The sequence below is a fragment of the Nonomuraea sp. NPDC050547 genome (assembly GCF_044457345.1).
In the GTDB taxonomy this organism is placed as follows: Bacteria; Actinomycetota; Actinomycetes; order Streptosporangiales; family Streptosporangiaceae; genus Nonomuraea.
This window is the reverse complement of the sequence record NZ_JBITGW010000024.1, coordinates 1-57,671: the sequence shown is the minus strand read 5'-3', so window position 1 is coordinate 57,671 and position 57,671 is coordinate 1. Positions and strand designations below refer to the sequence as shown.

Annotated in this window: 43 protein-coding genes (1 of these 43 running past the window's edge); 23 read left to right on the top strand and 20 right to left on the bottom strand. The window is 71.9% G+C overall.

What is annotated here, in order from left to right; all coding sequences use genetic code 11:
* The 3 genes from ACIBHY_RS45585 to ACIBHY_RS45575 form a co-directional block, all read right to left on the bottom strand.
* Window positions 1-2,402: the 5' portion of an ExeM/NucH family extracellular endonuclease gene (locus tag ACIBHY_RS45585; RefSeq protein WP_397309991.1), read on the bottom strand. Its footprint begins 10 nt before the window's first position; only the first 2,402 of its 2,412 coding nucleotides appear in the window; its start codon is at window positions 2,400-2,402; the stop codon falls past the left edge of the window.
* 155 nt (window positions 2,403-2,557) lie between these two features.
* Window positions 2,558-3,892: a flavin monoamine oxidase family protein gene (locus tag ACIBHY_RS45580; RefSeq protein WP_397309990.1), complete on the bottom strand. Its 1,335-nt coding sequence runs from the start codon at window positions 3,890-3,892 to the stop codon at window positions 2,558-2,560.
* 122 nt (window positions 3,893-4,014) lie between these two features.
* A complete protein-coding gene (locus tag ACIBHY_RS45575) occupies window positions 4,015-4,458 on the bottom strand; it encodes a MarR family winged helix-turn-helix transcriptional regulator (RefSeq protein ID WP_397253164.1) in 444 nt (147 codons plus the stop codon).
* A gap of 105 nt (window positions 4,459-4,563) precedes the next feature.
* Here ACIBHY_RS45575 and ACIBHY_RS45570 point away from each other — a divergent pair, with 105 nt between their 5' ends.
* Complete coding sequence (locus tag ACIBHY_RS45570) at window positions 4,564-4,740, top strand: hypothetical protein (RefSeq protein WP_397253166.1); 177 nt, start codon at window positions 4,564-4,566, stop codon at window positions 4,738-4,740.
* A 39-nt stretch (window positions 4,741-4,779) separates the two neighbouring features.
* On the opposite strand, the gene ACIBHY_RS45565 is transcribed toward ACIBHY_RS45570, so the two are convergent.
* From ACIBHY_RS45565 to ACIBHY_RS45555, 3 genes are all read right to left on the bottom strand, one after another.
* Entirely contained in the window at window positions 4,780-6,255 is a 1,476-nt protein-coding gene (locus tag ACIBHY_RS45565) for a trypsin-like serine protease (protein ID WP_397309989.1), read from the bottom strand.
* A 127-nt stretch (window positions 6,256-6,382) separates the two neighbouring features.
* On the bottom strand, window positions 6,383-9,178 hold the full coding sequence (locus ACIBHY_RS45560) for an AAA family ATPase (RefSeq protein WP_397309988.1): 2,796 nt from the start codon (window positions 9,176-9,178) through the stop codon (window positions 6,383-6,385).
* A 179-nt stretch (window positions 9,179-9,357) separates the two neighbouring features.
* The gene (locus tag ACIBHY_RS45555; protein ID WP_397309987.1) at window positions 9,358-10,494 is read right to left on the bottom strand and encodes an ROK family protein; all 1,137 of its coding nucleotides are present in this window, start codon (window positions 10,492-10,494) and stop codon (window positions 9,358-9,360) included.
* 54 nt (window positions 10,495-10,548) lie between these two features.
* On the opposite strand from ACIBHY_RS45555, the gene ACIBHY_RS45550 reads away from it, so the two are divergent.
* The 5 genes from ACIBHY_RS45550 to ACIBHY_RS45530 are packed head-to-tail and all read left to right on the top strand — an operon-like array spanning window position 10,549 to window position 17,164.
* A complete protein-coding gene (locus tag ACIBHY_RS45550) occupies window positions 10,549-11,817 on the top strand; it encodes an ABC transporter substrate-binding protein (RefSeq protein ID WP_397309986.1) in 1,269 nt (422 codons plus the stop codon).
* Window positions 11,818-12,717 carry a carbohydrate ABC transporter permease gene (locus ACIBHY_RS45545; protein ID WP_397309985.1) on the top strand — a complete coding sequence of 300 codons (900 nt, stop codon included), beginning with the start codon at window positions 11,818-11,820 and terminating at the stop codon, window positions 12,715-12,717.
* The gene (locus ACIBHY_RS45540) at window positions 12,714-13,523 is read left to right on the top strand and encodes a carbohydrate ABC transporter permease (protein WP_397309984.1); all 810 of its coding nucleotides are present in this window, start codon (window positions 12,714-12,716) and stop codon (window positions 13,521-13,523) included. Before ACIBHY_RS45545 ends, ACIBHY_RS45540 begins: the two co-directional genes overlap by 4 nt.
* On the top strand, window positions 13,520-14,800 hold the full coding sequence (locus ACIBHY_RS45535; RefSeq protein WP_397253180.1) for a Gfo/Idh/MocA family protein: 1,281 nt from the start codon (window positions 13,520-13,522) through the stop codon (window positions 14,798-14,800). The genes ACIBHY_RS45540 and ACIBHY_RS45535 overlap by 4 nt, the downstream gene beginning before the upstream one ends.
* Before the next feature lie 21 nt (window positions 14,801-14,821).
* Complete coding sequence (locus tag ACIBHY_RS45530; RefSeq protein ID WP_397309983.1) at window positions 14,822-17,164, top strand: Ig domain-containing protein; 2,343 nt, start codon at window positions 14,822-14,824, stop codon at window positions 17,162-17,164.
* A gap of 272 nt (window positions 17,165-17,436) precedes the next feature.
* Here ACIBHY_RS45530 and ACIBHY_RS45525 read toward each other — a convergent pair whose 3' ends face one another.
* Complete coding sequence (locus tag ACIBHY_RS45525; protein ID WP_397253184.1) at window positions 17,437-18,606, bottom strand: aminotransferase class V-fold PLP-dependent enzyme; 1,170 nt, start codon at window positions 18,604-18,606, stop codon at window positions 17,437-17,439.
* A gap of 49 nt (window positions 18,607-18,655) precedes the next feature.
* Between ACIBHY_RS45525 and ACIBHY_RS45520 the strand changes: the two genes are divergently transcribed.
* Complete coding sequence (locus ACIBHY_RS45520; protein WP_397309982.1) at window positions 18,656-20,059, top strand: PLP-dependent aminotransferase family protein; 1,404 nt, start codon at window positions 18,656-18,658, stop codon at window positions 20,057-20,059.
* Window positions 20,060-20,157: 98 nt separating this feature from the next.
* Here ACIBHY_RS45520 and ACIBHY_RS45515 read toward each other — a convergent pair whose 3' ends face one another.
* The 5 genes from ACIBHY_RS45515 to ACIBHY_RS45495 form a co-directional block, all read right to left on the bottom strand.
* Entirely contained in the window at window positions 20,158-20,397 is a 240-nt protein-coding gene (locus ACIBHY_RS45515) for a hypothetical protein (protein ID WP_397253188.1), read from the bottom strand.
* Entirely contained in the window at window positions 20,394-20,693 is a 300-nt protein-coding gene (locus ACIBHY_RS45510) for a type II toxin-antitoxin system Phd/YefM family antitoxin (RefSeq protein WP_397253190.1), read from the bottom strand. The genes ACIBHY_RS45515 and ACIBHY_RS45510 overlap by 4 nt, the downstream gene beginning before the upstream one ends.
* Before the next feature lie 102 nt (window positions 20,694-20,795).
* Window positions 20,796-21,254: a dihydrofolate reductase family protein gene (locus ACIBHY_RS45505; RefSeq protein WP_397253192.1), complete on the bottom strand. Its 459-nt coding sequence runs from the start codon at window positions 21,252-21,254 to the stop codon at window positions 20,796-20,798.
* A gap of 10 nt (window positions 21,255-21,264) precedes the next feature.
* Entirely contained in the window at window positions 21,265-21,879 is a 615-nt protein-coding gene (locus ACIBHY_RS45500; protein ID WP_397253194.1) for a TetR/AcrR family transcriptional regulator, read from the bottom strand.
* Window positions 21,880-22,012: 133 nt separating this feature from the next.
* Window positions 22,013-27,259 carry an amino acid adenylation domain-containing protein gene (locus ACIBHY_RS45495; RefSeq protein ID WP_397309981.1) on the bottom strand — a complete coding sequence of 1,749 codons (5,247 nt, stop codon included), beginning with the start codon at window positions 27,257-27,259 and terminating at the stop codon, window positions 22,013-22,015.
* A 397-nt stretch (window positions 27,260-27,656) separates the two neighbouring features.
* On the opposite strand from ACIBHY_RS45495, the gene ACIBHY_RS45490 reads away from it, so the two are divergent.
* Together ACIBHY_RS45490 and ACIBHY_RS45485 are read left to right on the top strand one after the other, a co-directional pair.
* A complete protein-coding gene (locus ACIBHY_RS45490) occupies window positions 27,657-28,430 on the top strand; it encodes an ABC transporter ATP-binding protein (protein ID WP_397253198.1) in 774 nt (257 codons plus the stop codon).
* Entirely contained in the window at window positions 28,430-30,898 is a 2,469-nt protein-coding gene (locus ACIBHY_RS45485; protein WP_397309980.1) for an FtsX-like permease family protein, read from the top strand. Before ACIBHY_RS45490 ends, ACIBHY_RS45485 begins: the two co-directional genes overlap by 1 nt.
* A 173-nt stretch (window positions 30,899-31,071) precedes the next feature.
* Here ACIBHY_RS45485 and ACIBHY_RS45480 read toward each other — a convergent pair whose 3' ends face one another.
* Window positions 31,072-32,202 (bottom strand): acyl-CoA dehydrogenase family protein, encoded by a 1,131-nt coding sequence (locus ACIBHY_RS45480; protein WP_397309979.1) that lies wholly within the window; start codon window positions 32,200-32,202, stop codon window positions 31,072-31,074.
* Window positions 32,203-32,447: 245 nt separating this feature from the next.
* Between ACIBHY_RS45480 and ACIBHY_RS45475 the strand changes: the two genes are divergently transcribed.
* The 3 genes from ACIBHY_RS45475 to ACIBHY_RS45465 are packed head-to-tail and all read left to right on the top strand — an operon-like array spanning window position 32,448 to window position 34,989.
* The gene (locus tag ACIBHY_RS45475; protein WP_397309978.1) at window positions 32,448-33,245 is read left to right on the top strand and encodes a hypothetical protein; all 798 of its coding nucleotides are present in this window, start codon (window positions 32,448-32,450) and stop codon (window positions 33,243-33,245) included.
* Entirely contained in the window at window positions 33,245-34,351 is a 1,107-nt protein-coding gene (locus ACIBHY_RS45470; protein ID WP_397253206.1) for a sensor histidine kinase, read from the top strand. Before ACIBHY_RS45475 ends, ACIBHY_RS45470 begins: the two co-directional genes overlap by 1 nt.
* The gene (locus ACIBHY_RS45465; RefSeq protein ID WP_397253208.1) at window positions 34,348-34,989 is read left to right on the top strand and encodes a response regulator; all 642 of its coding nucleotides are present in this window, start codon (window positions 34,348-34,350) and stop codon (window positions 34,987-34,989) included. Before ACIBHY_RS45470 ends, ACIBHY_RS45465 begins: the two co-directional genes overlap by 4 nt.
* 95 nt (window positions 34,990-35,084) lie before the next feature.
* On the opposite strand, the gene ACIBHY_RS45460 is transcribed toward ACIBHY_RS45465, so the two are convergent.
* On the bottom strand, window positions 35,085-35,678 hold the full coding sequence (locus tag ACIBHY_RS45460; protein WP_397309977.1) for a TetR/AcrR family transcriptional regulator: 594 nt from the start codon (window positions 35,676-35,678) through the stop codon (window positions 35,085-35,087).
* Window positions 35,679-35,733: 55 nt separating this feature from the next.
* Here ACIBHY_RS45460 and ACIBHY_RS45455 point away from each other — a divergent pair, with 55 nt between their 5' ends.
* A complete protein-coding gene (locus tag ACIBHY_RS45455) occupies window positions 35,734-37,434 on the top strand; it encodes an amidohydrolase (RefSeq protein ID WP_397253211.1) in 1,701 nt (566 codons plus the stop codon).
* 4 nt (window positions 37,435-37,438) lie between these two features.
* Here ACIBHY_RS45455 and ACIBHY_RS45450 read toward each other — a convergent pair whose 3' ends face one another.
* Entirely contained in the window at window positions 37,439-38,368 is a 930-nt protein-coding gene (locus ACIBHY_RS45450) for an SDR family oxidoreductase (protein ID WP_397253213.1), read from the bottom strand.
* 159 nt (window positions 38,369-38,527) lie between these two features.
* Between ACIBHY_RS45450 and ACIBHY_RS45445 the strand changes: the two genes are divergently transcribed.
* Genes ACIBHY_RS45445 through ACIBHY_RS45435 form a run of 3 tightly spaced genes read left to right on the top strand, consistent with a single transcriptional unit; the run spans window position 38,528 to window position 42,197 of the window.
* Complete coding sequence (locus ACIBHY_RS45445) at window positions 38,528-39,037, top strand: PadR family transcriptional regulator (RefSeq protein ID WP_397253215.1); 510 nt, start codon at window positions 38,528-38,530, stop codon at window positions 39,035-39,037.
* On the top strand, window positions 39,034-39,720 hold the full coding sequence (locus ACIBHY_RS45440) for an ABC transporter ATP-binding protein (RefSeq protein ID WP_397253217.1): 687 nt from the start codon (window positions 39,034-39,036) through the stop codon (window positions 39,718-39,720). The genes ACIBHY_RS45445 and ACIBHY_RS45440 overlap by 4 nt, the downstream gene beginning before the upstream one ends.
* Window positions 39,717-42,197, top strand: a complete 2,481-nt coding sequence (locus ACIBHY_RS45435) for an FtsX-like permease family protein (RefSeq protein WP_397309976.1) — start codon at window positions 39,717-39,719, stop codon at window positions 42,195-42,197. The genes ACIBHY_RS45440 and ACIBHY_RS45435 overlap by 4 nt, the downstream gene beginning before the upstream one ends.
* Window positions 42,198-42,219: 22 nt before the next feature.
* Here the strand turns inward: ACIBHY_RS45435 and ACIBHY_RS45430 are convergent, their stop codons facing one another.
* Window positions 42,220-43,977 (bottom strand): DUF5107 domain-containing protein, encoded by a 1,758-nt coding sequence (locus tag ACIBHY_RS45430; protein WP_397309975.1) that lies wholly within the window; start codon window positions 43,975-43,977, stop codon window positions 42,220-42,222.
* Between the two features lie 191 nt (window positions 43,978-44,168).
* Between ACIBHY_RS45430 and ACIBHY_RS45425 the strand changes: the two genes are divergently transcribed.
* The 4 genes from ACIBHY_RS45425 to ACIBHY_RS45410 are packed head-to-tail and all read left to right on the top strand — an operon-like array spanning window position 44,169 to window position 50,444.
* Window positions 44,169-47,309 (top strand): discoidin domain-containing protein, encoded by a 3,141-nt coding sequence (locus ACIBHY_RS45425; protein ID WP_397309974.1) that lies wholly within the window; start codon window positions 44,169-44,171, stop codon window positions 47,307-47,309.
* An 8-nt stretch (window positions 47,310-47,317) separates the two neighbouring features.
* Window positions 47,318-48,670 carry an ABC transporter substrate-binding protein gene (locus ACIBHY_RS45420; RefSeq protein ID WP_397309973.1) on the top strand — a complete coding sequence of 451 codons (1,353 nt, stop codon included), beginning with the start codon at window positions 47,318-47,320 and terminating at the stop codon, window positions 48,668-48,670.
* Window positions 48,670-49,614, top strand: coding sequence for a carbohydrate ABC transporter permease (locus ACIBHY_RS45415; RefSeq protein WP_397309972.1), 945 nt, complete (start codon window positions 48,670-48,672; stop codon window positions 49,612-49,614). Before ACIBHY_RS45420 ends, ACIBHY_RS45415 begins: the two co-directional genes overlap by 1 nt.
* Complete coding sequence (locus ACIBHY_RS45410) at window positions 49,614-50,444, top strand: carbohydrate ABC transporter permease (RefSeq protein WP_397309971.1); 831 nt, start codon at window positions 49,614-49,616, stop codon at window positions 50,442-50,444. The genes ACIBHY_RS45415 and ACIBHY_RS45410 overlap by 1 nt, the downstream gene beginning before the upstream one ends.
* A 66-nt stretch (window positions 50,445-50,510) precedes the next feature.
* Here ACIBHY_RS45410 and ACIBHY_RS45405 read toward each other — a convergent pair whose 3' ends face one another.
* Window positions 50,511-51,791, bottom strand: a complete 1,281-nt coding sequence (locus ACIBHY_RS45405) for a serine hydrolase domain-containing protein (protein ID WP_397309970.1) — start codon at window positions 51,789-51,791, stop codon at window positions 50,511-50,513.
* Between the two features lie 8 nt (window positions 51,792-51,799).
* Entirely contained in the window at window positions 51,800-53,995 is a 2,196-nt protein-coding gene (locus tag ACIBHY_RS45400) for a prolyl oligopeptidase family serine peptidase (protein ID WP_397309969.1), read from the bottom strand.
* Between the two features lie 49 nt (window positions 53,996-54,044).
* Between ACIBHY_RS45400 and ACIBHY_RS45395 the strand changes: the two genes are divergently transcribed.
* A complete protein-coding gene (locus ACIBHY_RS45395; protein WP_397309968.1) occupies window positions 54,045-54,677 on the top strand; it encodes a TetR/AcrR family transcriptional regulator in 633 nt (210 codons plus the stop codon).
* 453 nt (window positions 54,678-55,130) lie between these two features.
* Complete coding sequence (locus ACIBHY_RS45390; protein WP_397253235.1) at window positions 55,131-55,805, top strand: TetR/AcrR family transcriptional regulator; 675 nt, start codon at window positions 55,131-55,133, stop codon at window positions 55,803-55,805.
* Here the strand turns inward: ACIBHY_RS45390 and ACIBHY_RS45385 are convergent.
* Together ACIBHY_RS45385 and ACIBHY_RS45380 are read right to left on the bottom strand one after the other, a co-directional pair.
* A complete protein-coding gene (locus ACIBHY_RS45385) occupies window positions 55,789-56,154 on the bottom strand; it encodes a VOC family protein (protein WP_397253237.1) in 366 nt (121 codons plus the stop codon). The genes ACIBHY_RS45390 and ACIBHY_RS45385 overlap by 17 nt on opposite strands.
* Window positions 56,151-57,002: a sigma-70 family RNA polymerase sigma factor gene (locus ACIBHY_RS45380; RefSeq protein ID WP_397253239.1), complete on the bottom strand. Its 852-nt coding sequence runs from the start codon at window positions 57,000-57,002 to the stop codon at window positions 56,151-56,153. The genes ACIBHY_RS45385 and ACIBHY_RS45380 overlap by 4 nt, the downstream gene beginning before the upstream one ends.
* A 115-nt stretch (window positions 57,003-57,117) precedes the next feature.
* Here ACIBHY_RS45380 and ACIBHY_RS45375 point away from each other — a divergent pair, with 115 nt between their 5' ends.
* The gene (locus ACIBHY_RS45375) at window positions 57,118-57,531 is read left to right on the top strand and encodes a VOC family protein (RefSeq protein WP_397253241.1); all 414 of its coding nucleotides are present in this window, start codon (window positions 57,118-57,120) and stop codon (window positions 57,529-57,531) included.
* Window positions 57,532-57,671 lie beyond the last annotated feature (140 nt).

The window sequence follows — 57,671 nt, the reverse complement described above, 5'->3', positions numbered from 1 at the left end:
CCGCCGACCAGGCCGAACAGGTCGAGGCCGAGCAGCAGGGGGTCGTGGTCCGAGGCGCGATAGGGACCGGGACTGTACAGGTCGCCCGCCGTCCTGAACTCGGTGTTGTAGTCGTAGTAGACGTCTTCGTCGGCGTTGACGTGCCAGATGGTGGCGCCGGCGATGCGGCGCATCACCTGCTTGGTGGTGAGGACGTGGTCGAGTTCGCCGGAGGCGCCGCCGAAGACGTAGCTGTAGCGGCCGGCCAGCGGGACGAACTGCTTGCTGACGCTGCGCAGCCCGGCGGCGGCGAAGGTCTGGATCGGGTCCTCTTCGCTGTAGGCGTTGAGGTCGCCCACGACGAGCGGGTTGACGAGCTTCTGCTTCTTGATCATCTCGAGGATGGCCTGTGCCTGCAGGACGCGCTGGGCGTTCCAGCAGCCCTGGCCGTGGTCGGCGTTGTCACCGGTGGCCTCGCCGCAGCTCTTGGACTTGAAGTGGTTGGCGATCACGGTGAACGGGCGCAGCGACAGCAGCAGCTTGGTCGAGCGGAAGGTCTGGGCCAGGGGCGGGCGGGCGTTGAAGAAGCGGGGGTCGGAGATGGTCGTGGGCGAGCCGACCGGCTTCACGACGGCGGGCTTGTAGATCATCGCGACCGCGATCGCGTCGGTGCCGGGGCCCGGGTGGGTGATGAGCTTGTACGTGCCCGCGCCGACCGCCCCGTTGAGCGCGTCGACCAGGGCTTCCAGGGCGGCGGGGTGGAAGCCCGTACCCGCCAGGTCGGGCCGGGGGTTCTCGACCTCCATGAGGCTGACGATGTCGGCGTTGAGCGCCTTCAGCGTGGCCACCTCCTTGGTCAGCTGGCGGTCGCGCTCGGTGAGCGTGTTGGCGCCGCGCGGGGTGAAGCCGGGGTTGTAGGGCGGATTGGGGTATCCGGCGGCGTTGAGGGTGGTGAACCAGTTCAGGGTGTTGAAGGTGGCGATCTTCACGTCGCCGCCCACCTTGGCGGGGGCCGGCGTGCGGGCGTTGTCACGGGTGAAGGTGAGCGGGCCGGTGGGGTGCACGAGGTACTTGACGTTCGTGCTCGTGGAGCCGTAAGCGCCCTGGTTGAGCACGCCGGTCAGGCCGCTGACGCCGTCGCCGGAGCGGGCGAGCTGGTCGCCGGCCGGGTAGTGCGGCATGGGGTTGGGGTTCTGGCCGGAGGAGCCGTCGTCGATGACGACGGAGCGGCGCAGGTCGGCGGCGGGGTCGACGCCGGGCCGGTCGGTCGGGATGTACAGCCGCCCGCCGGTGGCCGCCAGCAGCTGGCCGTAGCGGGCGTGCCAGTAGTTCTCGCTGACGGTCAGCTTGCCGGGCACCGTCACCAGGACGCCCTCCAGGCGCTCGAAGATGTCGGAGGCGGCGATCGGCAGGGTGAGGGTGGCGGCGCCGATGGTGCCGGTGCCGCAGACGTCGACCGCGGTGACGGTGGACAGCTGGGTGGCGCCGCCGAACTCGGTGGCGGTGCCGGAGACCCTGACCCGCGTGCCCACGCTCAGCGCGGTGGAGGCGAAGGCGGGGGCGAAGACGAACAGGCCGTCGGAGGTAGCCGGGTTCGCGTCGGGCGTGTCGTCCTGGACGAAGAAGCCCGAGCGCGCGGTGGCGCTGGTGAAGGTACGGGTGACGACGCCCTCGACGCGGACCTGCTGCCCGGCCAGCGGGGTCTCGGCCGCCGCGCCCTGCACGTCGGCGACCTGGTGCGTGGCGGCGGTGTCGCACGGGTCGGCGGTGGGCGTCGGTGTCGGGGTAGGCTCGCCGCCACCGGGGCCGGTCTGCCCGGCCAGGTTGGTGGGCGTGGGCGCGCCGGCGGCTAAGTCGGCGGCGTTGTTGTCGGTGTCCACGGGGGTGGCCGCGCGGCTGATGGAGGTGCTGTTGGACGGCGCGGGGGCCGGGGCTCCCTCGAAGGCGTTGGCGCTCGTGCCGTACCCGATGAAGTCGATCACGCCCGGGGCGGTGACCACGTCGGAGCCGACCAGCGCGGTGGTGCTGGAGACCAGGGCGACCTTGCCCGCGGTGGCGCTCATCGGGATGGTCCCGGTGGCGTCGGCGGGCGGTAGCGGCTTGTCGGTGACGGTGGTTCCCGCGGCTTCCTGGACCAGCAGGCGCCGGCCGGGAGGCAGGCTGCCGCTCAGCGGGGTCACCTGCCAGGTCGTGCCCGCGGCCGAGGCGTACTGCACGCTCCAGCCGCTCAGGTTCACCGCGTCCGGGCCCAGGTTGTACAGCTCGATGAAGTCGTTGCTCCACGCGGCGCCGGAGTTGCCACCGCCGCCGTAGACCTCGGCGATGACGACGTCGGTCGACACCGCTCCTGCCGGGGCGGCCCCGGTGATGGCTCCGGCCGCCAGCGCGGCGGCCACGAGTGCCGCCATGGCACGTCTGGTCATTGGGATCTCCTCGTAGAAAAGCGATTCTGAGCATTTCTACAGGTAGATCGTTGTTTGTGTCTTTGACACGATGTGCCGAGTATGGCGGGCTCCGGCTGGAGGTTGTCGGCGCCCAGGACCCGGCCGACGCCGTAGGGCGCCGGCCGGGGTGGTGGCTACCGCCGGGCGAGCACCGCCTCGGCGGCGGCCTCACCGGAGCGGATCGCGCCGTCGATGTAGCCGTACCAGCGGGTCGCCGTTTCGCTGCCCGCCCAGTGGATGCGGTCCACCGGTTCGCGTACCGCCGGGCCGTACCGGGTCCAGGTGTGCGGGGGGAAGAGCGCCGCGTACCCGCCGCGGCTGAACGGGTCGGCGCTCCAGTCGTGCTGAACCCAGGCGATCGGCCGCCCCGCCTCGGCGCCGAACAGCCGGGTGAGCTGCTCCAGGACCGCCGCCTGTGACGCCGGCCGGTGCAGCACGGCGACCAGGACGCCGCGTCCGCCCGCTCTCGGGCTGCTGTCGGCGACGCCGTCGACGGGGCCGCGCATGCAGATGGCCTGCCCGCTGAGCCCGGCCGCGCGCCAGAACGGCTCGCCGTACACCAGCACGCACTTGATCGCACCGCCCATGGGCAGGCGCTGCGTGAGGCGGTCGCGGGCAGCGGGCAGCGGCGGGTCGTACAGGACGCGCCCGGCCAGGGTCGGCGGGATCGCCACCACCACTTGGTCCGCCCGCACGCTCTGGCCGGAACCGGTCGTGACCACGACGTGGGAGGCGTCGCGCGCGATCCGGTGTACCGGCGCGGCCAGGCGGATCCGGTCGCCGAGCCGGGCGGCCAGCCGCCGCGCCATCTCGCCCGCGCCGCCGTCGAGCCGGTCCTGCTGCGCGCCGCCCTCGGTGGCCATCACCGCGTTCAGCCCGCCGGCCGCCCTGGCGTAGAACAGCGCGTGCAGGAGCGACAGCTCGCCGGGCTCGCAGGCCCACATCAGCCGGCTCGCCGCCGTGAACAGCTCGCGTCCCCCCTTCGTCCAGTGGGTACGGCGCAGCCACCCGGCCAGCGTCTGCCCGTCGAGCCCGGCGGCGCCGGACCCGCTCCAGGGGGAATCGGGGTCGATCGTCCGGGCGAGCCGCTCGAACCTGGCCATCGCCTGCGCCAGATCCAGCATCTCGGGGACGCTCAGCTTGGGCACGGTCCCCCGCCAGGGCCGTACGCCCCCCGCGGCCGTCTCCATCAGGTGGTCACCGGCGTTGTAGGTGGCGAAGACCTCGATGCCCAGCTCCCCGGCGAGGGCATAGGCACGATCCTGGCCGGGGCCGATGAACTGGCCGCCGAGATCGACGCTCTCGCCGCCGGCCTCGACGGTGCGCGTACGCCCGCCGACGTGGTCGCGCGCTTCCAGCACGAGGACGTCGGCGCCCTGTCCGAGCAGGGCGTTCGCGCAGGTCAGCCCGGCCATTCCGGCGCCGACGACGACGATGTCGGCGCGTTGAGAGGTGTGGTGGTCGGTCATGGCACTCCTTGGGTGCGTCATGCCCTGCCACGAAAGCGTCGCGGGACGCGGACGCGTTCACGGCACGGCGAACACGTCAGCGCGCCCACCGACCGCCATGGCGCCGACCTACTGATCACACCCTACGGCTCCCGGTCGGTCGCCGCGATCACGCGCATGAGGACCCCGTGCAGGTGCTGGAGCTCCGCGAGGTCCATGCCGAGCCGCTCGACGATGGCCGGGGGGATCTTCTCGGCCTCGGCCCTGAGCGCCCGCCCGGCGGGGGTGAGGGTCACCGCCAGGGCGCGTTCGTCCTTGGTGTTGCGTTCGCGGCGGAGGTAGCCGAGGGCCTGGAGCCGCTTGAGCAGGGGCGACAGGGTGCCGGGGTCGAGGCGGAGCAGTTCGCCCAGTTCCTTGACCGACAGCGGTTCGTGCTGCCAGAGCGCCAGCATGACCAGGTACTGCGGATGGGTCAGCCCCATGGGCTGCAGCAGCGGGCGGTACAGGCCGATGACGCTGCGCGAGGCGATGCTGAGGGCGAAGCAGACCTGGCGGTCCAGGGCCAGGAGATCTGTTGTGTCTGTCACAGACTCGCCTCCGGGTGACGACCGCTAGATTAGTTGGTGTACAAATTAATAGCCTACCAATCCATGCCGCACAAATCGATCGTGATCCCCGGGAGGGACGCCCGCATGTTTCACCGCAAGCCGCTGGAGGAGCGCATCGCCGAGCGGCAGGCCAAGCTGCCTCCCCTCAAGGAGGGCAAGCACTTCGAGCACGGCCCGGCCAAGTTCGTGTTCGTCTCGCTGCTCGTCGCCGTGGTGCTCATGCACGTCGTCGGCCTGGCCATCGTCATGCACTTCTCCTGAGCCCACGCCTCCGGGCCGGAGGCGTGGGCGGCAGGGGGACTACCTTCTCACGGTCAGCGTGAAGGTCGCCGTGCCGGACTTGCCGTCGGCGGCACTCGCCCTGAGCACGATGGGATAGGTCCCGGGCGGGGTCGCCTGGGAGAAACCGGTCAGGAGGGTGATCGAGCTCCGGCCGCCCTGGGGAACGGTCGTGGGCGTCATCAGCGCGTGGACTCCCGCGGGCAGTCCTGACAGTGACAGGGTCAGTTTCCCCGCGCCTCCGGTCGCGGTGGCGGAGGTCGTGGCCGGCATGCCGGAGCGGACCGAGGCCGCGGGCGGGGTGAGCGTCACCTTCACCTCCCCGGTCGGCGGGTCGCCTTCGACGGTGAGCGTGAGGGTGGCGTGGGCGGTCCTGCCCGCGGCGTTCGTGGCGGTGACCGTGATCGGCGAGGTCCCCACGGGGGTCGAGGCCGAGGTCTCGACGGTCAGCCCGGCCGTGTCACCGGTCATGATCGAGGTGGGCTGGAAGACGGCCCTGGCCCCGGCCGGCAGCCCGGCGGCGCTCAGGGTGACGGACTCGGGGGCGCCGGAGGCGGTCGAGACGACGGTGGCCGAGACGGGCCGGCCGGGGGTCGTCCTGACGCCCGCCGGAGACAGCGACAGGCCGAACTCGCCCGGCTGCTGGCCGCCGATCTGCTCCTTGACCCAGTCGCCCATGTCGTTGGTGAGGCGGCCGTAGACGCTGTACCACTTGAAGTCGGCCCGGCTCCACGACGCGACGCCGACGATCTTGCCGTCGATGATCAGGGGGCCGCCGCTGTCGCCGGGCAGGATGCTCACCCGGCCGTCGCCGTACCCGGCGCAGATCATGGTGGCCGCCTTGAACCCGGCGCCGACGCCCTGGCAGAGCCGTTCGCCGTCCACGACGGGCAGCGTGGCCTTGTCGAGGGTGACGTCGCGGGCGGTGTCGTTGAAGTCCTTCTTGCCGTAGCCGTAACCGACCCCGTCGCGCCCGGGTACGGCCAGCCGCTCGTCGGCGGAGGTGGCGACCTGGGCGTAGACGCCGCCGGGCACCGGGATGTCGTCGGCGACGGTCACGACGGCCACGTCGTAGCCCTGGTCGAAGGTGACGTACCGGGGATGCTTCTTGTACTCGATCACCCGGGTGCGGAAGCCGCCGCCGGCGTTGAGGTCGTCCAGGCCGTACAGGAAGCTCTTCTCGCCCGCGGCGTCGGCGCAGTGGGCGGCGATGAGGATCTTGCGGGGGGCGACCGCCGAGCCCGTGCACGACTGGCCCTGCGGGCGTGAGCCGCCCTCGCGCAACCCGGCGATGATGGCGGGGTACTCCTGGACGGTGGCGTTCTGGCCGTTGGAGAAGCCCACCGGCCCGCCGGGGCCGGGGATGGGGACGGTGCCGGACTCGTAGTTGGCGGCCGGTGGGTTTTCGGGGCCGGCGTGGGCGGCGGGCGGGCCGAGGGGGATCAGCGCCGCCGCGACGGCCAGCGGCAGCAGAATCCGCGGGCGGGGAAGTGTCACGTGTGGTCCTTTCCGCACTCCTGGGGGGAGGAGATGGGGATGTCTGCCGACCACGCTGAGCCCGCGCCCGCACCGCTGACCATCAGGGACAGGGTGGGTAGCGGTACCGGTCTTTGCCCGCGGCTACCTACTGAAGCAACTCGGTCCTGGAGTGTTTGCCCAGCTTCTGCAGGATGCGGGCGACGTGCGTCTCCACCGTGCGCGGCGACAGGAACAGCATCCCCGCGATCTCCCTGTTGGTGCGGCCGGTGGCCAGCAGCCGCGCGACGTCCTGCTCGCGGGGCGAGAGCGTGTCGCCGTAGCCCCGCCGCCCGCGGCGCACGACGACCCCGCGCTCGCGCAGGTGGTGGCGGCACCGCTCGGCGTCGTAGGTGGCGCCCAGGGCGGCGAAGACGTCGCCCAGCCCGGCGAGTCCCTCCACGGCCCCGCCGCACAGGATGAGCCGTTCCGCGGCCAGGGCGGCGTAGTAGGGCGCGGGCAGCTCTTCGTACAGCCGCCTGGCCTCCTCGAAGTGCGCCCGCGCCGCGGCCAGGTCGCCGCCGGCCTCGGCGAGCTGCCCGCCGGCCATCCGCACGGCCGCGGCGGCCAGGGGCGCGTGCCGCCCGGCGAGGCCGCGTTCGAGCTCGGCGAGGAGGGTACGCGCCTGTTCCGCCCGCCCGCTCTCCATCAGGACGTCGACCGCCACCGGGACCAGCTCGCCCGTCCAGGCCCACACGCCCTTGGTCCGCGCGACGTGCAGCCCCCGCTCGACGTCCGTGCCGGCCAGCTCCCGCTCGCCCCTGGCCAGGCGGGCCTTGGCGCGCGCGGCGAACGCGCTGAGCACGACGGGGATGATGGACTCCTGGGGTACGGCGATGCCGGTGCCGGCCAGCCAGCTCTCCGCCTGCTCCCACTCGCCCCGGGCGGTCGCCAGCCAGCCCAGCACCAGCGACAGCTCGCTGGCGACCGGCAGCAGGTCGCGGTACTCCTCCAGCAGCCGCAGCGTGCGCTCGTCCAGGCCCTCCCAGCGGCCGAGCATCCAGTCCAGCCGGGCCTGCGTGGCCTGCCCGGTGCTGGTCACGAACGTGGCGCCGACCCGCGCGGCCAGGTTCAGCCCGTCGCGCAGCAGGTGCCCGGCCTGCTCGTAGCGGCCGGTGCAGACGCAGGAGTCGGCGAGGTTGCAGCGCAGGCGGGCCAGATGCCGCTGGGCGCCGAGGCCGGAGGCCTGGTCCGGTACCCGCAGCGCGCCCGGGTCGCCGACGGTCACCAGGGACGGCAGGTAGTTGGCCAGGAGCGACATGCGCAGCTCCCCCTCGGGGACCCTCTTCAGCGCCACCTTCAGCCGCTGCGTCCAGGGGTGGAGCCGCGCCAGCGGCGTGGTGCCGAGGTAGGGCAGGGCGAGCGAGGCGATCCCCCTGGCGACCAGGTCGGGCCGGTCCTCCAGCTCGTCCACGGCCTGGGCGATCGCCGCACGGCCCTCGTCCAGCCCTTCGGCCTGGCGGATCAGCATCCAGCCGAGGAACAGCCGCACCTCCCCTCTCGCCGCGGCCGACAGGCGCGGGTCGTCCAGGAGCCGGGTGAGCGTGGTGGACGGGTCGCGCTGATCCAGGCCGGTGTGCGCGATCTCGCCGAGTTTGATGGCCAGCCGGTCGACGTCTCCGGCGGGCAACCCCGGGTCGTTGAGCAGGCGCTGGAGCAGGTGGGTGGCGGTGGCGATGTCCCCGACCCGGACGGCGGCGTCGGCCGCGGCCTCGCCGTAGCGCTGCGCGTCCTCGGCCAGGCCCGCATGACTGCTGTGGTCGGCCAGGCGGACCAGTGGCGGCGGGTCGAGGCGGCGCAGGACCTCGATCACCCGCAGGTGCAGGCGGCGGCGCTCGTATCCGGCCATGGTGGCGTAGACGGCCTGGCGGGCCAGGGCGTGGCGGTAGCCGTACACGCACCCGTCGATCTCGTGCAGGACTCCCCGGTCGAGTGCGGCGCCCAGCGCGCTCCGGCAGCGCTGGTCGTCGAGGCCGGACACCTCTCGCAGGTGCTCCAGCGTCGCGGGTGTGCCCAGGACCGCCACGGCCCGCACCAGCGCGATGGCGTCGCCGGACAGGCTCGCCAGCCGTTCGGCCATGGCCTCGCGCAGCAGCACGGGGACCTCGGCGTTCTCCAGCAGGCGGCGGGCGGCCGCGCCGTCCAGGGGGAGGCCGCCCGCCGAGGAGCGCACCGCGCGGAGCGTCTCCTCGATGACGAACGGCAGGCCGGCCGTGCGCTCGTACAGGCGCGTGGCGAAGTCCAGGGGGACGGAGCCGCCGAGGATGCAGGAGGCCAGGGTGCGGACGTGGCCCAGGGTCAGGGGGCGCAGCCGTACCACGATGCTGCCCGCGCGGGGCGGCGGACGGTAGGCGCGGCCCAGCGGCACGCCGCCCGCGACCTCCTCGCGCCGGTAGCTCAGCACGACGGCGAGGTTGGCCGGCGGGTTCGACAGCAGGAACGACAGCAGGTTGCGGGTGCCTTCGTCGCTCCAGTGCAGGTCCTCGATCAGCAGCAGCGCCGGTCCCGCGGCGCCGAGCACCTCGCGGACCGCGCTGAACAACCGGTGACGCTCGGCCTGGGGGTCGCCGGTGGGGGCCGGTGACTGCGGCAGGTGCTCCGACAGCTCGGGCAGCAGATCGCGCAGCATGCCGGTGACCGGGCTGAGGCGGGCGCGCTGGAAGGGGTGGGTGAAGCCGCGCAGGCCGTCCACGGCCTCCAGCACGGGACCGAACGGGAACGGCTCGCGCAGCGGCTGGCAGTAGCCCGTCAGGATCCGTAAGCTCGCGAGGTCCGGCTGGGCGATCAGCTCCCCGGCCAGGCGGCTCTTGCCGACCCCCGCCTCGCCCTCGATCATCGCCACCGCGGGCCGGGCCGACACGACCGCGAGCAGGTCGCCCAGCTCCTGCTCCCGTCCGACGAGCACGGGCGACCTCGTCCGTATCCGCGTCACCGCCGACTGTCCCAAGGCTGCGGTCATGTCGTGTCCCGTTCACGTGCTCGGTTGGACAACGCCGGATAACAGGCCGTGAAATGCCGAGTTTAGGGGTTGGTGCCCGCCTGGGGAATGGCGCGTCGCGTCCCCCTGCCGGCCCTTCTCCGCTTTCAGGCCCGGACGCCGAAGAGTTCGTCCTCCACGTGGTCGAGTGCCAGCCGTACCGCGCCCAGGGCGACGGACTCGGTGCCCAGCGTCGAGGCCTCCACCCGCAGCGGGAACAGGCAGATCCCGGCCAGCTCCGCACGCAGCGGCGCCGCCAGCAACTCGCCCGCGCCCGACATGCCCCCGCCCACCACCACCAGTTCGGGATCGACGGTGAGCACCGCGGCGCCGATGCCCTTGGCCAGGTCCTTGGCGAAGGCGCGGACGATCGTCGCGGCCTCCTCGTCACCCTGGCGGACGGCCTCGAAGACCCGTTCGGCGGCGCTCCTGGCGGAGCCTTCGCGGTCGGGGTCGTGGCCGGCGTAGGCCAGGAAACGGTCGAGCGCGGTGTACCAGCCGAAGGCGCGCATCACCCCGATCTCGCCGGCCGCGCCGTTGCGGCCCTGGTGGAGCTTGCCGCCGATGAGCAGGCCGGCCGCGATGCTCCTGCCGACCAGGATGCACAGCACGTCGTCGGCGCCCGCCGCCGCTCCGCGCCAGCGTTCGGCGACGGCCGCCAGGTTGGTGTCGTTGCCCACCAGGACGGGGCCGCCGGCCAGGCCGTCCAGGGCGGAGCGCAGGTCCATGCCCGTCCATGCGGGCAGCCGGTCGCTGAGCACGACCTTGCCCGCCGCGGGATCGACGACACCGGTCGTACCGACACCGAGCGCGCGCACGGACGAGACGCCCGCCGACCGCAGGGATCTGCGCACCACCGCCTTGGCCGCGGCGATCCTGGCGGCGGGGTCGGTGCCGGGGGTGACGGCCGATCTGCGGGTGTCGACGATCGTGCCCTTGAGGTCGGCGGTGACGGCCAGCACCTTGTGCGGGCCGATGTCGAGGCCGACGACATGCCCCGCCTCGGCCCTGAAGCGGTAGCGCTTGGCGGGACGGCCGACGGAGCGCGGGCCGCCCGGCGGGGGAACCACCTCCTCCACCAGGTCGGGCAGGCCCGCGAGCACGTCTTCCACCGTCGCCCTGGACACCGACGTCGTCTTGACGATCTGGGTCAGCGTGAGCTCCTCGGCGCCATGGAGAGCGCGCAACACGGCTGCCGCGTTGAGGCGGCGCAGCAGGGCTGGGTCCTGTCCGGTCAAGGTCACGATTTGATGGTAGGGCATTGTGAATTATTTGAAGACCTACTAAAAATATCCACCATGAAGAAGGCCATGGTCCTCACCGCTGCCGCACTGGCACTCGCCGCGTGTGCCCCAGCGGGCAGCCAACAGCCGGTGCCCAGCGGGAAGAAGGAGGTCACCTTCCTCACGTTCGAGACGCCCAACCTGACCCCGCAGTACTGGGACGCGGCGATCAAGCGGGTCACCGACAAGCATCCGGACATCGCGGTGAAGAAGCTGGTGGCGCCCAGCGCCGGCGAGCGCAACGCCTACGCCAAGCAACTCCTGGCCTCCGGGCAGCTGCCCGACGTCATGCAGGCCATCGCGCCGAGCGGGTTCGCCGAGAGCGGCAACCTGTACGCCTGGAGCGACGAGGAGCTGAAGAACTACGACTTCCCCCGGTCGAACCCGCTGGGCGGGAAGATCTACCAGCTCCCCTACAACACCCAGCCGACGCCGCTGGTCTACTACAACAAGAGGCTGTTCGCCGAGGCCGGCGTCGGCGCGCCGCCCAAGACGTACGCCGACCTGCTCGACATCGCCGGCAAGCTCAAGGACAAGGGCGTCAACCCGTTCGTCGTGGGCGGCGGCGGCAAGGACGCCTTCGCGGCCGGCTACCTCTGGATGGCGCTCGTCGGCTCGGACGTCTACGCCCGGCAGCCCGACTTCCTGCTCAAGCGCCGGGCCGGGCAGGTGCGCTTCAGCGACCCGCTCTTCGTGAAGGCCACACGGAAGTTCGCCGACCTGGTCAAGCGGGGATACGTGGACAAGGCGGGGCTCAGCCGCGACTATCCCTCGACCGAGAGGGCGTTCCTGGACGGCAAGGGAGCCATGTACCCAATGGGTTCGTGGTTCGCCGCCTCCGCGGAGGCCAACAAGCCCGCCTTCGACGTCGGCGTCTTCGCCTGGCCGACCGACGACGGCAAGGTCGTGGTTCCCGCCTTCACCGGCGGCGGGCCGATCGTGAACGCCAGGTCCAAGAACCTCGAAGCGGCCAGGACCTTCGCGCTGGAGTTCAACCAGGACCCGGGCAACAACGCGGTGCTGGTCAAGACCGACGCCGCGATCATCGCCGTCAAGGGCTACCAGCCGCCGCCGATGGGCCCGGTCTACAACGCCACCCTCGACGTGCTCAGGTCCGGAACCGTCGTCAACGCCTTCACCGTCGAGACGGGCGACGACGCCCTGCTGCCCGGCGTCGGCGACAAGGTCTTCGCCCTCGCCCAGGAGATCATCGCGGGCGAGACCGACGGCGACACGGCGGCCAAGGTCCTGGACGAGGAGTGGGCCAAGGCGGGCGGCCAGTAGATGTTTCGCACCGCTCCCGCGGCCGCCCGCAAGGCGGCCGTCCCCTGGGACAGGCTGGCCTACCTGCTGAGCTTCGTCGCCCCGGGACTGCTGGTCTACGCCTGTTTCGTGCTGGCGCCGATCCTGCTCAGCCTCGGGTACAGCCTGACCAACGCCAACCTGTTCACTCCCACGGCCCGCTTCGTCGGCCTGGACAACTACCTGCGGCTGCTGACCGACTCGGGTTTCCTGACCTCGCTCAAGGTCACCACGATCCTCACGCTGATCATCGTGATCGTGCCGAACGTGGCCGGGGTCGGCGTCGCCGTCCTGCTGGACCGCAAGGGCCGGCTCTACAACGCGCTGCGCAGCGTGTTCTTCGTCCCCGTGGTGCTCAGCTCGGTGGTGGTCAGCGTCGTCTGGATGGCGATGTTGCAGGACGAGGGCCTGATCAACCGGCTGCTCGGCGCCCGGATCGGCTGGCTGTCGGATCCCGATCTGGCGTTGTACTCGATCGGAATGATCATCAGCTGGCAGATGCTCGGCTTCTGCTCGGTCGTCTACCTGGCCGCGCTCCAGGGCGTGCCGCAGTCGCTGCACGAGGCCGCCTCGATCGACGGGGCGAGCGCGTGGATCCGGTTCCGCAAGGTGAGCTGGCCGCTGCTGGCACCCGCGCTGACCACCAACACGGTCATGCTGCTGATCACCGGATTCAAGGCCTACGACCACATCCAGGTGCTCACCGCGGGCGGTCCCGGCGTCGGCACCACCGCGACGGTGGCCTTCAACGTGATCCAGGTGGGCTTCACCGCCAACCGCACGGGCGAGTCGTCGGCCATGGCCGTCCTCATGCTGGTGATCATCACGATCGTCTCCGGCGTGGTGCTGCGGGTGCTCAACCGCCGGGAGGTGGACCTGTGATCCGCAAGGTGCTCGCGATCGGCGTGGCCGCCGCCTTCTTCCTGCCGCTGTATCTGGTGGTCGCCAACGTGTTCAAGCACGGCCCGGACATCACGGCCTCCCCCGCGGCGCCGCCGATCCCGCCCACGCTGGACAACCTCACCCAGGCCCTGACCCGCCCCGACGGCCTCTTCTGGAACGGCCTGATCAACAGCGTCACGGTGACGGTGCTGTCGATCGTGCTGCTGACGATCGTCTCCGCGATGCTCGGCCACTACGTCTGCCGCACCCGCTCGCGCTTCGCGCGGGTCATGCTGCTGGTCCTGCTGGCCGGGCTGATGATCCCGCCGCAGGTGATCCTGGTGCCGGTGACCCAGGTGCTCAACCTGACGCACCTGATGGGCACGATCAGCGGACTGGTGCTGTTCAACGTCGGCTACTACGTGCCGTTCGGCGTCTTCGTCTTCTCCGGCTTCATCCGGGCCATCCCGATCGAGCTGGAGCAGGCCGCCGCGATCGACGGCGCCGGCCGGTTCGGCACGTTCTGGCGGGTGGTCTTCCCCCTGCTGCGACCGGCCACCGCGAGCGTGCTGATCTTCCTGGGCGTGTGGATCTGGAATGACTTCCTCAACCCGCTGATCATCCTCGGCCCCGCCGGCGGCACCACCGTCACCGTCGGCGTCTACCGGGCGCTCGGCCAGTTCCAGCGGGACTACGGCGGCATGTTCGGCCTGATGGTGCTCTCGGCGCTGCCCATCCTCATCTTCTACCTGCTGCTGCAAAAGCACTTCGTCAAGGGACTCACCGGGGGAGCGGTCAAAGGATGATCAACCTGAAGGACCATGCCGGGAAGCGGCTCGACCGGCCCGTCACGCTGGCCGTGGCCGGCGCGGGCGCCCGCGGGGCCGCCTACGCCGAACTGGCCGCGCGTCATCCGGACAAAGTGCGGGTGGTCGCCGTGGCCGAGCCGCGCGCCGCCGTCCGCGATCGATTCGGTGTACGGCACGCGCTCGAGCCCGACCGGATCTTCGACGACTGGCGGACGATGGCGGCCCAGGGCCGCGTCGCCGACGCGGTGATCATCGCCACCCTCGACGCCGACCACCTGGAGCCCACCGAGGTCTTCGCCGGGCAGGGCTACGACATCCTGCTGGAAAAGCCCATCGCCCCGGTCGAGGAGCAGGTCCTCGCGGTCGGCGAGGCGGCCACCAGGACGGGCGCCACGATCGCGGTCTGCCACGTCATGCGCTACACCCCGTACACCAGGACGTTGCGCGAGCTGCTCCCGCGGATCGGCGAGATCGTCAGCGTGGAGCACCTGGAACCGATCGGCTTCTACCACTTCGCGCACTCCTTCGTCCGCGGCAACTGGCGGCGTGCCGACGAGACGGCCTTCGCCCTGCTGGCCAAGTCCTGCCACGACATCGACTGGCTGACGGCCGTGGTGGGCCGCAAGGTCACCACGGTCTCCTCCTTCGGAGGGCTGAAGCACTTCACCGCGGCCAACCGGCCCGCCGGGGCGGCCGAGCGGTGCCTGGACTGCCCGCTGCGCGACAGCTGCGCGTACTCGGCGGTCACGCTCTACCGCGACGGGCTGCGGCACGGCGGGACCAAGCGGTACTTCACCCGGGTCATGTCCGGCGGAGTGCTCACCGAGGAGGCCGTCACCCGGGCGCTGGCCGAAGGGCCGTACGGCAGGTGCGTCTACGCCAGCGACAACGACGTCGTCGACCACCAGGTGGTCGGGATGGAGTTCGAGGGCGGCGCCACGGCCTCGTTCACGATGACGGCCTTCACACCCCTTGAGAACCGCCACACCAAGATCTTCGGCACGCTCGGCCAGCTCACCGGCGACGGCCGGTTCATCCACGTCTACGACTTCGCGTCCGAACGGACCACCACGGTCGACACCTCGCGCGGCGGATCCACCACCGCCGAGGGCCACGCGGGCGGCGACGAGTCACTCATCGAATCCTTCGTCACCGCCCTGCACGAGGGCCGCCCCGACCTGATCCTGTCCGGCATCCAGGAGAGCGTCGACAGCCACCGGGTCGTCTTCGCCGCCGAACGTGCCCGCCGCCTGGGGCGGCTCGAACACCTCTGATCCCCCAGCAAGGAGAAGTTCATGCGTCATCTTGGAAAGCTGGCCACCGCGGTACTGGCGGCCGGAGCGCTGCCCCTGATCATGACGGACGCCGCCGCGGCCGGCACCGGCCGCGGCGCGCCGGGCATCACCGCCGGCTACCTCGGCATCGAGCTCGACCGCGCCGGCACCGTGACCGGGCTGCGCGACACCAGAACCGGCACCGACTACCTGGCGGCGGGCAAGTCCGCCTCCCTGGTCAGCCTGGTGGTCGACGGCAGGCAGCTGCGGCCGACCCGGGTCCACCGGCGCGGGCACGACCGGCTGACCTTCAGAGGCGAGGGTTTCACGGTCGAGGTGAAGGTCGTGGCCAAGCCCGGCTACACCACCCTCACCGCGACCGACGTCCGCGCCGACGGAGACGTGCAGACCCTGCTGTGGGGCCCGCTGGCCACCTCCATCACGCGCACCGTCGGCGAGACCGTCGGCGTGGTCCGCGACGAGGCGTTCGCCGTGGGCCTGCGGCCGCTGGCCGACCGGACCGAGGGCGCCTGGCCGCAGGAGTACCAGGAGCTCGGCTGGGAGAGCGAGGTCGCCGGCAACCCCTCCGACCTGCAGGTCGCGCCGCACGAGGAGTGGAGCGCGGCGGGCAGGACCGGCTGGGGCTCGGTGCTGCGGGCCTTCACCTACGACTACACCAGGGAACGGCAGCGGCATAACCTCGGCGGCTACCCCATTCCCGTCGGCCCGCTGGCCGGCGACGAGGGGAAGGTGGCCGGGTCGGAGATCGCGCTGTTCGGAGCCGCGCCGGAGCTCACCCCGACGGTCCTGGCGAACATCGCCAAGGGTGAGGGCCTGCCGTACCCCACGCAGAACGGTCAGTGGCAGAAGACGGCGCAGGCCAGCAGCCAGTCCTTCCTCGTCCTGAGCGACCTGCGGACGCACAACGTCCAGGAGGCGGCCACGTACGCCAAGGCGGCGGGGATCGGCTACCTCTACTCGCTGCCCAACGCCGTGGGGCCGTGGAAGACGACCGGGCACTACCGGTTCGACGCGGGTATGGGCGGCTCCGACGAGGGCGCGAAGCGGACCGTGGATCTGGCCAAGGCCGAAGGCGTACGGCTCGGCGTCCACACCATCTCCGACTTCATCAGTCTCGATGACCGCTACGTCCAGCCCGCGCCCGCCGACAGCAGGCTCGCCTCCGGCCAGCGTGCCCGGCTGACCCGCCCGCTGGCGGCCGCCGACACCACGATGTACGTCGACTCCGGCGCGCCGTTCGCCCCCGGCCTGCACTTCAAGGCGCTGCGGATCGGCGATGAGCTCCTCACCTACGGCGAGGCGCGCCAGGACGGCGACGAGTGGGTCGTGAGCGGCCTGAAGCGAGCGCAGGCCGGCTCGCCGGCCGCCTCCCACGCCGCCGGGGACAAGGCCGCCAGGATGATCATGAACTCGTACGCGGGGGCCATCGGCGGCCTCGGCGTCATCGACGAGATCGCCACCCGCCTGGCCACGGCCTGGAACACCACCGGCATCATGTCCCACTCCTACGACGGCGTGGAGTCGGCCTCGGAGTCCGGATGGGGCAACTACGGCCAGGCCCGGCTGATCAACGGAAACTTCCGCCAGCTCAAGGCCAAGGACGGCTACATCACCGAGACCAGCCGCATGACCTCCAACACCTGGGACGCCCTCACCCGGGCGAGCTGGGGCGAGGTCGGCGTGACCAGCATGGACCAGGTCTTCGTCAACAACGCCTTCTACCGGGCCAACTTCCTGCCCGGCATGCTCGGCTGGATCAGCCTCAAGGGATCGGAGCCGCTGCTGAGCATCGAGAGCAAGCTGGCACGCGGCGCCGGGCTGAACGCGGGGGCCGGGTTCCAGACCTCGCTGTCCAGCCTCCGTTCCGGCGGCGAGAACGCCAGGAAGGTGCTCGACGCGATCAACCAATGGGAGACGGCGCGCAACCTCGGCGCCTTCACCGAGGAGCAGAAGACCCGCTTCCTCGACAAGAGCACCAACTGGCGCCTCTCGGTCGTCACCGCCGGCCAGAAGTGGTCGCTGCAGGAGCTCGACGCGTCGGGCCGGCCCATCGGGTCACCCCAGCAGGTCACCGTGCCGGCCCCGGCGCTGACCACCACCGCCCTGCCCGCCGCCACCCGCCACCGGCTCTACGCGGCGAGACTCACCACCAACACCCCCGCCACGATCAGGTACGAGCTCACCGGCGGCGCCCTGCCCGAGGGCCTGTCCCTCAACCAGGACACGGGCGGCATCATCGGCACTCCCCGGCACACCGGGAAGGCCACCTTCACCGTTACCGCCCACAGCACGGCAGGGCTTGCCCCCGCGAAGGCCACCTATGAACTGACCGTGCGCCGCTAGAGAGCGTCGTCGCGGTCACCCCGGAAAGGGCAACAGCGCGGGGCGCAAAGTCCCTGAAGTGCCGGGATCTGCGGGCTGACCGGCCTGTGGGTCGATCCGGACACCGGCGACTGGCACGGCCTGGCGCACAACGAGTTCACCCCGCGGCCGTTGGCGACGGCCTGCGCTGCGACGCGATCGACTACGCCGTATCGGCCGACCAGGGCCGGGACGCGATCACTCAGCGGCCACCCACCAGCCACCCGCGTACCCGACCTCCGTGGTCAGTACATCTAGACGAGGCCGGCGACGGCCGCGACGACCTGGTCCACCTCCTGCTCGGTGTTGTAGTAGTGCGGCGACAGGCGCAGGCACCAGTCGACGTCCTTGTCGCCGAAGTCGAACTGCGCGAAGTGGCGGAAGCTGAGCGCCGAGTTGATGCGGCGCGCGTCCAGGGCCGCCTTGAAGGGCTCCGGCCGCCAGCCGCCGACGGCGAAGGTGACCAGGGCGCCCAATCGCCGGCCGTGGTCCAGCACCCGGACCCCGGGCAGCTCGGCGAGCCTGTCGCGCAGGTTCGCGGCCAGGGCCGGGGTACGGCGGGCGATGGCGTCCATGCCGACCTCGCGGGCGTACCGTGCGGCGGCGGCGCAGCCGAGGACGGCGGCATAGGGGAACTCCCAGTCCTCGAACCTGGCCGCCGTCTCGACGGGCCGGTAGCGGCCCGGCTCGACCCAGCGCGCGCCGTACATGTCGATGAACAGCGGCTCGTAGCCCGCGCGCAGCACCCGGTCGGACACGTACAGGAAGCCCGAGCCGCGCGGACCGCGCAGGAACTTGCGGCAGGTGGCGGTGAGCAGGTCGCAGCCGATCTCCGCGACGTCGATCGGGTACTGGCCGACGGACTGGCAGGCGTCGACCAGGTACAGCAGGTCCAGTTCGCGGCAGTGCCGGCCGATGTCGGCGACCGGCTGGACCAGGCCGGAGTTGGTGGGGATGTGGGTGGCGGCCACGAGCCGCGGGCGGTGCCGGCGCATCAGCGCGGCCATCGCCGCCACGTCCACCCCGCCTTCGGGCAGGTCGGGCGCGTGCACGACCCGCACGCCGAACCTCTTGGCCAAGGACAGGAAGGCGATCTGGTTGGAGATGAAGTCGTTGCGGGTGGTGAGGATGACGTCACCGGCCTCGAACGGGATCGCCGACAGGGCGGTGGAGAACGCGTGGGTGGCGCTACCGGCGAAGGCGATGTTCTCAGGAGCGCAGTTGATCAATGCGGCGGTCTCGGTGTAGAACTCGCGGACCTGGCCGGCGCGGGCGGCCGAGGCCTCGTAGCCGCCGATGTTCGCCTCCAGCCGCAGGTGGTCGAGCATCACGGCCAGCACGGGCGCGGCCAGCAGGCCGCAACCGGCGTTGTTGAAGTGCACGACGTCGGCGGCACCGGGGGTGTCCGCGCGCAGGGCCGTCACGTCCAGAAGCGATTCTGCCGGAACGCTGGAAGCGCTACTATTGTCTCTCATGTCAGACAGTAGCAGTTCGGCGGAGTTGGCGGCCAGCATGCGCGCGATGATCGACCGGCTGTCGCCGGGCGACCGTCTGCCCAGCAGCCGGGAGCTGATCCAGCTCCACCGGGTCGGCCCCGCCACCGTGTCGCAGGCGATCGCCACGCTCGCCGCCGAGGGCGTGGTGATCACCCGTCCGGGCAGCGGCACGTACGTGGCGGCACGCCTCCAGCGGCGCGCCGCCGTGACCGACACCGCCTGGCAGACCGTCACCCTCGCCGACCGGAGCGTGGACACCCGCGTCCTCACCGACGCCCTCGGCGCGCCACCCGAGGGGACGATCATGCTGGACGGCGGCTACCTGCATCGATCGCTGCGGCCCGGCAAGATCCTGACCGCGGCGCTGGCGCGGGCGGCCCGCCGCCCCGACGCCTGGGACCGCGCGCCCGCCGCCGGCCTGGCGGCGCTGCGCAGCGTGTTCGCCACCATGGCCGGTGACGGCGTGAGCGCGGACGACGTCCTGGTCACCTCCGGCGGGCAGAGCGCCCTGTCCATGGCGTTCCGCGCCATCGCCGCGCCGGGCGACCCCATCCTGATGGAGTCGCCCACCTATCCGGGAGCGATCGCCGCCGCCAGGGCGGCGGGCCTGCGCCCGGTGCCGGTGCCCATGGACGCCGACGGCCTGCAGCCCGGCCTCCTGGCCGACGCCTTCGCCATGACCCGCGCCCGCCTGCTGTACTGCCAGCCGACCTACCACAACCCCACCGGCACCGTGCTGGCCCCCCAACGCCGGCGGCAGATCATCGACGCGGCCAGGACGGCGGGCGCGTTCGTGATCGAGGACGACTTCGCTCGCCACCTCGGCCACGGCACGCCGGTACCGCCGCCCCTGCTGGCCGACGACCGCGACGGCACCGTGATCTACCTGACCTCGCTCACCAAACCGGCGGCGCCGAGCCTGCGCATCGGCGCCCTGGTCGCCCGAGGCCCGGTGATGGAACGCCTGCGCGCCATCCGCCTGGTCGACGACTTCTTCGTCACCCGCCCGCTGCAGGAAACGGCGCTCGAACTCCTCAGCTCTCCCACGTGGGAACGGCACCTCCGTTCGCTGGCCGCGGCGCTGCGGGAGCGGTGCGCGGCGCTGGCGGCCGCCGTCACGCGCGACCTTCCCGGCTGGGCCCTCACCCGTGTCGCCACGGGCGGGCTCCATCTGTGGGTCGGCCTGCCGTACGGCGCCGACGACACCGTGATCGCCGCCGCGGCCCGTCAGCACGGCGTCGCCGTCAGCGCCGGCAGCCGCTACTTCGCCACCGAACTCCCGGCGGCCTACCTGCGCCTCGGCTTCGCCGCCACCGCCGACCAGGCCGAACTGACCGAAGCCGTACAGCGGCTCGCGGTGATCCACCCCGGGCCCGCTTGACCACTCAGCCGCGGTGGCCCCTGGGGATGAATGCCCACGGCCACGGTCTTGATGGCCACCACGCGGTCGTAGCCGGTGCGGACAAGGTCGAGCCGTGATCAGGTGTTGATCTCCAGGACCCAGGCCGAGACGTGATCGGGGCCGTGGGTGTAGATCAGGCGGAAGGTGTCGGTGCGGAGCTCGAGCGCGTCCGGGATGCCGCCGTACGGCGTAGCGCCGAGCGGTTCGGGGTCCTCGATCAGATCGAGCAGGGTGTCCGCGATGACCGCACGCAGGCCGAGCGCGGCCCGACGCAGGATGTCGCGGACGGGAAGGTCGACGTGGAGGAGACGCTTCAAGAGCGCTCGCCGGGGGCGGGCAGGCCGAGGTCGGCGTACAGGGCGGCCCTGCTGTCGTAGGTCACCATCTCGCGCTCGCCGCGGCCGTGCGCGGCGATCGCCTCGGCGACGTGGCCGGCCTCCAGCTCACGGCGGGCGCGCAGCAGTTCCTCATAGTCGTCTTCGGAGATCAGGACGGCCCGCTCCGTCGTGGACCGGCGGATGGTGGTGGGCTGGTGGCCGTGCACGGCTCGCGCCACCAGCGTGCCGAGCTGACTTCGGGCTTCGGCGATGCCCATCGGGTCGGTGGTGGCCATGGTGATTCTCCTGCGGATTCCTCTGCCCGGGTGGCTCCTGCGGTTCCACCGTACGGCAAAGTGTCCATGCTGCACAGCTTGCTCAACATGTACAAGGTGAGTTCAGTCCCTGCCGACGGCGGCCGCCATCTGCAAGGTGCCGTCGCTCAGGTTGCGGGTCCTGAGCGGGCGGACGGGCGCGCCGCCTGAGGGCAGGAGGTTGAGCCGGACCTCGTCCACCAGCCCCTCTTCCACGAACGCGGCGTACGTCTCGGCGCCCCCCGCGAGGAGCGCCGTGTCATGCCCGAGGGCTTCGAGGTGGCGCAGCGCCTCGGCCGGGGAAGCGGCCACGTGCGCCCCCTCAAGGTCCTGCCGCTGCCTCGACAGCACGACGACGTCGACGCCGGCGAGCTCCGGCGGGAGCGCCATGAGGGAGAAGGTCCCCCGGCCCATGACGAGGTTGCCCGTCTCCCGGGCGGTGGTCAGGAAATCCATGAGGATGGCGGGCGGAATGCGGTGGCCGTCTTCGGCGCGGTGAAGACGGCCATCGGGGCTGATCGACGTGTAAAGGATCGTCCTCATGAGAGGGACCCTACTCTAGTTGGAGAGAACTTCCAACTATTTGGATCGACCGCCAGGCCAGCTCCGGCAGCACGGCCCGCGCCCAGGCGAGATCGCCCTCGCCGGTGGCCAGCATCCGCCGGCACGCGTCGTGGCTCGGCCCGAGCAGTACCGTCTGCAGCTGCTCCGGCGTCCACTCCGGCAGCTCCCCCGGCCCGGCGACCTGTGCCAGCCGCGCCATGACCGGCGCCAGCAACCGCTGTTTCGCGTCGGCGAGCTCCGCGGCACGATCCGCCGCCAGCTCCAGCGCCATGGCCTGATACATGAAACGGGCCTCCACCCGGTTCCCCTCCACCCACGCCAGGTGCGCGTTGACCAGGGCGCGAACCGCGTCGCGCGCGGTGGCCGAGGCGAGGACGTCCTTCTCCAGGTGAGCGCCGGCCCGTTCGAACGTCCGGATCAGCAGCGCCAGCGTCAGCTCGCCGAAACCGCCGAACAGGTGGTAGACGCTTGACGGGCTCGCCCCGGCGGCACGGCGGATGTCCTCGATCCCCGTGGCCAGCAGGCCCTGCCGGTCGAAGCACTGCAACGCGGCATCCAGAATCTCGTTGCGCCGCTGGATCCCGTCACGCCTGGCCGCCCTCATCCTGCCGAGATTACCCGGAGCGCCGGGGCTTCACGCTGGGTGCCCGCTCGCCACCACCGCCCGGACCGGCGCACGACCTTCCCGCGCACGAGATCCATCGGCCGAGCCGGCGCGGAGAACCCGCGGAACCAGGTCATCCGCCCTCCCTGATCCGCGCCACTCCGACGAGATCGTCCGGGGTCGCGTCGGGGACCCGGTCGTCGAACCGGGCGAGCACCTTGGTCCTGAGCGCTCCGGCCACCAGCACCGCGATGGACAAGCCGAAGATGACGTAGATCAGCGCGACGCCGCGGCCAGGACCGGTGCCGAGCACCGTGCCCACGGTGGACGCCAGCGCTCCCCCGGGCAGCATGAGCGGTTCGAGCGCCCGCTCCGCGAACGGCGTCAGCACGCCCACCCCGAGCGGGATCGTGGACCAGGCGACCATCTGGTTGAGGGCGAACACCCGGCCGTGGTAGCGCTGGGGCACCTTCACCTGGACGATGGTCGCGTACACGCCGTTGACCAGGGCCAGTCCGAGCGACACCCCGAACGCGCCGATGCCGATCAGCACGAGCGACCGGGTCAGGCCGACGATCACGCAGGACGCCGCGATCACCAGGGTGAGCAGCAGCATGCCGGTCATCCGCCTGCGCCGCGGGCCACCCCACAGGCTCATGCACAGGCCGCCGGCCGCCGCGCCCGCACCGCCGCACAGCGCCACCGTGCCGACCTCGGGCAGCCCGGCGAAGGAGAGGACGAGCGGCGAGTAGAGCATGAAGACCGGCGACAGCACGACCGCCAGCAGCGCGAAGAACGTCACCATCGCCCGGAAGTCCCGGTTGCCGATCGACAGCCGGAAACCGGCCTTGATCTCGGCGCCGACCGTCTCCCTGCGCCGGTGCGCGAGCGTGGCGGGGAAGCGCATCAGCACCAGGACGGTCGCCGCCACCAGGTATCCCACGATGTCGGCGATCAGGATGCCGCCCAGGCCGATCACCGACATCAGTCCCACGGCCATCAGCGGGGCGACGAACTGGGCCACACCCGCCGTCATCTGCGCCACGCCGTTGGCGTGGCCGAGGTAGCGCTTGGGCACGAGCTGGGGAATCGCCGAGGAGTACGCGACCCGCTGAAAGGCCAGCGCCACGGACAGAAGCGTGAGCAGCGGATACAGGGTCCAGGTGTCGAGCCCGTCGGTGAACAGCAGGATCGCGGCCGCCGACTGGATGGCGAGCCCGGCCAGGCTGGCCGCGAGCATCACCGCCCGCCTGCTCGACCGGTCGACGATGGCGCCGACCAGCGGTGCGGCCAGCACACCCGGGATCACGGCGAGCACGGTCATCAGCGCCATCTGGGCCAGTCGCCCCGTGGTGAGGTAGATCCAGATGGGGATGGCGAACTCGGTGATCGTCGCACCCGTGATCGTCGCCATCTGCCCGAGCGCCACGGCCAGGAACCGCCGCACGCTCGGCTCGGGCCCCGCGTCCGGGGCCCGCACGCCGCCGGAGACGGAGGCGGAGGCGGAGCTGGAGGAAACGCTCCACCCCGCGCCGCCGTCGCCGGGGGCGAGCGGCTCGCGGGACACGATCGCCGCCAGCTCATCCGCCCGATATTTCAGGAAATAGTGACCGGCTTCCTCGATCACCGCCAGCGTGGTGTTCCCGGTCAGGAAGTGCCACTCGCGGTAGCGCTCCTCGTAGTACTCCGTCGTCGGGTCCTGCTCGCCCACGATCGACACGATGGGCGCGCGCAGCCGCGACGGGACGTTCGCCTGCAGCAGGCCGGTGAAGTACTCCTCGGCCTGCCGTGCGTCGTGCCGCATGTTGCGCACGATGAACGCCCGCTGCTCCTCGTCGAGATCGCCCAGGTCGGCCCCCATCGAGGTCAGCCAGTTGAGCTGTTCGCGGTCGCTGCGCCACCGGCCGCCGCCGGTGACCTTGGCCCACAGGCCCAGCAGCCCGCGCGTCGGCCTGGCGAAAGGGAAGATCCCGCCCAGATACACGGTCTCGACCTGGCGACCGGCCCGCTCCAGCAGGAGAGCGATCTCCACGGTCAGCGCGCCACCGACCCCGCAGTGCCCGTACAGCGAAAGCGGCCCGTCCACCTTCTCCAGGATCTCCGCCGCGCACTCGGCCGCCACCTGCGCCAGCGGCCGGGGCTCCTCCTCCAGGCCCAGGTCATGGCCGGGCACGGCCACCGAGTACAGCGCCGTGCCACGCGGCAGGGCGCCGGCCAGAGGTTGGTAGACCACCGCGCTGCCCCCGCCGTACGGGACACAGACGAGGGTGCGCGTGGCGGGCCCGGGCGGGGTGAGCAGATAGAGCAGCCCGCGCCGCGCGGACGGCGCGGCGGCCACCCCGGCCAGCCTCCGCACGGTGGGGTGCTGGAACAGGTCCATCACGCTGACCGGCGCGCACTCCTCCGGCAGGTCGCGGCGGAGCCTGGCGATGACGCGGGTGGCCAGCAGGGAGTGCCCGCCCAGGTCGAAGAAGTCGTCGAGCGCGCCGACCCGGGACAGCTCGAGCACCTCGGCCATCGCCGCCGCGATCGTCTCCTCCACGGGTCCCGACGGCGGCTCGAAGGCCACGCCCTGTTCGGGGCGCTCGCCTTCCGGCTCGGGCAGCGCGGCCCGGTCGACCTTGCCGTGGGACTTCAGCGGCAGCCGGTCCAGCCAGACGTAGCGCGTGGGGATCATGTACTCGGGCAGCGCGGTCGCGAGCTCGCGGCGCAGCTCGCCGACCGGGACGGCCTGGCCGTCGGCCACCAGGTAGGCGACCAGTTCCTTGGATCCGGCCGCGCCGCGGGCGTCGGCCACCGCGTACGCCACGCCGGGCAGTTTCCGCAGCGCCTCGTCGATCTCGCCCAGTTCGACCCGGTAGCCGCGGATCTTCACCTGCAGATCGCGGCGGCCGAGGAACTCCAGGTCGCCGCTGGGCAGCCAGCGGGCCAGATCGCCGGTGCGGTAGAGGCGCTCGCCACGGACGGTCACGAACGCCTGGGCGGTCAGGTCGGGCCGGCCGAGGTACTCGCGGGCCAGCCGATCGCCGCCCACGCACAGCTCGCCGGCCACGCCGATCGGCGCCGGGCGCATGCCGGCGTCGAGCACGTACACGCGGGCGTGGCCCAGCGGGCGGCCGATGGGCGTGACCGGGCCGCGTACCTCGTCGTCGGGGGTGACGGTGTAGGTGGTGACGCCCACGGTGGTCTCGGTGGGGCCGTAATGGTTGACGATCTCGCACCGGCCCAGCGCCGCGAGTTCCTTGGTCTGCTGCCAGCTCGACCCCTCGCCGCCGAAGATGAGGGTACGGCGGGGCAGCAGCCGTTCCGGCGCCACTTCGGCGGCCAGCGCGCCGAAGTGGGAGGGCGTCATCTTGAGGTAGTCCAGCCCGTGGTCGGCGAACTCGGTGCCGGAGATCCGCGACGGGTAGAGCTCCACGGTCCCGCCGGTCATGAGCGCCAGGTAGAAGACCGTGATCCCGAAGTCGAACGAGAGCGACTGCAGCAGCCCGAACCGGGCCCCGTCCACGACGCCGAAGCGTTCGCGCACGTCGGACAGGTAGTTGAGGACCTGCTGGTGCTGGACGGCCACGCCCTTGGGCCGCCCGGTGGACCCGGAGGTGTAGATGACGTACGCCAGGTCGGCCGGTCCGGCCGGCGCCCCGACCGGCCCGGCGCCGGCCGCGGGAACGTCGAGCACCGGGCCGTCGAATCCGCCCACCCGGCGGTCGGACACCAGCGCCGCCGCGCCCGAGTCCGCCAGCAGGTACGCCAGCCGGTCGGCGGGCTGTTCGGGATCGACGGGCACGTAGGCGGCACCTGCCTTGAGCACGCCCAGCACGGCCACGGCCAGTTCAGGTGACTGCTCCAGGCAGATCGCCACCCGGTCCTGCCCGCCCACACCGCTGTCCCTGAGCATCATGGCGAGCCGGTTGGCCCGGCCGTCCAGCTCGGCGTAGGTCAGCGTGCGCTCGCCCTGGACGACGGCCGGGGCCGAAGGGCACGCGGCGGCGGTCGCCTCGACCATCCCGTGCAGCGTGCGCGCCGGCGGGGGCACCGGCTCGGCCCTGCTCCACGCGTCGAGCAGGGCGCGTTCCCCGGGCCCGGCGAGTTCGAGCTCCGACAGCCGTAACCCGGGATCGCCGGCCACCTGGCGCAGCAGGTTGACGAAGTGGCCGCAGAAGCGCTCGGCGGTGGCGTGGTCGAAGAGGTCGCTGCTGTAGACGAGGAAGAGCCGTAACCCGCCGGCGCCGGGCGACGCCTCCAGCGTCAGGTCGAACTTGGCGCGGGCGGTCCCGGGGTCGTAGGGCTCGGCCGTCACGCCGTCGAGTCCGAGCACGCCCGTCGTCTCGGCGCCCATCACGAGCTCGGCTTGGAACAGCGGTGTGCGGCTCAGGTCCCGGCGCACGTCCAGCGCCTCGACCAGCCGGTCGAAGGGCACGTCCGCGGCCATGAACGACTCCATCGCGGTGCCGCGCACCCGGCGCATGAGCTCGCGGAACGTGGGGTCGCCCGACAGATCGGTCCGCACCACCACGGTGTTGAGGAAGAAGCCGATCACCGGCTCCAGTTCCTCGCTGTCGCGGGTGGAGATCGGCGTGCCCACACACACATCGTGCTGGCCGCTGTAGCGGGACAGCTGCGCCTGGAAGGCGGCCATCAAGGTCATGAACAGCGTGCACCGCTCCCGCCTGGCCAGCAGCCCGATCCGCTCGCTCAGCCCGGCGGGCAGGGTGGTGACCACGCGGCCGCCCGCCGTGGTCTTGACCAGCGGGCGCGGCCGGTCCGCCGGCAGTTCCAGGTCCGGCGCTCCGGTGAGGCGGGCGACGAGAGCGGCGGGCGGCGTGGTGTCCTTCTCACGCTGCTCGCGCGCGTGGGCCGCGTACTGCGGGGCGGGCGGGCCCAGAGGCTCACCGTTGTAGCAGCGGCTGATCTCGCCCAGCAGGATGCCCAGCGACCAGCCGTCGGCGGCGATGTGGTGCAGCACGACGACCAGGATGTGCTCGCGCGCTCCGAGCCGGATCAGGCAGGCCCGGAGCGGCTGGTCCTCCACCAGGTCGAACGGCCGCCCGGTCCATTCGGTCACCAGGCGCGCGGCACGTTCCTCCACGCCGGCGCCCTCCAGGTCGGCCCTGGCCAGCGTTACGCGCGGGTGCGGGTCGACGATCGCGACGGGCCGTCCGTCCTCGTCGGCGTAGCGGGTGCGCAGCACCTCGTGCCTGGCCGCGACCGTGACGAGCGCGCGTTCGAGCGCGCCTGCGTCGACCGTCCCGTGCAGGCGTTCGGTGACGAACATGTTGTACGAGGCGCTGCCCGGGTCGAGCTGGCTCAGGAACCACAACCGCTCCTGCCCGGACGACAGCACCTGAGCACGGCCGGCGACCGCGTGGTCGGTGGTCATGGCGATACCTCCAAGACGCGTGAAGACATTGGATGTATAGCGGAAAAGGGGGCATCGACCGGCCGGCCTTCGGACGGGGAGCGGCCTTACTGGAAAGAATCTTTCCAATTAAACCCACGCCAGTTTCGCACGTCCGCTATTCCTGCCGCAAGTCGCCACAATCGCGGATCCCGGAGCCTCCGCAACCCCATAGCACCAGCACACGAGGGCGCAAGTTAACAAACTTTACTATTATGGAAGCCCTTACCTTGTGTCGATTTTCGGGTCAATACATCGGATCTCTTGAGGCGGAGACGCGTGGTAGTGCTGCCCCTACCCCCTGGGTACCGCCAGCATGATCGTCTCGGGGCGGCCCGCTCCCTACGCTCATGGCCAGAGCAAGGACAAGGGGGCAGAGATGGACGTGAACAACGCGCCGGTGGCCGTCGGCCTGAGCGGCGTACGCAAGATCTACGGGCACGGGGACAGCGGGGTGACCGCGCTCGACGGCGTCACCCTGGGCTTCCGCAAGGGGACGTTCACCGCGGTGATGGGACCGTCGGGCTCGGGCAAGAGCACGTTGCTGCACTGCGCGGCGGGGCTGGACCGGCCGACGGAAGGATCGGTCACCCTTGACGGCACCGACCTGACCACTCTGTCGGAACGTGCGCTGACCGGCCTGCGGCGCGAGCGGATCGGCTTCGTCTTCCAGGCGTTCAACCTTTTACCGGCGCTGAACGTGACGGAGAACATCACGCTGCCGCTGCGGCTCGCGGGCAGGAAGGCCGACGGGGCGCTGGTCGCCGAGGTGGTACGCCGGGTCGGGCTCGCGGACCGGGTGGGCCACCGGCCCGCCGAACTGTCCGGCGGTCAGCAGCAGCGGGTGGCGATCGCGCGGGCGCTGGTCACCAGGCCCGCGGTGATCTTCGCCGACGAGCCCACCGGCGCCCTCGACACCAGGACCGCGCGGGAAGTGCTTGACCTGCTGCGCTCGGCCGTCGACCACAGCGGCCAGAGCATCATCATGGTCACCCACGACCCCGTGGCGGCCTCGTACGCCGACCAGGTCGTGTTCCTGGCCGACGGCAGGCTCGCCGGCTCGCTGGCCCGGCCGACCGCCGACGCGGTGGCCGACCGGCTCACCCACCTCGGCGCGTGGGCCGCCGGGAACGCCGTGGCGGGGGGACGCTGATGTTCGGGATCGCTCTGCGCTCGCTGCGTCACCGCCGGGGCGCCTTCGTCGGAACGTTCGTCGCCATGTTCTTCGGCGCGGTCATCGTGTTCGCGACCGGGGCGCTGATGGAGACCGGGGTGCGTGCCAGGGCGCCGTTGCAGCGCCTGGCCGCCGCCGACATCCACGTCGTCGCCGGGAAGACCCTGGAGCTGCCGGGCGGCGGCGACGAGGCGGAGACGGCGCTCCTGCCCGAGCGGGTACGGGTCGAGCGCGAGCTCGCCGACCGGATCCGTGACCTGCCCGGGGTCGGCGCCGCCGTACCGGATGTCAGTGTTCCCGTCTCGCTGCGGGGCAGGCAGGTCAGCGGGCACGACTGGGCGACCAGCGTGCTCGCCCCGTCCACGCTCGCCGACGGCTCGGCGCCGACGCCGGGACAGGTCGTCCTCGGCAGCGGGTACGGCGTGCGGACGGGTGACTCGGTGGACCTCGTGGCCCGGGGGGAGGAGGGCCGGTACCGGGTCAGCGGCACGGTCGCCGGCGACGGCGTCTACTTCGCCACCGCCGACGTGACGCGGCTGTCGGGCACCGGCGGGGCCGACCTGATCGGCGTCGTCGCGGCCCCGGGCGCCGACGTCGCCGAGCTGTCGCGCCGGGTGGCGGAGGTGGTCAAGGGGACGGGCGCGGTCCTGCTGACCGGGAACGAGCGCGGCGTCTCGGAGTTTCCCGAGGTCGCCGCGGCGGGGACCATGCTGGTCATCCTCGCCGGCGTCACCGGCGGGCTCACCGTTCCCGTGGCGGTGTTCGTCATCGCCTCCACACTCGTGCTGTCCATTCAGCAGCGCGAGCGGGAGATGGCGCTCCTGCGCACGATCGGCACCACGCCGGGCCAGCTGCGCGCCATGGTGCTGGGCGAGTCGACGCTGCTGGCCGCGGTCGCGTCGGCGCTGGGGTGCCTGCCCGGCGTCCTGCTCGCGAAGTGGCTGCTGAGCCTGATGGCGGGCGCCGGCATGACGCCGCCGCAGCTGACCTACCAACAGGGCGTGCTGCCGGTCCTCGTCGCGGTCGGGGTCGGCCTGCTCAGCGCGGCCGGCGCGGCACTGATCGCCGCCCACCGGGCGGCCCGGATCCGGCCCACCCAGGCGCTGGCGGAGGCGGCGATCCAGCGGCGCTGGCTGACCCGGCCGCGGGCGATCCTGGCGTCGCTGACGTTCGCGGGCGGCATCGTGCTCATGGTCGCGACCGTGACCGTGTTCGAGGGGCCGGTCGCGGCGGCCACGGCCGGTCCGACCTCGATGGTGTGGGCGATCGGGCTCGCGCTCATCGCGCCGGGCGTGACCACGGTGTGCGTACGCCTGCTGCGCCGGCCGCTGGGGATGGTCTCCGGTGAGCCGGGCAGGCTGGCGATGATCAATGCCGGGGCGTACACGGTCAAGGTGGCCGCGGCCGCGACGCCGATCATGCTCGCCACCGGGATCGCCACCGCCAACATCTTCCTGCAGAGCACGATGACCGACGCGGCGCAGCGGGCGTACACCGAGAATCTGCGCGCGGACGCCGTGCTGACGGCGACGGCGGGCGGGATCTCCCCTGCCGTGGCCGAACGGGTCCGTGCGGTGCCCGGGGTGAGCGCGGTGTCCGAGGTCGTGTCGTCGTCGGTGTTCGTCATGGATCCGGCCGACGGATCCGACGAGGGCAGGCCGGTCCAGGGTGTCAGCGCGGACGGGGTGAGCCAGACGACGGGGTACACGGTGACCGGAGGATCGTTGTCCGCCCTCGCCGGCGACACCGTGGCGCTGCCGTCCCCGCTGGCGCGGCGCTGGGGCGTGGGCGTGGGTGACACGGTCAAGCTGCGGCTGGGCGACGGGTCCCCCCTGGCGGCGAAGGTGATCGCGACCGTCTCCGCCCGGCCGGGGTTCGAGACGCTGCTCATGCCGGTGCGCACGCTGGCCCCGCACACGTCCGCGGGGCTGCCGACGCAGCTCCTGGTGCGGTCCGCTGACACGGGGGCGCTGCGGGACTTCGCGGCCGGCCGTCACGACGTCGTCCTGGGCGACCGTACGGCACAGCTGCGCTCCTTCCATGACCAGGCGGCGCTCGGGGCGTGGGTGAACTACGCGCTGGTCGGGATGATCGCCGCGTACACCGTGATCGCGGTGGTGAACACCCAGGTCATGGCCACGCTCGCGCGGCGGCGTGAGTTCGGCCTGCAACGCCTGACCGGCTCGACCCGCGGGCAGGTGATGCGCATGGTCCTGGTCGAGGGCGCGCTGGTGGCGATCATCGGCGTCCTCCTGGGCGGAATCGCCGCCGCCACCACGCTGGTGCCGTTCAGCCTGGTGGTGAAGGGGACGCCGCTGCCGTCCGGCTCTCCCCTGACGTTCGTGTCGATCGTCGCGGCGGCGGCGGCGCTCGCCCTGGTGTCCATGCTGGTCCCCGCCTGGCGGAGCACGCGGCGCCCGCCCATCGAGGCGGTGGCGACCGAGTGAGGTGATCGCGGGCCTTGGGGATCTCGTCCAGCACCCGGCCGACGGGGAGGCCGGCCCGCTGGACGAGATCGCCGGAACCTACGTGCGCGGCGGGCGGGCGTCTTCAGCTTCCTGACGACCGTCCGTGTACTCCACGGCCGGCCGCCGCGCTGACCCGTCCGCGGGCGCCGCCTTCAGTCGCTGAACAGCTCGTCCCCGACGCGGTCGCGGCAGACCTCGACCGAGTACGCCATCACCCAGCCCGCGTACGCGTCGCGCAGGATGCGCTGGATGGGCGAGGTGCTGAGGAAGCCGGAGCCGCCGCCCGCCTTGAGGGCGAGCTGGGCGGCGTCGATGGCGACCTGGTTGCTCAGCACCTTGGCCCGCAGGGTGGCGGAGTTGAACCCGGGGTCGTTCTGGTCGGCCAGCCACGCCATGTGCCGCGCGTACATGCCGGCGGCCTCCAGCTGGCTGTGGACCGTGGCCAGGTCGAACCGCAGCCACTGCATCGCCGACAGCGGCTCGCCGGTCGTGGGGATCGTGCGTCCGCGGGCGTGCGCGACCAGCGCCACGACCGCCGCGTCGGCGATCCCCAGCGACAGGAACGCGATCCCGGACCCGATGTGGTTCGGCCGCGGCCCCGGCGGCGGCGGGCAGCGGCGGTCCTCGCGCAGCAGGGTGCCGGAGAACTCGACCAGGCGGCTGCCGTTGGCCCGCATGCCCAGGGTGTCGCCGATCGGCAGGTAGCGGATCGACTCGCCCGCCTCCACCCCGAAGAACGCCGGCACCCCGTCGACCAGCACGTTGACGAGGAAATGGTCGGCGATCTCGCACCCGGAGGTGAACCGCTTGGATCCCGACAGCCGGAACCCGCCGGGAGCGGGCTGGGCGTGCTGCTGCGGCAGCAGGAACAGGTTGCCGCCCGTCGGCTCCGACAGCGCGTTGGCGAAGCGCCGCCCGGCGATCAGCTCGTCGGCGTAGAAGCGCCCCGCCTCCGGCGCCGACATCTCCGCGAGTCCCACGCCCGCCCCGATGTGCATCACCCAGATACAGGCGGTGGCCGGGCAGGCCGCGCCGAGCAGCCGCACGATCTCGCCGTAGCTCCGGTAGCTCAGCCCCTGCCCGCCGAGGCGCTCGGGCAGCAGCGCCGCGTCGAGGCCGGCGGCGTGCAGCATCTCCAGGTTCTCGCGCGGGACCGATGTGCTCTCGTCGTAGGCGGCCGCGGTCCTGGCGAACTCCTGGGCGAGCTCGGCCGCGGTCCGCACCCAGTGCTGCTCCTCCGGCGGCGAGCCCAGCGGATGCGCTTCCCTCTTCTGATCCGGCATGACGTGATCTTAGGCAGACGGCGGTGGGCACATCGACAGCGCTCGTCCCCGGAATCCCGGCCCCTGTCCGAAAGCGCGACCACATCGTCGCGGGCAGGGTGTCAGGCACGATGGTTCACCTGCGTCTCCGGCCACGCACCCCTGATCGGCTTGGAAGAACTGCCCTGTCAATACCTCTCAGGTCAGATCCTGTCTGGACCTGACGCGGACGCGGCGGGCGGGCCTCGGCCGCGATCGTTGGCGTCATGCGACTTCAACGAATGCAGATCTCGGCGCTGATCGTTCTCGCGCTCGTCGCGGCACTCGCGCTCGTGCCGTTCCCCACGCTCCCCTACACCACGGGCTTCGCGCCGCACTGGGTGACCTTCCTGGCCGCCGTGGTGGGCGCGGTCTTCGTGATACGACCGCACCCGGCGGGGCTGCTGCCCGCCGTACTGCTGCTGTGGTCGGCGGGCGGCGTCGTGCTCGACGGCTTTCGCGCGTTCTTCGCCGTCACGGGGATCCCGGCGGGAGACTTCGCGCGTGTCGACTGGCCCGGGATGGCGTCGCGCGGGCTCAGCCTGACGGGTTGCGCGCTGCTGGGTGCGGTGCTGCTGCCCCGCCTCAGGGTTCCGGGCGGGGCGTGGCTGGGCTACAGCGCGTTCGCGATCGGGTTCGTCTATCCCATGGCCAAGCTGTACTGGTCCTTGGGCGGCTCGCTGCTCCGTCCCGTGGGCTATGACGAGGGCTTCCCGGCCGGCGAGCTGGTCATGCTGCTCATCGGGGCGGTGGGGTCGCTGGCCCTCGTTCAGGGGTGGGGGCGGCGGCTGCCGCGGCGGCTGGTGCTGACGGGCGGCTGGGCGGGCGCTGCTATGTTGACCACCATGGGGGCCATGTCCGTTTTCGGTACGTTGTCGCAGATGCTCGGCCTCACCGAAGGGCCCGTGCCCCTGTCCGACCCCGCGGCGGTGGTGACGGTCGGGCTCGTGTACGGAAGCTGGCTGCTGTTCGGGCTGGCGGTCGGCGCGGCCACGCTGTCCTACCAGCGGGCGACGCCGCGGTGATGCCGCGGCGCGCGGACCTGGCCCTGGCGTTCGTCGTCGGCGTGCCGCTGTTGTCGCTGTCGGCGGTGGTGGCGGTGCTGTCGGTGCCGGGTGTACGCGCGGCCCTGCTGGTGGGCGCCTGCCTGGTGGCGCACGCCGCCCTCGCCTACCGGCGGGAGGTCTGGGCGTTCTTCGTGGTCGCGGCCGCCTTCGCCGTCCAGGTGGCCGTGACCGGGTTGTTCCTCGTACTGCCGTCCGTGGCCGTCTTCCCGATCGCGATCCATTCCTGCACCGCGTACGGCAGGCGTTTCCCGCCCCTGGCCGCGGGACTCGCCGGAGCCGGGGTGGCCACCTACCGCTTCGCCCACGACCCGTCGGTCACCGCCGCCCACCTGGGTCCCGATCCGTGGCTCCTGCTCGGCCTGCTGGCCTCGACGGTGACGGCGGCCTGGGGCTTCGGCCTGTACCGGCGGACCCAGCTCGCCTACGTCGCGCTGCTGGAGGAGCAGGCCGAGGCGTCCGCCGCACGGGCGACACTGGCCGAGCGGGCGAGGATCGCCCGCGAGATGCACGACGTGATCGCGCACGCCCTGGCCGTGATCGTCGCCCAGGCCAGAGGCGGCCGGTTCGCGCCCGACCGGGCCGCGGACGTGCTGGCCACCGTGGAGGAGACCGGCCGCCGGGCCTTGACGGAGATGCGCGGCCTGGTCGGCGTGCTCCGCACCGGCACCGCCCCGCTGGACCCCTCCCCCGGGCTGGCCGCCCTGCCCGCCCTGCTGTCCGCGTCGAGCGCGGCCGGCCCCGTCGAGACGGGTACGGCCGGCCCCATCGGCCCGGCCGCCGAGCTCGCCGCCTACCGGGTGGTCCAGGAGGCGCTCACCAACACGCTCAAGCACGCGGGCCCCGCCGCGACGGCCGCCGTGCGCCTGGACTGGACGCCTGACGCCCTGGTCGTCACCGTCACCGACGACGGCACGAGCCGCGGGGCGGCGGACGGCCGGGGGAACGGCCTGGCGGGGATGCGCGAGAGAGTGGCGGCCGTCGGCGGCACGCTGGTGGCGGGGCCGGGCGCAGAAGGCGGGTTCGCGGTGGTGGCCCGCCTGCCGTACCAGAAGGAGAGCTTGTGATCCGGGTGTTCGTCGTGGACGACCAGGACCTCGTCAGGACGGGGACGGTCATGGTGCTTCAGGCGCAACCGGACATGGACGTCGTGGGCGAGGCCCGCGACGGCGCCGACGCGCTGGCCCGGCTGCGCACCGTGCGGGCCGACGTCGTGCTCATGGACGTGCGCATGCCTCGCCTGGACGGCGTGGCCGCCACCCGCGAACTGCTCGCAGGCGCTCCGGAGGCGCCGAAGGTGATCGTGCTCACCACGTTCGATCTGGACGAGTACGCCTTCGCCGCGCTGCGCGCCGGGGCCTCCGGTTTCCTGCTCAAGGACGCGCCGGCCGAGGAGATGCTGGCGGCGGTGCGCACCGTGCACGAGGGCGACGCGGTCATCGCGCCCTCCACCACCCGTCGCCTGCTCGACCACGTGGCTCCCCACCTCCCCGCTCCGGGACCCGACCCGCTGACCGACCGCGAACGCGAGGTCCTGCGCCACATCGCCAGGGGCCGGACGAACGCGGAGATCGCGGGCCTGCTGTTCCTGTCGGAGGGCACGGTGAAGACGCATGTGGGCCGCATCCTGGCCAAGCTGGAGCTGCGCGACCGCGTCCAGGCCGTCATCTGGGCCTACGAACACGGCCTGACCCGCCCACGCTGACGGCCGTCCGGGTATCCACGCGCGGTCGGCCGCACGCTTCCCCAGCTCCCGCTGCCGGGCGGACGTCCTCGTGCAATGAGATGCCGGTGAACGCACTACGCAGGGGCCGGGCGGTCAGCGGGCCCCGTCCGGATGCCGTCCAGCAAGGTGGACAGCACCAGCCCGGGGGCGTCGCGGGGCGCGAGCCTGCCGAGTTCGATCGACTCCCATGCGCCGTAAACGGCGCCGTTCAGCGACGAGACGATCCACCAGGCGGCCAGGCCGGAGCGGAGCACCCGCGCCTGCTGACCGCGTTTCACCAGGTCGATGACGAGATCGTCGAGCGTGTCGAAGCGGGCGTGGAGGGCATGCTCCTCGTCGAGGCCGCGTTCGCGATGGATGAACTCCAGTTGCGGGCCGAGCGGGATCAGGGCCGTGAGCAACCGGCGCAGCGCGGCCTCCGCCTCCTCGCCCGGCACCGACAGGCCGGCGTTCGCGTAGGCGCGTTCGACCCGGTCGACGGCTTCGGTGGCGACCGCGACGAGCAGCGCCTGCCTGGTCGGGTAGAGGCGGTGCAGGGTCGTCCGGCTCACCCCCGCCGCGGCCGCCACCTCGGCCAGCGACGCCGTGGGGCTGGCCAGCAACGCCTGTGTGGCGATCTCTACGAGCGTTCCCGGCGATCCGCGCATGGCCAGCGAGCTTAGCAGCACTGCTCGGATTGAAACGTTGTTGTTTCAAATGGAGCGCGTGAGTACCATGCGCGGCATGGCAAACTCCCTCCCACGCCGTACCCTGCTCACCGCCCCGATCGGGCTGCTCGGCGCGGGCTGCGCCCCTGACCACGAGAAGCGCTCCGATCGGCTGATCGTGGGTGGCCGGGTGTACACGGTGGACCCGCGGCGTCCGTGGGCGGAGGCGGTGGCGATCTCAGGCGACCGGATCCAGGCCGTCGGCTCCCGCGCCGAACTCGACCCCCTGGTGGGTCCGCGCACCGAGGTCATCGACGCCGCGGGCGGGCTGGTGCTGCCCGGGTTCCACGACGTGCACTGCCATCCCATCGAGGGCCTGTCCGGGCAGACGGAGGACGACTGCCTGCTCGACTTCGACGCCGACGCGCGTCGGCTCGTCCAGCAGGTACGCGCCTGCGCCGGGCACGGGCGGCACGGCTGGGTCACCGGCCACGGCTTCGACATCACCCGGCTGCACCCCTCCGCGCGAGCTCCCCGCGACCTGCTGGACGCCGCCGTCCCCGACCGGCCGGCGCTGCTGTACGACCAGAACGGGCACGCGGCCTGGCTCAACAGCCGGGCCCTGAAAGCGCTCGGCATCGACCGCGACACCCCCGAGGTCGCCGGCGGCCTCATCCTGCGCGAGCCCGGCGGCGAGCCGAACGGCCTGCTGCTGGACAACGCCATGATGGTCTACTCCAGCGAGCTGGTGCGGTCACTCCCCGCCGACGAGTACCCGGTGCTCCTGGACAGCCAGCGCAAGCTGGCCGAGGCCGGCATCACCTCGGTCGCCGACGCCCGCGTCACCTGGCGGGGCCGACACCATCAGCTCAAGCTGTGGCAACGGGCGGAACGCGAGGGCAGGCTCGCCGCGCGCACCACGCTCGGACTGTGGGCCTACCCGGAGCTGGAGGACGATCTCCAGCTCCCCGCCCTGACCAGCGCCTTCCACCACGACCCGGGCGGCATGCTCAGCACCGGCGAGGTCAAGATCTGCGCCGACGGCATCACGAGCAATCTCACCGCCGCCCTGCTGGAGCCGTACCTGATCGACACCCCCGTGCCCGGCGACCGCGGCCTGAACTACTTCGACGGCGACCGGCTGGCCCGCTACGTGACGAGGCTGGAGCGGACGGGCTTCACCGTGCACATCCACGCGATCGGCGACCGCGGCATCCGCGAGGCGCTCGACGCCGTCGAGACCGCCCGCCGGGCGAACGGCGACCTTCGGGCCCGCCATCGGATCACCCACATCGAATACCCCCACCCCGACGACCTGCCGCGCTTCGCCCGGCTCGGCGTCGTCGCCGACTTCCAGACCTCGGCCCCCGGCATCGACGTGCCCGCCTACCGCCGCGGCGACGAGCCGGTCCTCGGCCCCGAGCGGACGAGCCGCCTCCAGCCCATCCGCGCCCTCATGGACAGCGGCGCCACCGTCACGCTGAGCAGCGACTTCAACGTCGGCGCGCTCTCCCCGCTGCCCAACATCGCCGCGTCTTTGCGCATCGGCCCGCACGCCGTGCCGAGCCTCGCGCACGCCATCCGCGCCTACACCGCCGACGCCGCCTACGCCCTGCGCCAAGAGCGGCACACCGGCTCCATCGAGCCGGGCAAGCTCGCCGACCTCGTCATCCTCGACCGCGACCTCTTCGCCCGTCCGATCGAGGAGATCCAGCAGGCCACCGTTCGCCACACCCTGCTCGGCGGCCGTCACACCTACGGACCGGCCGGCGACTGACCGGTCAGCGGAACAGGCCGGCGTTCTCGCCGGCCCAGTCGTCGTAGGTGCGTGGCGGGCGGCCGATGATGTCGCGGACCGAGGGCCGCTGGTCGAGGGTCCACTGGGTCAGTTCGGCCAGTCGCGTGCCGTACTCCTCAAGGGCGTACAGCGTCACGTCGATTCCGCTGTCGGGCCAGCCGTCGCGGCGCCAGGCGTCACGGCCCTCCTCGGGGGTGACCTCGACGGCGTCGACGGCGTGACCGATGGCCTTGGCGATGCCGTCCACCCGTGAGCGGGTGCTGATTGGCACGCCGACCGCTTCGACGATCGTTCCCACGTGGTCGCCGGTGCGCAGTGCCGCCAGGGCGACGGCGGCGAGATCGTCTTCGTGGATGAACGGGTAGTGGCCCTCGTCCAGAAAGGGCTCACGCACGACGTGGCCGGCGCGGATGGTTCGCGGCCAGTCCGATCCGGTGGCCGGGTAGGTGCCCTCGATCATGGCGCCCATCACGGCCGAGGGACGGATGTGCGTCCACTCCATTTTCGAGCGCTCGACGGCCTTTTCGATGGCCAGCCAGAACCACGTCTCGGGGGGATAGTCGGCTTCGTACTCGGGCCCGTGTGAGGACAGCACCGCGATACGGCCGACGCCGGCGGCGAGCGCCAGGTCCAGCGCGTCGTGCACGGTCGAGGGGTTGGCGCCGGCGAGGAACACGCCGTCGACGCCGTCGAAGGCGGCGGCGTGTTCGCGCGGCCGGGTGATGGAGCCCTCGACCACCTCGGCCCCGGCGGGCCAGCCGTCCAGCAGGCCGGTCTCCGCGAGCACCCGTACCCGAACGCCCGTGGCGAGCAGCTGACGCGCCAGGTTCCTGCCGACGATCCCGGTCGGGCTGCTGCCCGCTTCCTTGCGCGCGGCGACCACGGTCAGCAGCACCCGCGTGACTTCACCCATCACAAAATCTCCCTGTCGGCTCGACGGAGATCTTGCGCCATCCCGGGGACGTCGAAGCGCCCGGGGAAGGGTGCGGATCCACCTGCAAACTATCACCATCGATGCCTTGGTCGTCAATCACCTTGAGTAGGGCATACCGCGTATGCATACTAGGTACTCATGCCAGTCAGACACGGGCTGCTCGCGCTCCTCGGCAGGGGGCCGCGGCACGGCTACCAGCTGCGGGTCGAGTTCGAGGCGTCCACAGGGGCGACCTGGCCGCTCAACATCGGCCAGGTCTACACGACGCTGTCCCGCCTGGAGCGCGACGGCCTGGTCGAGGCGGGCGAGGCGGACGCGCAGGGCCGGGTCGTCTACACGATCACCGCGGCCGGGCAGGAGGAGGTGGCGCTCTGGTTCAGCACCCCCGTCATCCCGTCCGACCGGCCGCGGGACGAGCTGGTCATCAAGCTGGCCGTGGCCGTCGCGGCCAGGCAGGTGGACGTAGCCGAGGTCATCCACACGCAGCGGACGGCGACCATGCGCACTCTTCAGCGGCTCACCAGGGCCAAGCGCGCCGCCACGGGAGGCGCGGCCCAGCGGCTCGTGCTCGATTCCATGATCTTCCAGGCCGAGGCCGAGCAACGGTGGCTGGACCACTGCGAGGCCGTTCTCGAGGAGGAAAGATGACGTTGGTACGGCTGGCCGAGGTGGCCAGGGTCCACGGCGAAGGGGCGACAGCCGTACACGCGCTGAAGGGTGTGAGCCTCGCGGTCGACGAGGGGGAGCTCGTCGCGGTCATGGGCCCGTCCGGGTCCGGCAAGTCGACCCTGCTCAACCTCGCGGGCGCGCTGGATCGGCCCTCCTCGGGGACGGTGTACCTCGGCGAGCAGGACCTGGCCGCCGTGCGCGACCTGGCGGCACTGCGGCGCCGTCGCGTCGGCTACGTCTTCCAGGACCTCAACCTGATCACGTCGCTGACAGCGGCAGAGAACGTGATGCTGCCGCGCGAGCTCGACGGCGTGCGTCCGGGCCCGGCCAGGAAGGAGGCCATGGCGGTCCTGGCCGAGATCGGCGCGGAGGACGTGGCGGACCGCTTCCCGGAGGAACTGTCCGGCGGCCAGCGCCAGCGCGTCGCGATCGCCCGCGCGCTGGTGGGCGAGCGGCGATTGCTGCTGGCCGACGAACCGACCGGCGCGCTCGACACGCCCACCGGCGACGAGATCATGCGGCTCTTACGGGGCCGCTGCGACGCGGGCGCTGCGGTCCTGCTGGTCACCCATGAGCCGCGCTACGCCGCCTGGGCCGATCGGGTGGTGTTCCTGCGCGACGGGATGATCACCGACGACACGTCGCTGGTGAGCGCCCGATGAGCGCCGGACTGGTCGCGCTGCGCCTCGCCCGCCGGAACGTCCGGCGTTCCCGGGGCCGGAGCGCGCTCATCATGACGATGATCGGCCTGCCCGTCCTGGTGATCGCGGCGGTGCTCACCCTCGTCCAGACCATGGAGGTCGATCCGCGCGAGGGGCTGGTGGCCGAGCTCGGCACGGCCGACGCCCGCCTCGTCCAGGCGCCGAAGGGCACGGTGCTGCGGCAGCAGCCCGGCGGGGCGAGCTGGCATCCGGGAGGCGGCGACGCGGCCGCGGCCGGGTCCGCCGAGGTTGCGGCCCTGCTCGGGCCGGGCACCCGGTTGATCCCGTTCAACGCGGCCGTGCTCCGGCTGGGCACCGAACGGGTCGACGCGCTGGAGACCGACCTGCGCGACCCCCTCACCAGCGGGATGATGACCCTGAACGAGGGCAGGCTGCCCGCGGCCGCCCACGAGGTCGTGGTGACACCCGCGCTCGGCCTGCGCCCCGGCGCCCTCCTGCGGCCACCCGGCGCGGCGCCCCTGACGGTGGTGGGCGTGGCCGAGCACCCGCACCGGCCCACGCTTCGCAAGGTCGTGGGCCCGGATCTTCCGCTGGCGTCCATGGATGAACTGTGGTCTCCCCACGAGTACGGCTCCGGCTGGCTCGCCGGCACCGCGAAGCCCGTGACATGGGCCGGCGTGCCCGCGCTGAACAAGGCCGGCCTGTACGTCACCTCCCCCGCCATCATCCCCGGCCCCAGGCCCTTCCTCCTCGGCGTCGAGTACACGGTCGGGCTCGGCGCCATGGTGATCATGGTGGTGCTGGAGACCGTGCTGCTGGCCGGGCCCGCCTTCGCGGTCGGGCTCAGGAGGCGGCGGCGGGAACTGGCCGAGATCGCGGCCCAAGGCGGCTCGGCCCGGCACCTGCGGACGATCGTGCTGGCCGACGGACTGGTCCTCGGCGGCGCGGCCACCATCGTGGCCGGCCCGCTGGGCATCGGTGCCGGAGTGCTGGGCGCCCAGGTCGCGGCACGCTGGGGAGGGCAGGTCGGCCCGGCCGACGTGCCGTGGACGCCCGTGCTGGGTGTCGCCGCGCTGGGCCTGCTCGCCGGGATCGTGGCGGCGCTGGTGCCGGCCGTACAGGCGGCTCGGCAGGACACCGTGGGCGTGCTGGCCGGGCGCGCGCCCGCGGTGGCCGATCGGCGCGGATGGCCCCTGCTGGGGGTCGTGCTGGTGCTGGTCGGGCTGGGGGCGACCGTGGTGGCGCGCCGCCAGCCGGGCACGGTGTGGGTGTGGGCCGCCGCGGTGCTGGTCATGATCGGCCTGGTGGTGCTGACTCCCTGGCTGGTGCGCTTCACGGGCCGGGTGGCCCCCCGGTTGCGGCTTCCGCTGCGGATGTCCGTCCGCGACGCGGTCCGCCACCGATCCCGTACGGCGAGCGCCGTGGCGGCCGTCATGGCGGTCACGGCCACGGTCGTCGCCATGGGCATCGGCGCGCAGAGCGCGTTCATGGACCGGCGCAACGCCTACACCTCGGCGCGTCCGACCGGCACGCTGGCGATCTGGGGCGGCACCATGGCCGACGGGACCTGGAGCAGGCTTCGCGCGGAAGCGGTCAGGCAGCTGCCGGGCGTGCCGCTGACCGCCGGCTATCAGGCGAACGACGCCCAGGGCCGCCGCTACGCGTTGCGGTACACGGTGCGATGGAACGGCATACGCACCCGTCGCACCGCGGCCATCGGCGACCAGGCCCTGCTCAGGCTCCTGCAAGGCCGCCACGATCCGCAGGCGGCCGCGGCGCTGGCGAGCGGCAAGGCCGTGGTGTTCGACGCGGCGGCGGTGCGTGATGGCAAGCTGGTGCTACGGGCAGGTTCCACGTCCGGCCCGCCGCGCAAGCTCGAGGTGCCGGCGGTGGTGGCCACACCCGCCGCCGAGCACCAGGGCGGGGCTCTGCTGCCGCGTACGCTGGTCGAGCAGGCCGGTTTCTCCACGGTGGAGCGCCAGCTCTACGCCATGTACCGGCCGTCGGCCGACTCCACGCTGGGGCGCGATCTCGCCAAGGTGACCCCCCGGGTGTCGGTCGCCTCCGAGGACGGTTTCAGCCATGTGCCCTCCCCCGGCTTGTGGGGCTGGCTCGCGGGAGCGCTGGTCCTCGTCGTCGGTGGCACGCTGGCCGCCACCCGCCTGGCGGCCGCCGACATGCGGCCCGAGCGCTCGACGATGATGGCCATCGGCGCGCCGCCCGGGACGTTGCGGATCGTCGTGGCCGGCCAGGCCCTCTACATCTCCGGGCTCGGCGCGCTGGTGGGGCTGGGCGCGGGAACGGTGACGGGTGTGGCGCTGAGCCGGCCGATGACGACGTACGGCGCCGGAGATCCCGCCACGATCGCCCTGCCGTGGCCGTTCTTGATCGCCGTGGTGGTGGGGCTGCCCGTCCTGGCGACGACGGCGGCGCTGATCACCCGGACCAGACTGCCCCTCGCCCCCCGGCCCCTCTGACCCGGTCATCCGGTGACGGCCGCTAGCTCATGCGGAAGTCGTAGTCAGGAGGCAGGGCACGGGTCTCGCCGTGGCAGGCGAACCACAGCTCGTCCAGTGTGTTCTCTCCTTCCCGCAGGTCAGGCACGACGAGTCCCTCGGCCAGGATGTGACGGGCCCTGGCGCGGTCACCCGCCGCCAGCGCGGCCTGCGCCTCCAGCAGACGGATGCGGCCGTGGGCGCGCTCGGCGGCGGGCAGGCCGTCGATGAGGGTCAGCGCGGCGGCGGGCCGGGCCGCGGCGACGAGCGCGGTGAGGGTCTCCACCGTGAGCGGGCGCAGGCCGGGTGCGCGCGCGTGCGCCTCCTGCAGGAGTACGGCCGCCGCCGCGTCGTCACCGTCGATCCGGTGCGCCTCGGCCAGAGCCCGCAGGAGCAGGGGGTCTCTGCCGGAGGCCAGCGCTTCGCGCCACGTGCCGACGGCGCCGGCGGCGTCCCCGGTCGCCCACAGGTTGAGGCCGAGGTGGTAGCGGCCGTGCGGGTCCGTGGCCCCGGCGAGCAGGTCCAGCCAGCGCGGCCCGACCACGCAGGCCGCCTCGCCGGGCAGTTCGCCCTTCTCCAGCAGCGTCAGCCAGGGCGCCTGCTCCTCCCCGAGCGTGTCGTCGGGGAAGGGGGTCGCGGCCGAGCCGGGCAGCGTCCCGGCCCGGCGCTCCAGCGCTCCCCACCCGGACCCGGCGTGGATCACCTCGGTCAGCGGCCGTTCCGTCCAGGCGTAGGGCGGCACCGGCGGAACGGTGACCGCCGCGCGGGCCTGCTCGTAGGGGGCGTGGGGGTCGGGGAGGGTGAGCGGGCTGTAGGTCTCGGTCCAGGTCCAGGTGGTGTGGCCGGGAAGGGGAAGGTGTTCCATCTGGGTGCGGGCCAGTCCGGCCTGGATCTCCAGGTAGGGGCCGGCCAGCCAGCGCTGCCAGCGCTCGCCGCCGGGCGAGGTGCCCCAGCCGAACAGTTTGCGGCCCTTCAGCCGGCGCGTGGAGGCGTGGAGCAGGCCGTGGCCGTCCGCGCCGACGGCGGCGATCCAGGGGATGCCGCCGGTGACGTGGAAGAAGTAGTCGGCGGCCGAGCGCCAGGTGCCGGGGTAGCTGACGTCCGGTGTGCCCGGGTACGGGACGGTGGTCAGCCGCTGGGTGTAGTCGAAGTGCTCGGCCTGGGAGGCGGGTGCCAGGACGCGGCAGCCCGGGGTCTGCGGGACGGCGATGTTGGACCACCAGTAGACCGGTACGGCGTCCGCCCGGGGGTTGCGGATCGCGATGGAGACCACCAGCGAGGCGGACCCGGGTGGCAGGGTGGCGTCGATCTGGACCACCACACCGCGCATGCGCTCGTACTCGTACATGCGCAGCACCGGATACGGCGCGTCCACCCAGGCCGCGTGTAACGGCTCGCAGGTCAGCGCCCAGTGGCCGGTCGTGCCGAGGTTCCACTCCACGCCGCCGGCGAACCAGGCGTCGCGCAGGGCGAGGTTGGCGAGCTGGATCACCGGGCCGCTGTGCAGCAGCTCGCGCCCGCTCTCCCGGTCGGTCAGCGACCACAACCGGCCGCCGAGCCCGGGAAGGAACACCGCCCGCAGGCGTTCGTTCTCCAGCGTGACCGAGGCCACCTCGCGCGGAGCGGGGTCGCGGGTGTAACCGTCGCGCCTGCCGTATGGGAGCAGGGAGGGCGGGTGGCCGAAGTCGCGGACGGGCGTCTCGGGCGGGCGCAGGATCGGCAGCGGGCTGACCGGCCCGGCATCGGCGATGGAGAGGTTCATCCGGGCCCTTCCACGCGGAACGTTTTAAGGCGATCAGCGTGAAAATAAACGAGAGTCGCACCTCATGTCAACGCCCAGATGCAGGTAACGGTCCAAATATTGGGGATTGACGACAACTATGCGCAGCCTTACCGTCCATGCCAGCGGTTAAAACGTTTTATTGCTCGGGGGAGCTCACGAAGGAGCCTTCGATGGCCTTGAGACCCATCTCGCTTGCAGCGTTACCCCTGCTCATCCTCTCCCTGTTCGTGGCGGTTCCCGCCCACGCGGCCGATCTGTCGGTGTGGGTGCAGAGCGCGGCCGAACGGGCCTTCACCGCGACCACCCGCCCGTCCGGAGCCCCCACGTCGATCGCGCTCCGCGCGGCCAGGGGCGAGAGCGAAGCGGCCCAGATCCTGGTCAGATCGAGCGCGGCGACGAGCGGCGTGCACGTCACCGCGGGACCGCTGAACGGCCCCGGCGGCGCGGTGATCCCGGCGTCGGCGATCACCGTCCGGCGCGAGTACAACCACCCGCGCATCGCCAAGGTCGGCGTCCACCAGAACCCGCCCGACGGCGGCACCGCCTACTACGACGCGCTGGTGGACAACACCCCGCAGTCCCTGGCGGCGAACCTCACCCTGCCCTACCACTACAGCGTGCGCGTCCCCGCCACCCAGGCCCCGGGCACCTACACCGGCGCCGCCACCGTCAGGAGCGCCGCCGGGGACGTGCCGGTGAACGTCACGGTCACGGTCTACGGCGTGACGATCCCGCCGGCCAACCAGTCGACCTTCAAGATGAACAACTGGAACACCTCGGCCGGCTGGGACTACAACGGCACGATCAGGGCCATCCCCGCCCAGTACGGCGTGCAGATGTACGACGCGAACTGGTGGAAGGTCATCGCCAACATCGCGGCCAACCACGCCAGGCACCGCAACAACGTGATCTTCGCCGACTTCCAGGGCCTGCTGATCCCCGACACCACCGTGAACGCGTCGGGCACCTACACCTTCGGCTGGGACACCTTCGACCGGTACGTGCAGACCTTCATCGACGCCGGGACCCTGCAGTACATCGCCACCCCGCACCTGCTGGAGCCCGTCGGGGACACCGTCATCAAGGTCGAGATGCTCAAGAACGTGGACGGCGTCGTCCAGCGGGTCCTGGCCGATCCGAACACCGCGGAGACCAACGCCTACCTCGACCAGCTGTTCCCCGCGCTCAAGGCGCACCTGGACGCCAAGGGCTGGACCGGCAAGTTCTCCATGAGCGCGCTCGACGAGCCGTCCAAGCCCCACCAGGTCGCCGCCGCCAAGTGGCTCTACGCCAAGTACCGCCAGTACTTCCCCAACCCGCTGACGAACGAGGCGCACCTGGCCGTGCTGCCCGAACTGGAGGAGGACCTCACCACCGTCACGCCGTACACCGGCCTGTACGACGGGAACGTCGGCTACTACCAGCGGCGGCGGCTGGCCGGCACCGAGCTGTGGCTCTACTACTGCCAGGTGCCGCAGGACAGGCGAATGAATCGACTCATCTCCTACCACCTGGCCTCGACCCGGCTCACCCCGTGGCTCTCCTGGAAGGTCGGCGGCACCGGCTTCCTGCACTGGGGCTGGAACTTCTGGTGGGACTTCGCCGATCTCAGCCGCCCCTCCGACACCTTCGACGACTGGCAGACCGGCGACAACTGGCTGGTCCGCCCCAACAAGGCCGCCTACGACATCTACGACAGCGTGCGCAGCGAGGCCCAGCTCGACGGTCTGGAAGACGTGGAGCTGCTGAACCTGCTGAGCCAGACCAAGCCGGTCACCGCCCGGGCCATCGCCGACACCCTCATCGCCGACTCCACCTCCTACGAGGCGAGCGGGGTCGAGGTCGACAACCGGCACCGGCAGATCCTCGACGCGCTGGCCTCGCCCGGACCCGACCTGAGCTTCCCCTACGCCGACGACTTCGCGGCCGGCGTGAGGAACTGGCGGCACAACCAGGGCGCCTGGTCGGTCAGCGGCGGCGAGTACGTCCAGGCCGGCTCCTCCGCCGAGTGGGGCGTCACCGCCGCGCTCAAAGGCCGGGCCTACCGCGACGTGGTGGCCGCCGTCGACCTGCGCATCACCGGCGTGAACGCCAGCGGAGGCGCCACCAACTGGGCCGGGCTCATGGTCCGCAACTTCAACGGCACCGACCTCGACACCGGCTATCTCATCGCGCTGCGCGACAACGGCCAGGTCTTCGTCTACCGCAGCGGTGTCACGCTCGGCTCCGCCGCCGTGCCCGGCTACGTCTCCGGCCAGTGGACGAAGCTGCGCGTGGCCGCCCGCGGATCGTCCATCAGCGTGTACGCCGGGGCGAAGAAGCTGCTCACCGTCAACGACGCCGCCTACCCGGCGGGCGGCTTCGCCCTGGTGACCGGCGGCGCGAGTGCCCGCTTCGACAACGTGCGGATCAACCCGGAGACCAACCCGGCCGAAGCCCGCGCCGTGACCACCTCGAGCTCCCACGAGAGCGACGGCTGGTCGGCCGCGGCGGCCGTGGACGGCGTCCGCACCGGCCTCGGATGGAGCAGTTCCACCGCCGGCATGAACGCCAACCACACCGAGTCCATCCAGGTCGACCTCGGCGCCGCCAGACCGCTGAGCCGGGTGGACCTCCATCCCCGCTCCGACGGCGCCAACACCGGGCTGGGCTTCCCCGTGGACTTCACGATCCAGGTCTCGGCGAACGGCTCCGCCTGGACGACGGTCGCCACCAGGACCGGATACCCCCGCCCGGCCGCCGGCGCGCAGACCTTCCCCTTCGCCACCACCTCCGCGCGCTACGTCAAGGTGACCGGCACGAACCTGCGCCCCGACCAGTTCGGCCGCTACCACCTGCAACTGGCCGAGATCGAGGCGGCCGGGGGCAACCTCGCGGCCGGCCGTACCGTCACCTCGTCCAGCTCGGTGGAGTACGTCAACGAGGGCTGGCTGCGCACCGGTCTCACCGACGGCGCGCGCTCGGCGCTCTGGCACTCCATGGGGTGGAGCAGCCTGCCCGGTACGGCCGGCCGTACCGAATGGGCGGCGGTCGACCTCGGCGGCCAGAGCCGGGTCTCCCGCGTGGACCTCTACGCCAGGTCGGACGGCGAGAACACGGGCGGGTCCTTCCCCGTGGACTTCACGATCCAGGTCTCGGCGGACGGCTCCGCGTGGACCACGGTCGTGACCAGGACGGGATACCCCAAGCCGGACGCGTCCGCGCAGAGCTTCTCGTTCCCGCCGGTCACGGCCCGGCACGTACGCGTGGTGGGGACCGCGCACCGCACCGAGCCCTACCACATGCAGCTCGCCGAGCTCGAAGTCCACTAGGAGCCGTGATGAGAAGGACCTGTCTGGTGGTCCTCGCGCTGGCGCTGACCGCCTGCGGCAACCAGCCGCTCGCACCCGAGGAGGAGTTCTCGCTGCCCACGGCGGCCGCCTACTTCACCACCGCCTGCCCCGAGCCCGGCGTCAAGCCCGCGACGGACAAGGAGCTGACCTACTGGTCGATGTGGACCAAGGACGAACCGCAGGCGAAGGTGCTGAAGTTCGCCGCCGACTGCTTCACCGGCAAGACCGGCGTCAAGGTCACCATCCAGTGGCTGGGCCGCGCCTACCTGCGGCAGAACCTGCTGCCCGCGCTCAACACCGGGACCGTGCCCGACCTGTTCGACCAGGACCTGACCAACATCAGGGCGGCCATCGCCGAGGCCGGCGGCACCAGGCCGCTCGACGACGTGATGGACATGAAGACCGGCGACGGCACGGTCCGTGACGTGCTGCCCGCCGCCTACCGGGACACCCCCGCGATCAAGGACGACTCCGGGAAGCGGTTCGCGGTGCCGTACCTCGTGATGGGCAACGCCTGGTGGTACGACAAGAAGAAGGTGCCCGGACTCAAGGCGCCGGCGACGATGGACGAGCTGTACAAGCTGCTCGGCGGCAGGTCGGTCGCGCTCGACGGCGACATCGGCTACTACGCCGCCTGGTACTTCGACCAGCTCGCCTCCCGCTACGCCGGTCCCGGCGGGCTGGCCAAGGCGGCGCAGGATCCGACGGGACGGCTGTGGAAGAGCGAGCCGGGCTTCCTCAAGGCGGCCGAGCACACGGCCAAGCTCGCCACCCACCTGGTCGACGGCTGGGACGCGGGCAAGTTCCCGCAGATCCAGCAGCGCTGGGCCGACGGCGAGGCGTCCTATCTGTTCATGGGCAGCTGGGCGCCGACCGAGACCCGCGAATACCTGGCCAAACAGGGCGGCGACCAGAGCATCGACTACGGGTCCTTCCAGTTCCCGATGCCCGACGGCGCCGCCCATGACGTCATCGAGGTGCAGCAGGTCGGCTTCGGGGTGACCGCGAAGGCCGAGCATCCCGAGGCGGCCAAGGCGTTCATCAGCTACTTCCTCACCCGTGACCTGCTCGCGGGCCTGCCCGCCGTGGCCGACAGCCTCACCCCCCGCAAGGACCTGCCGGTTCCCTCGGACCTGGCCGACCTGAAGGCCGCTTTGGAGGACCCGGCCAAGAAACACACCCCGTTCATGGACGGCCTGGACGGCATCGCCGGCGGCAAGTACGCCGAGCAGGTGTTCTTCCCCGCCGACAACGACCTGCTGAAGGGCCGGCTCACCCCGGCGGCGTTCCTGGACAGGCTGGCCGGCGCCGGCGCCGCGTTCTGGAAGACGCAGGGCTGATGGCCCAAGCCGTCATGGCGGGCAGGTCCGACCTGCCCGCCACCGCCGCCCCGCGCCTGCGTCACCGCCGGCGGATGTTCTGGCCGTTCACCCTGCCCGCGATCGCCCTCTACGTGGTCTTCCTCGTGGGCCCGGCCGTCGCGACCGTGGTGCTCGGCTTCACCCGCTGGCCGGGCGCCGGCCCCGTCGTCTTCGTCGGCCTGGAGCAGTACGCCAGGCTCCTGGGCAGCGAGGCCTTCCGCGCCGCCTTCCTCAACACGCTGGGATACATCGTCGTGGGCGGCGCGGGCACGTTCGTGTTCGCGTTCCTGTTCACGATGGTGCTCCGGGGCATGCGCGCCTCGAAGACGATCCGGGCGATCCTGTTCTTCCCCAACATCGTCGCCCCGGTCGCGCTGGGCATGTTCTTCGGGTTCGTGTTCAGGTACAACCCCGGACGGCAGGGCCTGGCGAACTTCCTGCTGGAGTCGCTCGGCCTGCCCGCCGCCGGCTTCCTGCGCGCGGAGAACGTCACCTGGGTGGTGATCGGCGCGCTGGTCTGGGCGAGCGCCGGGTTCTACATCACCATCATGATGGCCGCGGTCGACCGGATCCCGCCCTACCTGTACGAGGACGCCGAGCTGAGCGGGGCCTCGGCCTGGCAGCAGTTCCGCCACGTCACGCTGCCGCTGACCTGGGACGTGGTCGGCATCGCCGGAGTGCTCTGGACGATCGGCGCCGTCAAGATCTTCGAGATGGTGTTCGTGCTCGCCGGACCGGGCACCTACGCACCGCCCAGCAGGACGTGGACGCTGGCCATCTACGTCTACGACCGGTCCTTCGGCACGCAGGGCACGCCCGAGTACGGCGCGGCCTGCGCCTGCGCCGTGGTGATGATCGTCCTGGTGACCGTGCTGGTGACCGCGCTGCGCAGGATCATGCGCAGGGAGAGGCTCGAATACTGATGCTCAGGCTCACCGCGAGGACGTTCGTCTGGGTGTTCACCGCCCTCAACGTGCTCCTGCTGTACTGGCTGGTCTCGGCCTCCTTCAAGACGCCGCTGGAGATCTTCCGGGATCCGTTCGGCCTGCCGTACACGTGGTTCGCGCGGGGCAACCCGTTCCGCAACTATCTCTACGCCTGGAACCAGGCCGAGTTCGGGCACGCCTTCCTCGTCACCGTGGTCCTGGTGGCGGCCGCCGCGCTCTCCATCGTGCTGGTGAGCGCGCCCGCCGCGTACGCGCTCAGCCGCTTCGGCGTACGCGGCTCAGGAGCGTTGACCGGCTTCCTCGCGATCGGCATGGGCGTGCCGATGCAGACCGTGATCATCCCCCTGTTCGTCGGGCTGGCCCGGGTGGGCCTGACCAACAGCCTGTTCGGCCTCTACCTGCTGTACGTGGCGCTGTCGGTGCCCTTCACGGTCTTCCTTCTGACCGGCTTCTTCAGGAACCTGCCGGAGGAGACCGAGGAGGCGGCGGCGCTCGACGGCGCGACGCCCCTGCGCACGTTCGTGTCGATCACGCTCCCGATGGCGCGCGGCGGCCTGATCACCGCGCTGATCCTCAACGCCATCGGGCTGTGGAACGAGACGCTGCTCGCCATCGTCTTCATCCAGGAGAACGCGGGCTTCACCCTGGCCCGCGCGCTGTTCACCTTCTACGGCGCGGCGACCTACCAGTCGGAGTACGGCGGGCTGATCGCCGGCGTGGCCATCGTGGTGCTGCCGATGCTGGTGCTGTACCTGCTGCTGGCCCGCCGGATCATCGCCGGCCTGACGCTGGGGGCGGGCAAGTGACACCTCCAGCGCGCTGAGCCGGCGCCGGCGGCCCGAGAGCCTACCTTCGGCGACCCCTGCGGGCGGTCATAGCGAGCGCGCGGCGAATGCGCCGTTGAGCAGCCGGATCGCGCGGCCGTCGGCGCCCATGACGAAGGCCACGTCCCACATGTGGTGTCCGGTGAAGGCATCGTCGGCGGGCAGGAAGCGGTGCTCCCCGAGGGGCAGCAGGTCCGTCGAGGCGAGCGACCCGCCGGGGCCGTGGATCACCGCGTGCAGGCGGCCGTCCGCCGCGGTCACCTCGTAGAGGAGATCGTGTGCGCCGTACCGGCCGGTGTAGGGCTCCGGCGCGACGCTCAGCCCCGGGTCGGGTTCGGGCAGCGCGGGCTTGACCACACCGGTCTCGGCCCGCACGATCTCCCGGATCACCGCGTCGGCGAACCGGTAACCGCGCTCGGCCACGTTCACGATCGTGGCCACCACGAGGTCGTGTTCCGGGATCCAGTTGAGCGTGGAGGAGCCGCTCGGAGTGGTGCCGCTGTGGCCGTACACACGCACGCCGTCCCAGATCTTCAGGTACGGCCCGGCGCACCAGTGGTCGGCGAAGCAGCGCGCCGGGACCTCGGCGTGCGGTGTGTGGATCTCCTTGAGTGCGTCCGCGGAGAGCACGCCGCCGTGCAGGAACAGGCGGCCGAAGGCCACGAGATCGAGGGCGCTGGCGCAGAGCGTGGAGCCGGACGGGCCGAGCCCTCGGGAGAAGAAGAACGGCTTGACGACCTCGCGTTCACGCGTGTGGCCGAGCGCGACCCGGTGGTAGAGCAGTTCGTCGGCGAGGCTGGCGGTGCGGGCGAGACCGGCGGGCTCCAGCAGGAGATCGCGCAGCGCGTCGTCCCAGCAGCGTCCGGTGATCCTCTCCACGAGCAGCCCGGAGACGACGGTGGAGGCGTTGGAGTATCCGAAACCGGCGCCGGGCTCGAAGAGGGGCGGAATGCCGGCGAGGCGGCGTACGTACGCGGCCACGCAGTCGTCGCCGCGTCCCGTGTCAACGTAGGGGCCGTTGTCGAGGCCGCTGGTCATCGACATGAGGTGGCGCGCGGTGATCGGGCCGAGGTCGTGCTCGGGCAGGTGCCCGGAGACGGGCGCGTCGATGTCCAGCCTGCCGTCGTCGGCGAGCCGCATGAGCATCGCGGCCGTGTACAGCTTGGTCGTGGAGCCGATCTGGAAGAGCGTGCCGTCGTCCACCGGGGTGCCGTGGCGGGCGTCGGCCAGCCCGGCCGCGTACGAGCGGACGGTTTCGCCCTTGACGACGGCGGCCTGGGCGCCGACGACACCCAGCGACTCGGCGGTGGCCTGGATGAAGTTCTCCATGGGTGCTCCTAACCCGCGAGCAGTTCGGGGTCGAACGGGATGGGGGCGAGCCGGTACCCGGCGGGCGGCTCGGCGTTCAGCAGATGGCGGACGAAGAAGTCCCAGCGGCGGCGGGTCACGTACTCCTCGAACCCGGCGAACAGGTGCTCGGCGCCGGGCACGATCAGCAGCTCGAAGTCCTTGTTCGCGGCGATCAGCCGCTCGACCAGCCGCATGGTCAGGTGCGGCGTGACGTTGTCGTCCAGCTCGCCGTGGACGAGCAGGAGTTTGCCCTGGAGCCGGTCGGCCAGTTCGGTGTTGGCCGAGCGCGCGTAGGTCCCGGCGTCGAGCGGGCCCTCGTAGGACTCGCCCCACATCGAGTGGTAGAGGCGCTGATCGTGGTTGCCGCACTCGGCGACGCCGACCTTGAAGACGTCGGGGTGGGCGAGCAGGGCGCGTGCGGTCGCGTAGCCGCCGCCCGAGCGGCCGAAGATTCCGACGCGGTCCAAGTCCAGCCATGGGCGGGTCCCGGCGAGCTGCCGCAGGGCCGCGATGTGGTCGTCGAGGTGGCCGCCGGTCTCCAGCGCGCCGTAGGAGGCGTCGTGGAAGGCCTTGTCCCGCCCCGGGGTGCCGCGCCCGTCGAGGGCGAGTACGGCGAAGCCGAGCGCGGCCATCGCCTCGGCGTCATAGCCGTAGAAGCCGGGATCGAAGGAGGGCGGCACCCGGCTGGTCTGCGGCCCGGGATAGGGATGATCGATGACCGGGTAGCGCCGGTCCGGATCGAAGCCGTGCGGCTTGTGGAGCACCCCGTAGAGGTCGGTCACGCCGTCGGCGGCCTTGACGCGCACGCGCTCGGGCGGCTGCCAGCCGGTGGCGAGCAGGCCGGAGATGTCGGCGTGCCCCAGTTCCACCAGGACCCGGCCGTCCCAGCCGCGTACCGTGATCACCGGCGGCACGTCCACGGCGGAGGCGGAGTCGACGAAGCAGGAGCCGTCGTCGGCGGCGCTCACCTCGTGGTCGAGGTCGTCGGCGGTGATCCTGGCGAAGCCCGTTCCGTCGAGCGCGACCCGGCAGACCTGGCGGCGGTAGGGATCGTCGGGTACCAGGCCGGCGGCGGTGAAGTACACGCCGGAGGAGTCGGCGTGGAGGATCTCCTGCACGTTCCATGCGCCTCGGGTGAGGCGGACGGTCCGCTCGCCGTACAGGTAGAGGTGGCCGAAGCCGTCGCGCTGGGAGTACCACACCACGCCTTCGGGGAGCACTTTCACGATCGGCCTGTGGCTGATCCACTGCGACGGCTCGACTCGGGTGGGACCGCTCTCCTCGACCAGGGCGCGCACCTCGCCGGTCGCCGGATCCAGGCTGTTCAGCCGCAGGGTGCGGTAGTCGCGTGTCTGTTCCAGGTAGTACGCGGCCGAGCCGTCATCGGCCCACCAGATCCGCCTGAGCGTGATGGGCGACAGGTGGGCCACGAGGAGCGGCTCGGCCTTGGCGGCCACCGCCGTACCGGCTTCGACGTCGAAGACGATCAGCTCGGCGCGCGGCAGCACCGCGTCGCCGGGCAGCGCGTAGCGGTAGGTGTGCGGGACGGGCCGCCCGCCGCCGGCGGGCGCGCTCTCCACCAGGTGCATGAGCCCGACGCCGCGCTCGTCGAGGCGGTGGGTCAGCAGCCGTGTGCTGTCCGGCGACCACACGACGAGCGGCGGATAGTACGGCAGGCCGAGGCGGCGCAGGAGCGTGCGGTGAGAACTGGAGTCCGTGCCCGCGCCGTAGGGCCGCTCGGCGGTGCCGTCGGTGGTCAGCGGGGACTCGGCGCCGGTCGCGAGTTCGCGCAGCCACAGGTCGGGGCCCTTGCGGAAGACGGCGTGGCGGCCGTCGGGAGAGACGACGTCCGTGGGGCCGGGCGCTGCGCTCCTGGTCATGGTGTAGGTGCCGAGCGAGCAGCGCCAGCGTGCCCCGCCGGTGTCGAAGACGACGGCGCCGTCCTCCAGCGTGATGGCGCCGAAGGGCAGCGCGTCCGGGTCGGCGCCCACGGCCTTGGCCAGCCGTTCGTGGTCGAACGCCGGCTCCTTCGCGCCCGTCACGGGGTCCACGCGCAGGAACCGGCCTTCGTCCCGGTACCAGAACGTCCCGTCCCGCCAGACGGGCCGGATCTTGCCGCCGCGTACCAAGATGGGCCTGTTGTGCCCGAGCAACTGCTCGGCGGTGCGATAGCGTTGTTCCATACGCGAACAGTACATGTACAGTACGTGTAACGACAGAGGGAGATCGAGCATGCCCCGTGCCCCGCGAGGGACGCTCAGCCATCAGGTGATCCTGGAGCGCGCGACACACCTCATGGACACCGAAGGGCTCGGGGCGGTCACCGTCCGCCGGCTCGCCAAGGACCTGGGCGTGCAACCCATGGCGCTGTACACCTACTTCAAGAGCAAGGAGGAGATCCTCGCCGCGCTCTACGACAGCCTGCTGGCGGCCATCGAGGTGCCCGAGTCTCCTGACGCCGGGCTCGACGGGGTACGGCAGATCATGCGGGAGTTCTTCCGGCTGCTGACCGAACATCCAGCGATCATGAAGGCCGGTTCCGGCGGCCAGGGCGACACGCGTCTCGCCGAGGTGGTCTACGCCCTGCTGCTGAACAGCGGGATCGAGCGGCGAACCGCCGTAGGGATCGCCTCCAGCCTGGTCCGGTTCACCATCGGCAGCGCCTCGATCTACCAGGAACGGGCCGGATGGAACGCCGACCACTGGTCGAAGGTACGCCACTCGCTGCGGGAACTGCCCGCCGAGCGGTATCCGGTGATGCGCTCGTTCGGTGATGACCTGCCGGAGTTCACCCAGGAGGAGGTCTTCGAGTTCGGCATGGACCGCATCCTCCGGACCGACCTGAACGAGCCGCTGGAGCCGTAGAGCATGGAGTGAACAGCCCCACGACCCCCAGGGGGTGGAGCCGCTCGATCAGAGGGGGAACGTGTCGGTCCTCCATCCCTCGCCCGTCGTCACGGTGTGCGAGGTGTTGCGCGCAGCGCCCATGTGTCGTCCAGACCGTCTCAGCGTGGCGACCGGCGAGGAACGGCAGGAACGCCCGGACCCCGTCGGCCAGAGGATGACCCTTCACCGCCTCGCAGACGCGCGGGGCGCCCGTGAGATCGCCGCGAGTCCAGTAGAGCCCTTCTTGCCGGCTCCCGCTTCGCCTGTCAGGAAAACCGGATGATCCGCATGCCTGGCTGAGCCGTACGGGCCTCGCCCGACCTCGGCGATGCGATCGGGACGCGCCCGCCAGACTGGTGATGGTCATGGTGGCCGGCAGTTGAGTTTACGATGCGTGTATTGAATATGAGATCCGGAAGATCTGGTGCGATCATGGAGAACGAGACAGGGCGGCGCCGCTACACCTCGCTGCGCCGTGTGACGCAGGCACATCAGACGCGAGCGGAGATCGCCGACGCCGCGCGCAGGCTGTTCCTGTCCCAGGGCTGGGCGGCGACCACCGTGCGCGACGTCGCCCGGGAGGCGGGGGTCTCCGTCCCGACCGTGTACGCGGCGTACCAGAACAAGACGGGCCTCGTCTGGGCGCTGGCCGACGCCGCGGACCTGGCCGCGGGCCTGCCCCAGGCGATCGACGAGCTGGAGGCGACCACCGACCCCCGACGGCACCTGGCCACGATGGCCGGCTACGACCGGCGTCTTTTCGAGCGCGCGGGCGATCTGATCACGCTGATCCGTGACGCGGGCCGTACCGAGCCCGATCTCGCGGACTTCTATCTGCGGGGTCGGCGGCAGGCCGGCGAGTACCGCACCCAGGTGTTCTCCTCCTGGCCGGACGGCGCGCTCCGCCCCGGGCTGGACGTCCCGACCGCCATCGACATCTACGCCGCCCTGTGCAACATCGACGTCTACACCACCCTTCGCGTCGAACGCTCCTGGACCCCCGACCGGATCGAGAGCTGGTGGGGTGAGGCGTTGGCCCGCGAGCTCCTGAACCCTTCGACCAGCGCCCCAGGAGATCCGGCGTCGCGACCTAGCGGGGTCCGGTGAAGCGCAGCAGGTTGCCGGACGGGTCGAGGAAGGCGCAGTCCCGGGTGCCGTCGGGCCGGTTGATCGGTTCCTGCATCACTTCGGCGCCCGCGGCCTCGATGCGCACGAAGGTGGCGTCGCAGTCGTCGGTCGCGAAGGTCAGGCCGCCCGGCGATCCCGTGCCGGGCGCCGTGAGGCGGATCTGGATGTCCGGCTGCGAGGGCGGGATGAGGCTCACCCATCGCCTTCCCTGGTACGCGACGTCGTCGCCGGCCACGAAGCCGAGCACGTCCCGGTAGAAGCCGAGCGCCTCGTCGACGTCGTGGACGGCCAGAGCGCAGGAGGCGAGCCGGAGGTCCGGGCCGGTCACCGGCGCTCCTTGGCGCTCGCGGTGAGGACGACGATGTCGAGGGCGCGGAGCCGTTCCGGATCGGTGTCGATGACGATGCGGGTGATCTTCCCGTCGCTGACGGTGAACGCGAACACGGCCTTCGGCCGGCCGAGATGGAACCAGGCCGCCGCCGGGACGCCGTCGACCAGAGCGAGCCGGGCGGCCTCGGCCCGTCCGGCGAAGAAGGTCGCCACCGCGTGGCTGCCGCGGACGTCGCCGACCACGACATCCGGATCGAGCAGCTCCAGCAGGGCGGCGAAGTCCCCGTTGCGGGAGGCGGACAGGAAGGCGGCGACGATCTCCCGCTTCGGCGAGCGCGCGGCGCCGGAGGCGTCGGCCGCGCCCTGCAACCGGCGCCGGGCGCGGCTGGCGAGCTGCCGGGCCGCCGCCGGGGAACGGTCGATGATCTCCCCGATCTCGCCGAACGACACCGCGAAGACGTCGTGCAGGACGAACGCGAGCCGCTCGGCGGGCGTCAGCGCGTCCAGCACCACCATCAGCGCGACACCGACCGAGTCCGCCAGCAGCGCCTCCTCCTCCGGACCGCACCGGCCGGGTGCGGCCGGTTCGGGCGGCAGCGCCCCGGCCGGCTCCTCGCGCCGGTTGCGTCGGGCCTCGAGCATGTTCAGGCAGACGCGGGCGGTGATCGTGGTCAGCCAGCCGGCCGGGTTCTCCAGCTCGCTGGTGTCGGCGCGGCTCACCCGCAGCCAGGTCTCCTGAACCGCGTCCTCCGCCTCGGCGGGTGAGCCGAGCATCCGGTAGGCCAGCGCGTGCAAGCGGTCCCGGTGCTCGGTGAACCGTTCGCTCAGCCAGTTGTGCTCGACCATCTGTCACATTCCTCCGTTTCGCCGGTCATCTCTCTTGACCGGCGAAAGTACGCCGATGTGACCGGCCTGCCGGTTCAGCTGGAACCCACACCTCTAGTACATACGGAGACATGCCATGAAAGCGCACGTCAGCTCCATCCTTCTCGGCGTCCGGGACCTCGACCGGGCCAAGCGGTTCTACACCGAAGGGCTCGGCTGGAAGATCAAGGACGACTACGGCATCTCGGTGTTCTTCGCCTCGGACGGAGCCTCACCCGTCGGCTTCTACGACCGCGAAGGCCTGGCCGACCAGGTGGGCACGAGCCCGGAAGGCAGCGGTTTCGGCGGGCTGGTGCTGACCTACGTCGTCCGTAGCGAGGCCCGGGTGGACGAGATCATCGCAGAGGCCCGGAAGGCCGGCGCCACGATACTCAAGCCCGCCGGCGCCCTGCCGTGGGGCGGGTACGGCGGCGTGTTCGCCGACCCGGACGGCTACATCTGGAGCCTCGGCTACAGCGCCCACGGAACGGACCAGCCCTACGCGGAGTAGGAGGCCGGCACCGGGAAGTGGGGGGGGGGGGGGCGCCCCCCCCCCCCCACCCCCACCCCGCCCCCCCCCCCCCCCGGGGGGGGGCGGGGGGGGGGGGGGGAGGGGGGCGGCGCCCACCGGCACCCCCCCCCGGGGCGCAC

Bases quoted from the DNA above. Each gene is read 5' to 3' on its own strand.
- ACIBHY_RS45580 (WP_397309990.1), bottom strand. From the start codon at position 3,892: ATGACCGACCACCACACCTCTCAACGCGCCGACATCGTCGTCGTCGGC.
- ACIBHY_RS45570 (WP_397253166.1), top strand. From the start codon at position 4,564: ATGTTTCACCGCAAGCCGCTGGAGGAGCGCATCGCCGAGCGGCAGGCC.
- ACIBHY_RS45550 (WP_397309986.1), top strand. From the start codon at position 10,549: ATGAAGAAGGCCATGGTCCTCACCGCTGCCGCACTGGCACTCGCCGCG.
- ACIBHY_RS45545 (WP_397309985.1), top strand. From the start codon at position 11,818: ATGTTTCGCACCGCTCCCGCGGCCGCCCGCAAGGCGGCCGTCCCCTGG.
- ACIBHY_RS45535 (WP_397253180.1), top strand. From the start codon at position 13,520: ATGATCAACCTGAAGGACCATGCCGGGAAGCGGCTCGACCGGCCCGTC.
- ACIBHY_RS45530 (WP_397309983.1), top strand. From the start codon at position 14,822: ATGCGTCATCTTGGAAAGCTGGCCACCGCGGTACTGGCGGCCGGAGCG.
- ACIBHY_RS45520 (WP_397309982.1), top strand. From the start codon at position 18,656: ATGTCAGACAGTAGCAGTTCGGCGGAGTTGGCGGCCAGCATGCGCGCG.
- ACIBHY_RS45510 (WP_397253190.1), bottom strand. From the start codon at position 20,693: ATGGCCACCACCGACCCGATGGGCATCGCCGAAGCCCGAAGTCAGCTC.
- ACIBHY_RS45505 (WP_397253192.1), bottom strand. From the start codon at position 21,254: ATGAGGACGATCCTTTACACGTCGATCAGCCCCGATGGCCGTCTTCAC.
- ACIBHY_RS45500 (WP_397253194.1), bottom strand. From the start codon at position 21,879: ATGAGGGCGGCCAGGCGTGACGGGATCCAGCGGCGCAACGAGATTCTG.
- ACIBHY_RS45495 (WP_397309981.1), bottom strand. From the start codon at position 27,259: ATGACCACCGACCACGCGGTCGCCGGCCGTGCTCAGGTGCTGTCGTCC.
- ACIBHY_RS45490 (WP_397253198.1), top strand. From the start codon at position 27,657: ATGGACGTGAACAACGCGCCGGTGGCCGTCGGCCTGAGCGGCGTACGC.
- ACIBHY_RS45485 (WP_397309980.1), top strand. From the start codon at position 28,430: ATGTTCGGGATCGCTCTGCGCTCGCTGCGTCACCGCCGGGGCGCCTTC.
- ACIBHY_RS45480 (WP_397309979.1), bottom strand. From the start codon at position 32,202: ATGCCGGATCAGAAGAGGGAAGCGCATCCGCTGGGCTCGCCGCCGGAG.
- ACIBHY_RS45475 (WP_397309978.1), top strand. From the start codon at position 32,448: ATGCGACTTCAACGAATGCAGATCTCGGCGCTGATCGTTCTCGCGCTC.
- ACIBHY_RS45470 (WP_397253206.1), top strand. From the start codon at position 33,245: ATGCCGCGGCGCGCGGACCTGGCCCTGGCGTTCGTCGTCGGCGTGCCG.
- ACIBHY_RS45455 (WP_397253211.1), top strand. From the start codon at position 35,734: ATGGCAAACTCCCTCCCACGCCGTACCCTGCTCACCGCCCCGATCGGG.
- ACIBHY_RS45450 (WP_397253213.1), bottom strand. From the start codon at position 38,368: ATGGGTGAAGTCACGCGGGTGCTGCTGACCGTGGTCGCCGCGCGCAAG.
- ACIBHY_RS45445 (WP_397253215.1), top strand. From the start codon at position 38,528: ATGCCAGTCAGACACGGGCTGCTCGCGCTCCTCGGCAGGGGGCCGCGG.
- ACIBHY_RS45440 (WP_397253217.1), top strand. From the start codon at position 39,034: ATGACGTTGGTACGGCTGGCCGAGGTGGCCAGGGTCCACGGCGAAGGG.
- ACIBHY_RS45435 (WP_397309976.1), top strand. From the start codon at position 39,717: ATGAGCGCCGGACTGGTCGCGCTGCGCCTCGCCCGCCGGAACGTCCGG.
- ACIBHY_RS45430 (WP_397309975.1), bottom strand. From the start codon at position 43,977: ATGAACCTCTCCATCGCCGATGCCGGGCCGGTCAGCCCGCTGCCGATC.
- ACIBHY_RS45425 (WP_397309974.1), top strand. From the start codon at position 44,169: ATGGCCTTGAGACCCATCTCGCTTGCAGCGTTACCCCTGCTCATCCTC.
- ACIBHY_RS45420 (WP_397309973.1), top strand. From the start codon at position 47,318: ATGAGAAGGACCTGTCTGGTGGTCCTCGCGCTGGCGCTGACCGCCTGC.
- ACIBHY_RS45415 (WP_397309972.1), top strand. From the start codon at position 48,670: ATGGCCCAAGCCGTCATGGCGGGCAGGTCCGACCTGCCCGCCACCGCC.
- ACIBHY_RS45410 (WP_397309971.1), top strand. From the start codon at position 49,614: ATGCTCAGGCTCACCGCGAGGACGTTCGTCTGGGTGTTCACCGCCCTC.
- ACIBHY_RS45405 (WP_397309970.1), bottom strand. From the start codon at position 51,791: ATGGAGAACTTCATCCAGGCCACCGCCGAGTCGCTGGGTGTCGTCGGC.
- ACIBHY_RS45400 (WP_397309969.1), bottom strand. From the start codon at position 53,995: ATGGAACAACGCTATCGCACCGCCGAGCAGTTGCTCGGGCACAACAGG.
- ACIBHY_RS45395 (WP_397309968.1), top strand. From the start codon at position 54,045: ATGCCCCGTGCCCCGCGAGGGACGCTCAGCCATCAGGTGATCCTGGAG.
- ACIBHY_RS45390 (WP_397253235.1), top strand. From the start codon at position 55,131: ATGGAGAACGAGACAGGGCGGCGCCGCTACACCTCGCTGCGCCGTGTG.
- ACIBHY_RS45380 (WP_397253239.1), bottom strand. From the start codon at position 57,002: ATGGTCGAGCACAACTGGCTGAGCGAACGGTTCACCGAGCACCGGGAC.
- ACIBHY_RS45375 (WP_397253241.1), top strand. From the start codon at position 57,118: ATGAAAGCGCACGTCAGCTCCATCCTTCTCGGCGTCCGGGACCTCGAC.